General features: G+C 54.4%; 58 protein-coding genes and 1 other annotated feature (1 of these 59 running past the window's edge). Of the genes, 29 read left to right on the top strand and 29 right to left on the bottom strand.

Going from position 1 to position 57,038, the window contains the following annotated elements:
- From ACOTXT_RS13995 to pdeR, 5 genes are all read left to right on the top strand, one after another.
- Positions 1–530 carry the 3' end of a multidrug efflux RND transporter permease subunit gene (locus ACOTXT_RS13995; protein WP_055321877.1) on the top strand. It extends 2,566 nt beyond the left edge of the window, so the window shows 530 of its 3,096 coding nt (coding positions 2,567–3,096); the start codon falls outside the window, past its left edge; it ends in the stop codon at positions 528–530.
- Between the two features lie 270 nt (positions 531–800).
- Positions 801–1,589, top strand: coding sequence for an enoyl-ACP reductase FabI (gene fabI, locus ACOTXT_RS13990; protein WP_003856831.1), 789 nt, complete (start codon positions 801–803; stop codon positions 1,587–1,589).
- 155 nt (positions 1,590–1,744) lie between these two features.
- Complete coding sequence (locus tag ACOTXT_RS13985; RefSeq protein WP_008501221.1) at positions 1,745–2,731, top strand: CMD domain-containing protein; 987 nt, start codon at positions 1,745–1,747, stop codon at positions 2,729–2,731.
- A gap of 88 nt (positions 2,732–2,819) precedes the next feature.
- On the top strand, positions 2,820–4,754 hold the full coding sequence (locus ACOTXT_RS13980; RefSeq protein ID WP_045410380.1) for an exoribonuclease II: 1,935 nt from the start codon (positions 2,820–2,822) through the stop codon (positions 4,752–4,754).
- Positions 4,755–5,077: 323 nt separating this feature from the next.
- Positions 5,078–7,069, top strand: a complete 1,992-nt coding sequence (pdeR, locus tag ACOTXT_RS13975) for a cyclic di-GMP phosphodiesterase (protein ID WP_021240293.1) — start codon at positions 5,078–5,080, stop codon at positions 7,067–7,069.
- Here pdeR and ACOTXT_RS13970 read toward each other — a convergent pair.
- Entirely contained in the window at positions 7,066–7,935 is an 870-nt protein-coding gene (locus ACOTXT_RS13970) for a crotonase/enoyl-CoA hydratase family protein (RefSeq protein WP_008501218.1), read from the bottom strand. The two genes, pdeR and ACOTXT_RS13970, sit on opposite strands and share 4 nt — an antisense overlap.
- A gap of 193 nt (positions 7,936–8,128) precedes the next feature.
- On the opposite strand from ACOTXT_RS13970, the gene ACOTXT_RS13965 reads away from it, so the two are divergent.
- From ACOTXT_RS13965 to osmB, 3 genes are all read left to right on the top strand, one after another.
- On the top strand, positions 8,129–8,311 hold the full coding sequence (locus ACOTXT_RS13965) for a hypothetical protein (protein WP_021240294.1): 183 nt from the start codon (positions 8,129–8,131) through the stop codon (positions 8,309–8,311).
- A gap of 44 nt (positions 8,312–8,355) precedes the next feature.
- Positions 8,356–9,108: a DNA-binding transcriptional regulator YciT gene (locus tag ACOTXT_RS13960; protein WP_021240295.1), complete on the top strand. Its 753-nt coding sequence runs from the start codon at positions 8,356–8,358 to the stop codon at positions 9,106–9,108.
- A gap of 259 nt (positions 9,109–9,367) precedes the next feature.
- Complete coding sequence (gene osmB / locus ACOTXT_RS13955; protein WP_008501216.1) at positions 9,368–9,586, top strand: osmotically-inducible lipoprotein OsmB; 219 nt, start codon at positions 9,368–9,370, stop codon at positions 9,584–9,586.
- A gap of 105 nt (positions 9,587–9,691) precedes the next feature.
- Here osmB and yciH read toward each other — a convergent pair whose 3' ends face one another.
- From yciH to pgpB, 5 genes are all read right to left on the bottom strand, one after another.
- Positions 9,692–10,018 (bottom strand): stress response translation initiation inhibitor YciH, encoded by a 327-nt coding sequence (yciH, locus tag ACOTXT_RS13950; protein ID WP_063929820.1) that lies wholly within the window; start codon positions 10,016–10,018, stop codon positions 9,692–9,694.
- The gene (pyrF, locus tag ACOTXT_RS13945) at positions 10,018–10,755 is read right to left on the bottom strand and encodes an orotidine-5'-phosphate decarboxylase (protein WP_008501214.1); all 738 of its coding nucleotides are present in this window, start codon (positions 10,753–10,755) and stop codon (positions 10,018–10,020) included. The genes yciH and pyrF overlap by 1 nt, the downstream gene beginning before the upstream one ends.
- A gap of 186 nt (positions 10,756–10,941) precedes the next feature.
- The gene (gene lapB / locus ACOTXT_RS13940; protein WP_333165111.1) at positions 10,942–12,111 is read right to left on the bottom strand and encodes a lipopolysaccharide assembly protein LapB; all 1,170 of its coding nucleotides are present in this window, start codon (positions 12,109–12,111) and stop codon (positions 10,942–10,944) included.
- Positions 12,112–12,117: 6 nt separating this feature from the next.
- Positions 12,118–12,426, bottom strand: a complete 309-nt coding sequence (locus ACOTXT_RS13935; protein WP_008501212.1) for a LapA family protein — start codon at positions 12,424–12,426, stop codon at positions 12,118–12,120.
- A gap of 148 nt (positions 12,427–12,574) precedes the next feature.
- Positions 12,575–13,342, bottom strand: coding sequence for a phosphatidylglycerophosphatase B (gene pgpB, locus ACOTXT_RS13930; protein ID WP_021240298.1), 768 nt, complete (start codon positions 13,340–13,342; stop codon positions 12,575–12,577).
- 196 nt (positions 13,343–13,538) lie between these two features.
- Between pgpB and ribA the strand changes: the two genes are divergently transcribed.
- Complete coding sequence (gene ribA / locus ACOTXT_RS13925) at positions 13,539–14,129, top strand: GTP cyclohydrolase II (protein WP_008501210.1); 591 nt, start codon at positions 13,539–13,541, stop codon at positions 14,127–14,129.
- 36 nt (positions 14,130–14,165) lie between these two features.
- Here the strand turns inward: ribA and acnA are convergent, their stop codons facing one another.
- From acnA to topA, 6 genes are all read right to left on the bottom strand, one after another.
- Positions 14,166–16,841, bottom strand: a complete 2,676-nt coding sequence (acnA, locus tag ACOTXT_RS13920) for an aconitate hydratase AcnA (protein WP_045410387.1) — start codon at positions 16,839–16,841, stop codon at positions 14,166–14,168.
- A gap of 161 nt (positions 16,842–17,002) precedes the next feature.
- Entirely contained in the window at positions 17,003–17,101 is a 99-nt protein-coding gene (ymiC, locus tag ACOTXT_RS13915) for a small membrane protein YmiC (protein ID WP_032623144.1), read from the bottom strand.
- 137 nt (positions 17,102–17,238) lie between these two features.
- Complete coding sequence (locus tag ACOTXT_RS13910) at positions 17,239–17,409, bottom strand: hypothetical protein (RefSeq protein ID WP_021240301.1); 171 nt, start codon at positions 17,407–17,409, stop codon at positions 17,239–17,241.
- 2 nt (positions 17,410–17,411) lie between these two features.
- Complete coding sequence (locus ACOTXT_RS13905) at positions 17,412–17,552, bottom strand: YmiA family putative membrane protein (RefSeq protein ID WP_213374860.1); 141 nt, start codon at positions 17,550–17,552, stop codon at positions 17,412–17,414.
- Between the two features lie 336 nt (positions 17,553–17,888).
- Entirely contained in the window at positions 17,889–18,863 is a 975-nt protein-coding gene (gene cysB / locus ACOTXT_RS13900) for an HTH-type transcriptional regulator CysB (protein ID WP_008502814.1), read from the bottom strand.
- Between the two features lie 187 nt (positions 18,864–19,050).
- Complete coding sequence (gene topA / locus ACOTXT_RS13895; protein ID WP_023292242.1) at positions 19,051–21,648, bottom strand: type I DNA topoisomerase; 2,598 nt, start codon at positions 21,646–21,648, stop codon at positions 19,051–19,053.
- 399 nt (positions 21,649–22,047) lie between these two features.
- On the opposite strand from topA, the gene ACOTXT_RS13890 reads away from it, so the two are divergent.
- Positions 22,048–22,299, top strand: a complete 252-nt coding sequence (locus ACOTXT_RS13890; RefSeq protein WP_003856804.1) for a YciN family protein — start codon at positions 22,048–22,050, stop codon at positions 22,297–22,299.
- Between the two features lie 34 nt (positions 22,300–22,333).
- Here ACOTXT_RS13890 and sohB read toward each other — a convergent pair whose 3' ends face one another.
- Positions 22,334–23,380 (bottom strand): protease SohB, encoded by a 1,047-nt coding sequence (gene sohB, locus ACOTXT_RS13885; RefSeq protein WP_008502812.1) that lies wholly within the window; start codon positions 23,378–23,380, stop codon positions 22,334–22,336.
- A gap of 252 nt (positions 23,381–23,632) precedes the next feature.
- On the opposite strand from sohB, the gene ACOTXT_RS13880 reads away from it, so the two are divergent.
- Both ACOTXT_RS13880 and cobO read left to right on the top strand, forming a co-directional pair.
- Positions 23,633–24,394, top strand: coding sequence for a YciK family oxidoreductase (locus tag ACOTXT_RS13880; protein WP_008502811.1), 762 nt, complete (start codon positions 23,633–23,635; stop codon positions 24,392–24,394).
- A complete protein-coding gene (gene cobO / locus ACOTXT_RS13875; protein ID WP_333165106.1) occupies positions 24,391–24,981 on the top strand; it encodes a cob(I)yrinic acid a,c-diamide adenosyltransferase in 591 nt (196 codons plus the stop codon). The genes ACOTXT_RS13880 and cobO overlap by 4 nt, the downstream gene beginning before the upstream one ends.
- Before the next feature lie 35 nt (positions 24,982–25,016).
- Here the strand turns inward: cobO and rluB are convergent, their stop codons facing one another.
- From rluB to rnm, 3 genes are all read right to left on the bottom strand, one after another.
- Complete coding sequence (gene rluB, locus ACOTXT_RS13870) at positions 25,017–25,892, bottom strand: 23S rRNA pseudouridine(2605) synthase RluB (protein ID WP_421625326.1); 876 nt, start codon at positions 25,890–25,892, stop codon at positions 25,017–25,019.
- A gap of 96 nt (positions 25,893–25,988) precedes the next feature.
- Positions 25,989–26,609 (bottom strand): L-threonylcarbamoyladenylate synthase, encoded by a 621-nt coding sequence (locus ACOTXT_RS13865; RefSeq protein WP_003856793.1) that lies wholly within the window; start codon positions 26,607–26,609, stop codon positions 25,989–25,991.
- The gene (gene rnm, locus ACOTXT_RS13860) at positions 26,606–27,487 is read right to left on the bottom strand and encodes an RNase RNM (RefSeq protein ID WP_333165104.1); all 882 of its coding nucleotides are present in this window, start codon (positions 27,485–27,487) and stop codon (positions 26,606–26,608) included. The genes ACOTXT_RS13865 and rnm overlap by 4 nt, the downstream gene beginning before the upstream one ends.
- Positions 27,488–27,626: 139 nt before the next feature.
- Here rnm and trpL point away from each other — a divergent pair, with 139 nt between their 5' ends.
- The 9 genes from trpL (at position 27,627) to ACOTXT_RS13815 (ending at position 36,387) form a co-directional block, all read left to right on the top strand.
- Complete coding sequence (trpL, locus tag ACOTXT_RS13855; RefSeq protein ID WP_106993556.1) at positions 27,627–27,671, top strand: trp operon leader peptide; 45 nt, start codon at positions 27,627–27,629, stop codon at positions 27,669–27,671.
- Positions 27,648–27,741, top strand: a sequence feature (Trp leader region). (Overlaps the previous gene by 24 nt.)
- Before the next feature lie 25 nt (positions 27,742–27,766).
- Positions 27,767–29,329, top strand: coding sequence for an anthranilate synthase component 1 (locus ACOTXT_RS13850; protein ID WP_046092008.1), 1,563 nt, complete (start codon positions 27,767–27,769; stop codon positions 29,327–29,329).
- On the top strand, positions 29,329–30,924 hold the full coding sequence (trpD, locus tag ACOTXT_RS13845; protein WP_008502806.1) for a bifunctional anthranilate synthase glutamate amidotransferase component TrpG/anthranilate phosphoribosyltransferase TrpD: 1,596 nt from the start codon (positions 29,329–29,331) through the stop codon (positions 30,922–30,924). Before ACOTXT_RS13850 ends, trpD begins: the two co-directional genes overlap by 1 nt.
- Before the next feature lie 3 nt (positions 30,925–30,927).
- Positions 30,928–32,286 (top strand): bifunctional indole-3-glycerol-phosphate synthase TrpC/phosphoribosylanthranilate isomerase TrpF, encoded by a 1,359-nt coding sequence (gene trpCF / locus ACOTXT_RS13840; protein ID WP_021240307.1) that lies wholly within the window; start codon positions 30,928–30,930, stop codon positions 32,284–32,286.
- Positions 32,287–32,296: 10 nt separating this feature from the next.
- Entirely contained in the window at positions 32,297–33,490 is a 1,194-nt protein-coding gene (gene trpB, locus ACOTXT_RS13835) for a tryptophan synthase subunit beta (protein WP_008502804.1), read from the top strand.
- Positions 33,490–34,299, top strand: coding sequence for a tryptophan synthase subunit alpha (trpA, locus tag ACOTXT_RS13830; RefSeq protein WP_045334893.1), 810 nt, complete (start codon positions 33,490–33,492; stop codon positions 34,297–34,299). Before trpB ends, trpA begins: the two co-directional genes overlap by 1 nt.
- Positions 34,300–34,480: 181 nt before the next feature.
- Entirely contained in the window at positions 34,481–35,692 is a 1,212-nt protein-coding gene (gene yedE, locus ACOTXT_RS13825) for a selenium metabolism membrane protein YedE/FdhT (protein WP_008502802.1), read from the top strand.
- Positions 35,689–35,922, top strand: coding sequence for a sulfurtransferase-like selenium metabolism protein YedF (gene yedF, locus ACOTXT_RS13820; protein ID WP_003856774.1), 234 nt, complete (start codon positions 35,689–35,691; stop codon positions 35,920–35,922). Before yedE ends, yedF begins: the two co-directional genes overlap by 4 nt.
- Positions 35,923–36,048: 126 nt before the next feature.
- Positions 36,049–36,387 carry a hypothetical protein gene (locus tag ACOTXT_RS13815; protein WP_071530987.1) on the top strand — a complete coding sequence of 113 codons (339 nt, stop codon included), beginning with the start codon at positions 36,049–36,051 and terminating at the stop codon, positions 36,385–36,387.
- A 46-nt stretch (positions 36,388–36,433) separates the two neighbouring features.
- Here ACOTXT_RS13815 and ompW read toward each other — a convergent pair whose 3' ends face one another.
- Positions 36,434–37,066, bottom strand: a complete 633-nt coding sequence (gene ompW / locus ACOTXT_RS13810) for an outer membrane protein OmpW (RefSeq protein ID WP_008502800.1) — start codon at positions 37,064–37,066, stop codon at positions 36,434–36,436.
- A gap of 282 nt (positions 37,067–37,348) precedes the next feature.
- Between ompW and ACOTXT_RS13805 the strand changes: the two genes are divergently transcribed.
- The 4 genes from ACOTXT_RS13805 to yciA all read left to right on the top strand — a co-directional run bounded on the left by ACOTXT_RS13805 (position 37,349) and on the right by yciA (position 39,618).
- Positions 37,349–37,753 carry a YkgJ family cysteine cluster protein gene (locus ACOTXT_RS13805; RefSeq protein WP_021240310.1) on the top strand — a complete coding sequence of 135 codons (405 nt, stop codon included), beginning with the start codon at positions 37,349–37,351 and terminating at the stop codon, positions 37,751–37,753.
- Between the two features lie 25 nt (positions 37,754–37,778).
- Positions 37,779–38,522 (top strand): YciC family protein, encoded by a 744-nt coding sequence (locus ACOTXT_RS13800; protein ID WP_023292236.1) that lies wholly within the window; start codon positions 37,779–37,781, stop codon positions 38,520–38,522.
- A gap of 56 nt (positions 38,523–38,578) precedes the next feature.
- Positions 38,579–39,118, top strand: coding sequence for a septation protein A (locus tag ACOTXT_RS13795; RefSeq protein WP_021240312.1), 540 nt, complete (start codon positions 38,579–38,581; stop codon positions 39,116–39,118).
- Positions 39,119–39,222: 104 nt separating this feature from the next.
- On the top strand, positions 39,223–39,618 hold the full coding sequence (gene yciA / locus ACOTXT_RS13790; RefSeq protein WP_008502796.1) for an acyl-CoA thioester hydrolase YciA: 396 nt from the start codon (positions 39,223–39,225) through the stop codon (positions 39,616–39,618).
- Between the two features lie 38 nt (positions 39,619–39,656).
- Here the strand turns inward: yciA and tonB are convergent, their stop codons facing one another.
- Positions 39,657–40,379 carry a TonB system transport protein TonB gene (gene tonB / locus ACOTXT_RS13785; protein ID WP_055321256.1) on the bottom strand — a complete coding sequence of 241 codons (723 nt, stop codon included), beginning with the start codon at positions 40,377–40,379 and terminating at the stop codon, positions 39,657–39,659.
- 220 nt (positions 40,380–40,599) lie between these two features.
- Between tonB and ACOTXT_RS13780 the strand changes: the two genes are divergently transcribed.
- Positions 40,600–40,896: a YciI family protein gene (locus ACOTXT_RS13780; protein ID WP_008502794.1), complete on the top strand. Its 297-nt coding sequence runs from the start codon at positions 40,600–40,602 to the stop codon at positions 40,894–40,896.
- 41 nt (positions 40,897–40,937) lie between these two features.
- On the opposite strand, the gene ACOTXT_RS13775 is transcribed toward ACOTXT_RS13780, so the two are convergent.
- The 3 genes from ACOTXT_RS13775 to ACOTXT_RS13765 all read right to left on the bottom strand — a co-directional run bounded on the left by ACOTXT_RS13775 (position 40,938) and on the right by ACOTXT_RS13765 (position 42,904).
- Positions 40,938–41,891 carry a bifunctional helix-turn-helix transcriptional regulator/GNAT family N-acetyltransferase gene (locus tag ACOTXT_RS13775; protein ID WP_055321255.1) on the bottom strand — a complete coding sequence of 318 codons (954 nt, stop codon included), beginning with the start codon at positions 41,889–41,891 and terminating at the stop codon, positions 40,938–40,940.
- Positions 41,892–41,984: 93 nt separating this feature from the next.
- Positions 41,985–42,620: a leucine efflux protein LeuE gene (gene leuE, locus ACOTXT_RS13770; RefSeq protein WP_008502792.1), complete on the bottom strand. Its 636-nt coding sequence runs from the start codon at positions 42,618–42,620 to the stop codon at positions 41,985–41,987.
- 110 nt (positions 42,621–42,730) lie between these two features.
- The gene (locus ACOTXT_RS13765) at positions 42,731–42,904 is read right to left on the bottom strand and encodes a YciY family protein (RefSeq protein ID WP_021240326.1); all 174 of its coding nucleotides are present in this window, start codon (positions 42,902–42,904) and stop codon (positions 42,731–42,733) included.
- A gap of 144 nt (positions 42,905–43,048) precedes the next feature.
- Here ACOTXT_RS13765 and cls point away from each other — a divergent pair, with 144 nt between their 5' ends.
- Both cls and ACOTXT_RS13755 read left to right on the top strand, forming a co-directional pair.
- Positions 43,049–44,509, top strand: coding sequence for a cardiolipin synthase (cls, locus tag ACOTXT_RS13760; RefSeq protein WP_008502791.1), 1,461 nt, complete (start codon positions 43,049–43,051; stop codon positions 44,507–44,509).
- 33 nt (positions 44,510–44,542) lie between these two features.
- Entirely contained in the window at positions 44,543–44,872 is a 330-nt protein-coding gene (locus ACOTXT_RS13755; RefSeq protein WP_006810881.1) for an HI1450 family dsDNA-mimic protein, read from the top strand.
- Positions 44,873–44,903: 31 nt separating this feature from the next.
- On the opposite strand, the gene ACOTXT_RS13750 is transcribed toward ACOTXT_RS13755, so the two are convergent.
- From ACOTXT_RS13750 to ACOTXT_RS13720, 7 genes are all read right to left on the bottom strand, one after another.
- Entirely contained in the window at positions 44,904–45,773 is an 870-nt protein-coding gene (locus ACOTXT_RS13750; RefSeq protein ID WP_031274926.1) for an ion transporter, read from the bottom strand.
- Between the two features lie 14 nt (positions 45,774–45,787).
- Positions 45,788–46,792, bottom strand: a complete 1,005-nt coding sequence (gene oppF, locus ACOTXT_RS13745) for a murein tripeptide/oligopeptide ABC transporter ATP-binding protein OppF (protein WP_421625325.1) — start codon at positions 46,790–46,792, stop codon at positions 45,788–45,790.
- Positions 46,789–47,802: an ABC transporter ATP-binding protein gene (locus ACOTXT_RS13740; protein ID WP_023292231.1), complete on the bottom strand. Its 1,014-nt coding sequence runs from the start codon at positions 47,800–47,802 to the stop codon at positions 46,789–46,791. The genes oppF and ACOTXT_RS13740 overlap by 4 nt, the downstream gene beginning before the upstream one ends.
- An 11-nt stretch (positions 47,803–47,813) precedes the next feature.
- Entirely contained in the window at positions 47,814–48,722 is a 909-nt protein-coding gene (gene oppC, locus ACOTXT_RS13735) for an oligopeptide ABC transporter permease OppC (RefSeq protein ID WP_008502787.1), read from the bottom strand.
- Between the two features lie 12 nt (positions 48,723–48,734).
- The gene (gene oppB, locus ACOTXT_RS13730) at positions 48,735–49,655 is read right to left on the bottom strand and encodes an oligopeptide ABC transporter permease OppB (RefSeq protein WP_008502786.1); all 921 of its coding nucleotides are present in this window, start codon (positions 49,653–49,655) and stop codon (positions 48,735–48,737) included.
- A gap of 84 nt (positions 49,656–49,739) precedes the next feature.
- Positions 49,740–51,371, bottom strand: a complete 1,632-nt coding sequence (gene oppA, locus ACOTXT_RS13725; protein WP_008502785.1) for an oligopeptide ABC transporter substrate-binding protein OppA — start codon at positions 51,369–51,371, stop codon at positions 49,740–49,742.
- A gap of 771 nt (positions 51,372–52,142) precedes the next feature.
- On the bottom strand, positions 52,143–52,790 hold the full coding sequence (locus ACOTXT_RS13720; RefSeq protein ID WP_008502784.1) for a YchE family NAAT transporter: 648 nt from the start codon (positions 52,788–52,790) through the stop codon (positions 52,143–52,145).
- 478 nt (positions 52,791–53,268) lie between these two features.
- Between ACOTXT_RS13720 and adhE the strand changes: the two genes are divergently transcribed.
- Positions 53,269–55,947 carry a bifunctional acetaldehyde-CoA/alcohol dehydrogenase gene (gene adhE, locus ACOTXT_RS13715; protein WP_021240331.1) on the top strand — a complete coding sequence of 893 codons (2,679 nt, stop codon included), beginning with the start codon at positions 53,269–53,271 and terminating at the stop codon, positions 55,945–55,947.
- Positions 55,948–56,015: 68 nt separating this feature from the next.
- On the opposite strand, the gene tdk is transcribed toward adhE, so the two are convergent.
- A complete protein-coding gene (gene tdk, locus ACOTXT_RS13710) occupies positions 56,016–56,630 on the bottom strand; it encodes a thymidine kinase (RefSeq protein ID WP_008502782.1) in 615 nt (204 codons plus the stop codon).
- Between the last annotated feature and the right edge of the window lie 408 nt (positions 56,631–57,038).

The following is a 57,038-nucleotide window of genomic DNA, read 5'->3' as shown; positions in this document are numbered from 1 at the left end:
CGCTACAGGAGATAAAATCGGAATCGCAGCTTCCGGGCCTGATCGCCCTGTCGATACTGGTCGTGTTTATGGTGCTCGCCGCCCTGTATGAGAGCTGGTCTATTCCTTTTGCGGTCATGCTGGTCGTTCCTCTGGGCCTTATCGGCGCGGTGATAGCGGTGTTTATTGCCGGCATGACCAATGACGTGTTCTTTAAGGTCGGTCTGATTACGCTCATCGGCCTGTCGGCCAAGAACGCCATTCTGATTGTGGAGTTTGCCATGCAGCTGCATCGCGAAGGGCAACCCCTGCTGGCGGCGACCATTCATGCAGCCAGTCAGCGCCTGCGCCCCATTCTGATGACATCGTTAGCCTTTACCTTAGGAGTTGTTCCTCTGATGCTGGCCACCGGTGCAAGCGACAGTACGCAGCATGCCATCGGTACCGGCGTATTTGGCGGCATGATTAGCGGTACGCTTCTCGCGATCTTCTTCGTACCGGTTTTCTTTATCGTTATTGCGCGCTTCATCGGCAACATCAGGAAAGCATGAACACCCTTGCGGGATCGCGCCTCCTCGCTGGTTGGATGAGGCGAAGCTGTTGCCGGGTGATATACTGGACGAATGCTGAAATTTCGCGCCCCCGAGAGTCCGCGGCGCATTCTTCGGGGCATGCGACTTCGGAGAAGTGCGAGAAATATCGTGACACAAAGGGCCGTGAGTGGGCTATAATTTCGAGCTAATTTCGAATGGTTTTGAAATACTGCCTGTAACGCTATGAATTACAAGGCAAAATAAGCAATGAATATAAGGATTAAAGCTATGGGTTTTCTTTCCGGTAAGCGCATTCTGGTGACTGGCGTTGCCAGCAAACTGTCCATCGCATACGGCATCGCACAGGCAATGCATCGCGAAGGCGCTGAGCTGGCGTTCACCTACCAGAACGACAAGCTGAAAGGCCGTGTTGAAGAGTTTGCCGCGCAGCTGGGTTCCAGCATTGTTCTGGAATGTGACGTTGCACAAGACGAAAGCATCGACGGCATGTTTGCTGAACTGGCAAAAGCATGGCCGAAATTCGACGGTTTCGTTCACTCCATCGGCTTCGCGCCTGGCGACCAGCTGGACGGCGACTACGTGAACGCGGTAACCCGTGATGGCTTCAAAATCGCGCACGACATCAGCTCCTACAGCTTCGTTGCGATGGCGAAATCCTGCCGCGCGATGCTGAACCCGGGCGCAGCCCTGCTGACCCTGTCCTACCTGGGCGCAGAACGTGCGATCCCTAACTACAACGTAATGGGTCTGGCTAAGGCGTCTCTGGAAGCCAACGTACGCTACATGGCGAACGCAATGGGTCCTGAAGGCGTGCGCGTTAACGCCATTTCTGCGGGTCCAATTCGCACCCTGGCCGCTTCCGGTATTAAAGATTTCCGTAAAATGCTGGCACACTGCGAAGCGGTTACCCCGATTCGTCGTACTGTTACCATTGAAGATGTGGGTAACTCTGCAGCATTCCTGTGCTCTGACCTTTCCGCGGGTATCTCCGGCGAAGTGGTTCACGTTGACGGCGGCTTCAACATCGCTGCAATGAACGAGCTGGAAATTAAATAAGCTGTGACTCTCTTCCCGCCCGGGAAGAGAGTATTTCCCCCCCGCGTCACCCCTTCGTTATTCCGTTCTGCTATTTGTTATCACCTAACAATATTTTTCCCTTTATCTGCCTTACGCCAGGATATTGATCGCCATTTTGAGATCAAGGAACGCACATGGAACAACGCCGTTTTTCCGGCAAAGGCCACTGGTATCATGAAACCCAGTCAAACCACGCGCAGACGGATGTTCTGCCCCTGGTGCCCGAAGCCGCTAACGTCGACGATCGTTTTTTGCTCGATTTAGCCCTGCCTGATGAGATTGTCGCCGCCTGTTCTGGCTGGCTTACCCCTGCCAGAGCCTTATGCCACCAGCTGTTTCCGCTCTCAATTCCCGTGAACCGACTGCATACGCTCAGCGCTTACGATCGGCTCAGTACCGCGCTAACGGTCGCTCAGGCCTGCGGCGTTCAGCGGCTCTGTAACCACTACGCCGCCCTCCTCGCCCCGCTTCCCGGCCCGGACTCCTCGCGCGAAAGCAACCGCCGCCTGGCGCAAATCACCCAGTATGCCCGCCAGCTCGCCAGCTCGCCTGATGTCATTGATGATAAAGCCCGGAACCAGCTTGATGAGGTGGGCCTGTCCACGTACGACATCGTGGTGATTAACCAGATTATCGGCTTTATCGGTTTTCAGGCGCGCGTGGTCGCGATTTTTCAGGCGCTGTTGGGACACCCTGTTCGCTGGTTGCCGGGGCACCATATTCAGCCGCACACGCTTCCCGCGAGCCACGATGCTTGGATGCCGCTTTTACCCGTCGTCGAGCTGCGCTACGCGAATGCGCATCAGCTGGAGTCCCTCTCCCGCTGGCAGGCCGAACCCGCGCTCGAGGCGTTGACGCCGGTGCTTTGTCATGAGCCGACGCTGCTCGACCTGACCGGAGAAATCCTGTTAAACAGCCGCGCGGAGATCCCGCAGACTTCACCCGCACTTTCGGCAGCGGTCGAACTGCTGACCCGCTCGCCGGACCGCTTCAGCGCCGCGCAGTTTACCCCGCTCACGGATCAAGGACTCCAGGGCGAATATGCCATCACGCTGCTTACCCAAAGTGCGTTTGATGGCTGGCTTAATCGTCTGAAAGTGGCGTTTGGTAAAGAGGAATAACCACACTCATTACCCAAAGACCGCTTGCTGAGACAGTGAGAATCGCGTAAAACTGTCAGCCGCTCAATGGCTACGAAAATAGAACATTATGTTTCAGGACAACCCGCTGCTAGCGCAGCTTAAACAGCAACTGCATTCCCAGACGCCGCGTGCAGAAGGGGTCGTAAAAGCCACGGAAAAGGGCTTTGGCTTCCTTGAAGTTGACGCGCAGAAAAGCTACTTCATTCCGCCACCGCAGATGAAGAAAGTGATGCATGGCGACCGCGTCATGGCCGTCATTCATACCGAAAAGGAACGTGAGTCCGCCGAGCCGGAAGAACTGATCGAACCGTTCCTGACCCGCTTTGTGGGCAAGGTGCAGCGAAAAGACGATCGTCTTTCTATCGTGCCGGATCATCCTCTGCTGAAAGATGCCATTCCCTGCCGCGCCGCCCGTGGCGTTGAGCATGATTTTAAAGAAGGTGACTGGGCCGTAGCAGAAATGCGCCGTCATCCTCTGAAGGGCGATCGCGGTTTTTATGCGGAACTGACCCAGTTCATTACCTTTGGCGCCGATCATTTCGTGCCATGGTGGGTTACGCTGGCACGCCACAATCTTGAAAAAGAAGCGCCGAACGGCGTGGCAACCGAGATGCAGGACGAAGGTCTGACGCGTCGCGATCTCACCGCGCTGGAGTTTGTCACCATCGACAGCGCCAGCACCGAAGATATGGACGATGCGCTCTACGCTGAAGAGAGCGCCGACGGCAAACTGCACCTGACCGTTGCCATTGCCGATCCCACCGCCTGGATTGTTGAAGGCAGCAAGCTTGACGAAACGGCGAAAATTCGTGCGTTCACGAACTACCTGCCGGGCTTCAACATCCCAATGCTGCCGCGTGAACTGTCAGACGATCTCTGCTCGCTGCGCCCAAATGAAGTGCGCCCGGTTCTCGCCTGCCGCATGACCATTGCCGCGGATGGCGCGATTGAAGACGATATCGAGTTCTTTGCCGCCACCATCGAGTCGAAAGCCAAGCTGGCCTACGATAACGTCTCCGACTGGCTGGAAAATACCGGTAGCTGGAAACCAGAATCAGACGCCATTGCCGCGCAGATCCGTCTGCTGCATCGCATCTGCCTGAACCGCAGCGAATGGCGTCAAATCCATGCGCTGGTGTTCAAAGATCGCCCGGATTATCGCTTTGTTCTGGGTGAGAAAGGCGAAGTGCTGGATATCGTGGCCGAGCCGCGACGCATTGCGAACCGCATCGTTGAAGAAGCGATGATTTCCGCCAACATCTGTGCCGCACGCGTGCTGCGCGACAAGCTGGGCTTTGGTATTTACAACGTCCATACCGGCTTCGATCCGGCGAATACCGAAGCGCTGGCGGCCCTGCTGAAGAATCACGACGTGCACGTCGATCCGGAAGAAGTGCTGACCCTGCCGGGCTTCTGCAAGCTTCGCCGCGAACTGGACGCGCAGCCATCGGGCTTCCTGGACAGCCGCATTCGTCGCTTCCAGTCCTTCGCTGAAATCAGCACCGAGCCTGGCCCGCACTTTGGTCTCGGCCTCGAAGCCTACGCGACCTGGACGTCACCGATCCGTAAGTATGGCGATATGGTTAACCACCGTCTGCTGAAAGCGATTATCAAAGGCGAAACCGTTGCCCGCCCTCAGGAGGAGACCACGCTGCAAATGGCCGATCGTCGCCGTCTGAACCGCATGGCAGAGCGTGACGTTGGCGACTGGCTGTACGCGCGCTTCCTGCAGGATAAAGCCGGTACGGATACCCGTTTCGCCGCCGAGATCATTGATATCAGCCGCGGGGGGATGCGCGTCCGCCTGGTCGATAACGGTGCTGTCGCGTTTATTCCGGCGCCATTCCTGCATGCTGTTCGTGATGAAATGGTCTGTAGTCAGGAAAACGGTACGGTGCAAATTAAAGGTGAAACAGTTTACAAAGTCACCGACGTGATTGACGTCACTATCGCTGAAGTCCGTATGGAAACCCGCAGTATTATCGCGCGTCCTGTCGCCTGATAACCTGTTCAATTGTCGGTCATTTCCTTTCCGGAAAGGCCGACAATTTTTCTTTTTATCCCCGCCACAAAATCATTATTTTTTCTTACTATTTTCAGCCTCTCCTCGCCCAAATTCGCCATAATTATCTACAGTAAAAGAGTGTTGTTATATTCGGTTACGTGAATTTTTATACGCTTAGTATCCTTTTAAATCTGACTCGTTTTATTATAAGAATTCAGGGAAAAACAATAAGTTCACTTCGGTTTTGCCGCTGCTTCTCAACGGAAAAGTCGACTGCAAATGAATAATTGGTGCGCTACTGAACAGCTGCGGGAGAAAACATGATGGACGATCTGGAGCAGAATTTGCTGTTTCGCTACATGGGAACCCACAGTCCATGGTGGCGCTTGTCAGCTGACAGCAACGCTCTGCACCTTGCCGCCAGTGAAAATGCCGATGTCACCCAAGTGATTGCGCTGGACGACGATCAGGCCGATCTTATCCGTCATTTAACCGTTATTACCTCCAGCATTTCCATGACGCTCTCGTTATTCGGGGAAGATGTCCCGGTTCACCTTGTAGGCCGTAAAATTACCCGTAACGAGTGGGCCGGTACGGCTTCCGCCTGGAACGATACGCCCTCCGTGGCGCGCGACCTGGCTCAGGGACTCTCTTTTGCGGAACAGGTGGTGTCAGAGGCTAACTCCGTGATTGTTATTCTCGATCAGAATGGCAATATTCAGCGTTTTAACCGACTGAGCGAAGAGTATACCGGCCTCAAAGAGCAAGAAGTGATTGGCCAGAACGTGTTTAAGCTCTTTATGAGCCGCAGCGAAGCGGCTGCCTCAAAGCGCAATATTACCGGTTTCTTCCGCAACGGCAGCTCCTACGAAGTCGAACGCTGGATCAAAACGCGTAAAGGGCAACGACTGTTTCTGTTCAGAAACAAATTCGTTCACAGCGGCAGCGGTAAAAATGAAATTTTCCTTATCTGTTCCGGTACCGATATTACCGAGGAACGCCGCGCTCAGGAGCGGCTGCGCGTGCTGGCCAATACCGATACCATCACCGGCTTACCAAACCGCAATGCGATCCACGACCTGATCTCTGACGCCATCAGTCACCGCGGCGACACGCAGGTTGGCGTGGTGTATCTCGACCTGGATAACTTTAAAAAGGTCAACGACGCTTACGGGCATATGTTTGGCGATCAGCTGTTACAGGCTGTGGCGCTCGCCATTTTGAGCTGTCTGGATGAGGGACAGGTGCTGGCACGACTTGGCGGAGATGAGTTTATCGTCATGGCCACCCATACCTCTCAGGGCTCTCTGGAAGCGATGGCGTCGCGCATTTTAACCCGCCTGCGCCAGCCGTTCCGAATCGGCCTGATCGAAATTTACACCGGCTGTTCCCTGGGCATCGCCCTCGCCCCGCAGCACGGTAACGACCGGGAAAGCGTCATTCGTAACGCCGATACCGCCATGTACACCGCTAAAGAGAACGGCCGGGGCAAGTTCTGCGTCTTCTCGCCCGAGATGAACCAGCGCGTGTTTGAGTATCTCTGGCTGGATACCAACCTGCGTAAGGCGCTGGATAACGACCAGCTCCTGATCCACTACCAGCCTAAAATCACCTGGCGCGGCGAGGTCAGAAGCCTGGAAGCGCTGGTCCGCTGGCAATCGCCCGAACGCGGGTTGATCCCACCGCTGGAGTTTATCTCTTATGCCGAGGAGTCAGGGTTGATTGTGCCGCTGGGCCGCTGGGTGATGCTGGATGTGGTTCGCCAGGTGGCGAAATGGCGCGATAAGGGAATTAACCTGCGCGTGGCCGTGAACGTCTCTGCGCGTCAGCTGGCCGACCAGACTATCTTTAGCGACTTAAAGCAGGCGCTGAAGGATCTAAACTTTGAATACTGCCCGGTCGACGTCGAATTAACCGAAAGCTGTCTCATCGAGAACGAAGAGCTGGCGCTCTCCGTGATCCAGCAGTTCAGCAGGCTGGGGGCGCAAATTCATCTCGACGATTTTGGTACCGGCTACTCCTCCCTTTCTCAGCTGGCCCGCTTCCCTATTGACGCCATAAAACTCGATCAATCGTTCGTCAGGGATATTCATAAGCAGTCCATCTCCCAGTCTCTGGTGCGCGCCATCGTCGCGGTGGCGCAGGCGTTAAACCTGCAGGTGATTGCCGAAGGGGTGGAAAATGCAAAAGAAGACGCCTTTCTGACCAAGAACGGCGTCAACGAACGGCAGGGTTTTCTGTTTGCTAAGCCGATGCCCGCTGCCGCATTCGAGCGATGGCTAAAACGATATCAGGCGCGGAAACAGCATTAACTGGCTTTACGCAAGCCCGCCGCGTGATGGCGGTTTTGCAGCATGACCAGACGCTCCATGTAGGCGATATCTTTCGGTTCCAGGCAGAAAGCCGCGTCTACCCAGTCTTCCGTGATGTCCATCAATTCACTGCGCGGCAATTGCAGAACGCGCGTACGGGCGCGCAGCATCGCTCTTACGCCATTCAGTTTTGGCCGTAGCGTGTCGATGAAGGTTCGTGTGGAGACATAGCTTTGTCCGGGTTCAAACAGGAGATCCACCAGGCCATGCTGTTCGTACCATTCCGCCGTATGGGATTCCCCCTTGTAGATGAGTTCCTCCGCCAGCTTCATTCCTGAACGGCGAGCTACCAGGGAATATCCCCCCATGCCCGGGAAGAGGTTAAAAGCAATCTCGGGAAAACCTAAACGTGCATCGCGCTGCGCCAGAACGAAATGGTGCGCAAGAGCGGCCTCAAACCCGCCCCCTAACGCGCTGCCTTCGACCATGGCCAGCGAGATGGCCCCCGTATCAAACCCCCGGGAGGCCGCATGCACGCAATCGACACAGGCGCGCGCATAGGCCCGTAACGCTTCACGTCGACCGTGCTGAATGCACTCGACGAAAAACTGCAGGTCACCGCCCACATTGTACATCTCAGGCACCAGCGATCCGGTCACCCAAAAATCGACCGCAAAACCAGACTGGCGGACGAGCCATGAAAGGTTCATGATCTCCTCTATTAACGCATGGTTGAAGCAAGGACGTGGCTGAGCCCGCAACATCATCCAGACTGTATGTCGCTCTGCCTCGTAATAGCCTGACAGCTGGGTGAACCGTTCAGTATCGGTAAACAGTGTGCAGGTAGGCTGATTGATAACTGTCATAGTCTAATTCCTCTTATAAAAAAGCGCGTTGCGCGCAGTTTTAGACTAATCCACTCAATAAGCCCGCAGCATGAGGGGGAATAATTTTATCACTTCCGTTTATGTAATTTGGTTATTGCATTTTTTCCCTTCTCTTTTGAAGCCAATTTCTGCATCATTGAAAATATTAACTTTTCGCGCCTGGGGTGAGATTATGTCAACTATTGACGCACAAGCTGTAGCACAACGAATTGATACCGTGCTGGATATCCTGGTGGCGGGCGATTATCACTCTGCTATCCGTAATCTTGAGATCCTGAAGTCTGAACTTCTTGCTCAGAATGGCGCTGACGATGCGCCCGAAAACAGACAGCCAAAAGCGCCGTGGGAAGTTTAACCCCCACCGTTTCCGACCTCGTTTCGCTTTATTAAATGGATGCTATGAATTCCCGACAACAACTCATTTTGCAGATGGTCATCGATCAGGGACGCGTAAGCGTAGTCGATCTCGCTAAAACCACTGGCGTTTCTGAAGTCACCATCCGTCAGGATCTTAATCTGCTGGAAAAACAGAGCTACCTGCGTCGCGCGCACGGCTATGCGGTCCCGCTGGACAGTGATGACGTTGAGACGCGCATGATGAACAACTACGCGCTCAAACGTGAACTGGCGGAATTTGCTGCGTCCCTGGTGAACAACGGCGAGACCGTCTTTATTGAAAACGGCAGCAGTAATGCCCTTCTGGCGCGAACGCTTGCCGATCAAAAAGACGTCACCATCATCACCGTCAGCAGCTATATCGCGCATTTACTTAAAGAGACGCGCTGCGAGGTGATTCTGCTGGGCGGCATCTATCAGAAAAAAAGTGAAAGCATGGTTGGCCCGCTGACCCGTCAGTACGTCCAGCAGGTTCATTTCAGTAAGGCCTTTATCGGGATTGACGGCTGGCAGCCGGAGACAGGCTTTACCGGCCGGGATATGATGCGCTCTGACGTGGTGAATGCCGTACTGGAAAAAGAGTGCGAAGCCATTGTGCTCACCGACAGCTCTAAATTTGGTGCCGTTCACCCTTACACGATGGGTCCCGCTTCACGCTTTAGCCGCGTGATTACCGATGACCGTTTGAGCGAAGCGCATCGCAATAAACTCGAAGAGAGCGGTTTGATCGTCAATATTATTAAAGCCAGCGCCTGATTTCCCTCCGCGCCCGTATTTCGGGCGCACACGTCTTTCTCTGAGATGATTCTTAACCCTGCTTTAAGAGTTTTTACCTGTTTAACCTGCCCTAAAGTCGTAAAATTACTATTAGCGATATAACAGGAAGTGACTATCACCTGCGTGATAAAGTAACGCCTGCGCGACCAGCTTTCACGGGGAAAAGAATTAAGTATTCGTTTAGTCTATACTTAACGTGTACATCTTTCCGTGAATCGATAATTCAGGAGAAAGTATTATGACCTTAACCAGCAAAAAATTAGCCGCCGCTGTTCTGGCAATCACTGTCGCTATGTCCCTGAGCGCATGCTCTAACTGGTCTAAACGTGACCGTAACACCGCGATTGGTGCCGGTGCCGGTGCTCTCGGTGGTGCAGTATTAACGGATGGTAGTACGCTGGGTACATTAGGTGGCGCTGCTGTCGGTGGTATTATCGGTCACCAGGTTGGCAAATAACTATTATCTAAGCCTTCCTCGATATTGCGATATTTAAACGCATTTCAGGTCTGACATACGCACGTATATAACACGAGCCACGGCATTTGCCGTGGCTCATTTATTTTAGCCGCCTGCCAGTTTGACTTTCATGCCTTTGGCTTCGAGCAGTGATTTAATTAAATCACGTTTATCACCCTGGATTTCGATAATGCCGTCCTTCACGGCCCCGCCGCATCCACATTTCTTTTTCAGCTCGGCAGCCAGCTTTGTCAGTTCAGCATCATCCACATCAATACCGGAAATAAGGCAGACCCCTTTCCCCTTACGTCCGCTGGTCTGACGCTGAATGCGCACGATACCGTCCCCCTTAGGACGTTCCACTTTCGTTTTCGGTTCGTCGATACGCCCGCTCTCGGTTGAGTAGACCAGACGGCTGTTGGAATCGGTCATTACGCCCCCTTTTTCAGCGATGCGTTGATAGCCTTAAGCGTCTCTGCCGGGTTTGCAGACTGCGTCACCGGACGTCCAATGACCATATAGTCAACGCCCGCCGCCAGCGCCTGCTCAGGCGTCATGATGCGACGCTGATCGCCCACGTCGCTGCCCGCAGGACGGATCCCCGGCGTAACGAGTTTAAAATCCTGGCCCAGCGCTGATTTGAAACGTACCGCTTCCTGCGCGGAGCAGACTACGCCATCCAGGCCGCACTGCTGCGTCAGACGCGCGAGACGTTCGGCATGTTCCGCAGGTGACAACGTCACGCCAAGGTCGCGTAAATCATTTTCGTCCATACTGGTCAGCACGGTGACGGCGATAAGCAGCGGCGCGTCGTTACCGAACGGCAGGAGCGCCTCACGGGCAGCGGTCATCATTCTTGCCCCACCCGACGCATGGACGTTGACCATCCATACGCCCAGCTCGGCGGCTGCAGCAACGGCGTGGGCCGTGGTGTTCGGAATATCATGGAATTTGAGGTCGAGGAAAACGTCAAAGCCGCGCTGTTGCAGATCGCGAACGATTTGCGGTCCAAACAGCGTGAACATCTCTTTGCCAACTTTCAGGCGGCAATCGCGAGGGTCGATACCGTCGACAAACGCCAGTGCAGCGTCACGCTTATTGTAATCAAGCGCAACAACAACAGGAGAATCCGTAATTACGCGGGAAGTGGAGGATGTAACAGACGTCATGACCAGCCCTTTTCGTCTATGGGCGCGCAGCGGCGCGGAACAGATAAACGGCCAGCATTCTACCTGCCGACGCCGCAAATTGACAGAATCCATTTATCTACCTGCCAGGCTGGCAAACCGCACGGTGCTCAGAAAGCGTTAAATACCATCAGTATGTTGTAACTAAAATGAAGGCTTTTAAAAAAATTACTGCCCGTCCAGGCCGCGGATGGGCTTGATGGTGGACCAGGCCCGGCAGGACGGACAATGCCAGTAGAGCGTGTAGGCGGTAAAACCACACTTCTGGCAACGGTAGCGCGGTTTGCTGCGCACCTGCTCGCCAACCATGTCGCGAAGCACCATCAGGCTCTCTTTCGCGCGCCCTTCTTCCGCGTCGTTCAGGTGGTAATCCATCAGCTTATGGAAGACCCGCATGGTCGGATGACGCTGAAGCTGTCGGGTGATATAGACCTGCGCGGTGTCGCCCCCCTCATACTGCTCAACAACGTCAGCAAGCATCAGTTCCGCGGTTGCGCCGGTATTCTCTTCCACGCAGCGACGCAGAAATGCCACCCACTCTTCCCGCTTGTCCAGCTGTTGATAGCAGGTTTGCAGCATTTCCAGCGTTTCACTGACCAGCTCTTTGTCCTGGTCGATAACCCGCAGCAGGCTTTCAACGGCTTTAGCGTAGTCGCCATTCGCCATAAAAACGCGCCCCATCATGATGGAGATACGGGCGCTGTTGCGGTCCGCGGCGGCACCTTTCTTCAGCAACGCCATGGCATTGTCCATGTCGTCATTGCCCATCTGCTGAAGGGCAAGCTCACAGTAGAAATGGGCGATCTCAACGCGCTGCTTATCTTTACCCAGCTTCACCAGACGTTCAGCCGTATCAATGGCTTTCTGCCAGTCGCTGGTGGCCTGGTAAATCTGCAGCAACTGCTGCAGCGCGCCAATGCGGAAATCCGTTTCATCTACCAGCTGGGTGAACATATCTTCAGCGCGATCGTACAGCCCCGCGGCCATATAGTCTCGGCCCAGCTGTTGTACCGCCAGGAGACGCTGTTCGTAAGTCAGAGACGCGCTTTCCATCAGGGTCTGGTGGATACGGATGGCGCGGTCAACCTCGCCGCGCGAGCGGAACAGGTTACCCAGGGTAAGATGCGCTTCAACGGTCCCCGTATCCTCTTTCAGCATGTCGAGGAACAGGTCCACCGCTTTGTCCTGCTGATTGCTCAGGAGGAAGTTCACCCCCGCAACGTAGTCGCGGGAGAGCCGGTTGGCCTCATCCTGTTTTGTTTGTTGCGCACTTCTGCGGCCCATATACCAGCCATAGGCTGCGGCGACAGGCAAAAGCAGAAACAACAACTCCAGCATCGTCGATTATTCCTTAACGACCGGCACGCCAGAGCTTTCCGGCATGTCGGACGCAGGCGCAATGTGATGTTCGAGTCGTTTGATTTTACGTTCAGCGCGCGCAAGCGAAACACGGACTTTTAACCAGAACAAACCGCAAACCAGCCAGCCAATGGCAAAGCCTGCAGCAAATAAGACCGCGAGCAGGCTCGACACGCGATACTCGCCCTGAGCCAGCAGATAGTTAAACGTCACCTGCTGATCGTTTTGTGCACCCAATGTGACTGAAATGACAAAAATCGCCAATACCAGTAAGAAAATGAGTAAATATTTCACATTACTTCCCGTTATGTGGTTCAAGCGAATAAAGTATGTTCAACTTACCGCAATCAGCCTTATAAACTACCATTTTAGTGACGGGCGCGAAATGGAAAAAGTGACGCGCCAGTCATGGATCTATGGGCAAAATGCGCAATATCAACCTTCAGGCGTCCGTTTGGTCCCTTTCGGCTATTTCTTCTTTCTCTTCCGGCGGTGGCGTTAGCGGGCCGCAGAATCGTTCAGCCAGCCAGGTCGCCAGCATAACCAGCATCCACGAGATGAGCGTGGCGACGACCAGGTCCCGTGGCCAGTGCATCCCCAGCAGTAAGCGGCTGCCCATCACTCCCGTCGCCCAGACCAGTAAAATCACGATGGTGACCGTTCGACGTCTAGGCCAAAGCAGCCCAACCCCCAGCAGCGCCCAGCTGGCCGCAAACATGGTGTGGCCGGAGGGAAACGCGAACCCGGTCTCTTTCTGCCAGTGTTTACGCAAGAATTTCGGGATATCCTGCTGTTCCGCAAGCTGTTCTTTCACCAGTGCGCCACGATCTTTACGCTTTAAAGTGTAGAACTCATCCACCGGAACATGGTGCGTTTTTTCCAGCCAGACGACAAAAGGACGCGGCTCCTGAACGCGATCTTTCACCCAGGATTTTACGCCCTGACCGATAAGGATAGCGCCGCCGAGGATCGCAAAGAGCATTAGTGCCGCGCGCAGACGAAAGCGCAGGCACCACAGAAACCAGGCGCACAGGAGGACGTGGGTGATAATTCCCCAGGGCTGGGTGACCGTTTCCGTAATCCAGTATAACGTTTTCAGCCACGTGGCGTTCTGCCCGGGCTGCCACATCCACCCTGAAAGCCATACGGCCAAAGGCATAATCAGTAAAATGGCCGCACCTGCTGCCGTACGTCTGGCGATTGAATGCATGTCTTCTCCTTTTTGCTAAGCGTCACAATCATAACTGAAATTTGTTCGCTGGGTGGAGATGTCGGATCGTGCTTTTAACGGTCATATCGCATGGTGCCCATTAGGCGAACCTGCTGAGCTTGTGGCAAAATAAACTGATACAGAAAGCAAAACAGGGCACAGGCACGAAACGTGTCAGCCTACTCTGGAGAATCACATGCAGCTTAAACGTGTGGCAGAAGCCAAACTGCCAACCCCATGGGGCGATTTCCTGATGGTGGGTTTTGAAGAACTGGCAACCGGACAGGATCATGTCGCACTGGTATATGGCGACATTTCAGGGCAGACGCCGGTGCTGTCCCGCGTCCATTCAGAGTGTCTCACCGGCGACGCGCTGTTCAGCCTGCGCTGTGATTGCGGTTTCCAGCTGGAAGCGGCCCTTTCTCATATTGCTGAAGAAGGCCGCGGCGTGCTGCTTTATCACCGTCAGGAAGGGCGTAATATTGGTTTGCTGAATAAAATTCGCGCCTACGCGCTTCAGGACCAGGGCTACGATACGGTTGAAGCCAACCATCAGCTCGGTTTTGCCGCTGACGAACGTGACTTCACCTTATGCGCCGATATGTTCAAGCTGCTGGGCGTAGACGAAGTTCGTCTGCTGACCAATAACCCGAAAAAAGTGGAAATCCTGACCGAAGCCGGGATCAACATCGTTGAACGTGTACCGCTGATTGTCGGCCGTAACCCGAAAAACGCCCACTATCTTGATACCAAAGCTGCCAAAATGGGCCATCTGCTGAAAGAGTGATATAAAAAGCCCGGCACGCGTGCCGGGCTCGTTTCATCAATCCAGCATCTTACGAATCACGTAATGTAAAATGCCGTCGTTCTGGTAGTAGGTCAGCTCGGTTGCCGTATCAATACGGCACCGACAATCCAGCACCTCGGTTTTCCCGTCTGCCCGCGTTAACGTTACCGGCACCGTTTTACCCGGCTGCAGGTTTTGCAGGCCGCTAATATCAATCTGCTCTTCCCCGGTCAGGCCCAGCGTTTTACGCGTCACGCCCTGCGGGAACTCAAGCGGCAGGATCCCCATGCCGATCAGATTCGAACGGTGAATACGTTCGAACGATTCGGCGATGACCACCCGAACGCCAAGCAGGCGCGGGCCTTTCGCCGCCCAGTCGCGGCTGGAGCCGGAACCGTACTCTTTCCCGGCAATCACCGCCAGCGGCGTCCCTTCCTGTTGGTATTTGACCGCCGCATCATAAATCGACACGACTTCCGTCCCCGGCAGATGGCGCGTCATGCCCCCTTCCACGCCCGGCACCATTTCGTTACGAATGCGGATGTTGGCAAAGGTCCCGCGCATCATGACTTCATGGTTACCGCGGCGCGAGCCGTAAGAGTTAAAATCGCGGCGTTCGACACCCCGGCTTTGCAGATAGCGGCCTGCCGGGCTATCGGCTTTGATGCTCCCCGCCGGAGAGATATGATCCGTCGTGACGGAATCCCCCAGCATGGCCAGGATACGCGCGCCGTGAATATCCTTAAGCGGCGCCGGCTCGGCCTGCATCTCATCAAAAAACGGCGACAGACGAATATAGGTCGAGTCATCCTGCCAGCCATAGGTATCCGAACCTGCAACGTTGATGGCTTTCCATTCCGGCGTGCCTTCAAAGACCTCCGCGTACTCTTTGCGGAACATCTCGGTAGAAACCTTCTCAACGGCCAGCGCGATTTCACGTGAAGAAGGCCAGATATCTTTCAGATAGACAGGATCATTCTTACGATCGTGACCAATCGGATCGGTCACCAGGTTGATATTCATGTTCCCGGCCAGGGCATAAGCCACCACTAGCGGCGGCGAAGCAAGCCAGTTGGTTTTCACCAGCGGGTGAATGCGCCCTTCAAAGTTTCGGTTACCGGACAGTACGGCGCCGACCGTCAGGTCACCCTGCTTGATCGCCGTTTCGATAGGTTCAGGCAGAGGCCCGGAATTACCAATACAGGTCGTACAGCCGTAGCCCACGAGGTTAAAGCCCAGCTCGTCCAGGTACGGCGTCAGTTTGGCCTGAGCCAGGTAATCCGACACCACTTTGGAGCCCGGTGCCAGCGAGGCCTTAACCCACGGTTGAGGTTTTAGTCCAAGCTCTACCGCTTTCTTAGCCAGCAGACCGGCCGCCATTAATACGCTGGGGTTGGACGTGTTGGTGCAGGAAGTAATCGCGGCAATCACAACCGCGCCGTCCGGAAGCTGATACTGATGTCCGTTCAGAACATAGTCGACGGGACGATGGTCTTTCTGCGCCACGTTCACTTCAAGGGCATTGCTGTCGGCAAACGCTTTCGGCACGTCGGTCAGCGCAACCCTGTCCTGCGGGCGTTTCGGCCCCGCGAGGCTCGCTTCGACGCTTCCCATATCGAGTTCAAGCGTGCTGGTGAAAACAGGCTCATCGCCCGGATTGCGCCACATGCCCTGCGCTTTGGTGTACGCTTCCACCAGCGCGACCTGCTCTTCGCTGCGGCCGCTTAGGCGCATGTACTCCAGCGTGACGTCGTCAATGGGGAAAAAGCCGCAGGTGGCACCGTATTCCGGCGCCATATTGGCAATGGTGGCGCGGTCGGCCAGCGGCAGTGAATCCAGTCCGTCACCGTAGAATTCGACAAACTTGCCTACCACACCATGCTTGCGCAGCATCTGGGTGACGGTCAGCACCAGGTCGGTGGCGGTAATGCCTTCAGACAGTTTTCCGGTGAGCTTGAAGCCCACCACATCCGGAATAAGCATGGATACCGGCTGGCCGAGCATGGCGGCTTCCGCTTCAATACCGCCGACGCCCCACCCCAGTACCCCCAGACCGTTGATCATGGTGGTATGGGAGTCCGTACCCACCAGCGTGTCCGGATAGGCGACCCACTCTTTATCCTGCAATTCGCTCCAGACGGCTTTACCCAGATATTCAAGGTTTACCTGGTGACAAATGCCGGTGCCTGGCGGGACCACGCTAAACCGGCTGAACGCCTGCTGTCCCCACTTCAGGAAGACGTAGCGCTCGTGGTTACGCTCCATCTCGAGACGAACGTTTTCACCAAAGGCATCGTCATCACCGAAGTGGTCAACGGTCACGGAGTGGTCAATGACGAGGTCAACGGGGGAAAGCGGGTTAACCTTTGCCGTATCTCCGCCGAGACGCTTCACGGCTTCGCGCATCGCGGCTAAATCAACCACGGCCGGAACACCGGTAAAGTCCTGCATCAGCACCCTTGCCGGGCGGTAGGCGATTTCTCTGTCGGCATGGGCCTTCTCAAGCCACCCTGCCAGCGCCTGGATATCATCGAGCGTGACGGATTCACCGTCCTGCCAGCGCAAGAGATTTTCAAGTAAAACTTTCAAGGACTTGGGTAAACGCGAAATGTCCCCAAGCGTTCTGGCAGCCAGCGGCAGGCTGTAGTAGTGCCAGGTTTTATTTTCTGCCTGTAACGTGTCCTTACTGGCTTCGCGTAGGGTTAACGACATAAGCTCCTCCTTAATCACAGAGATGTCCCGACAATCATCAGGGCTGTAATTAAAGATAACACAAAGATGTCGTAACGTTTTGATAACAACCCAAATTGATAAATTTCGGATTGGTCCACAAGGGGGAAACAAAAAACCCCGCCGTAGCGAGGTTTTACAATTTAGTGGAGCGCCAGCCAGATGAGCTGACTCCAGAACAGAATCGACACGGTAAAAACGCCGATCCACGACCAGTATTTGTGAGACGTCATGTTATTCATCATAGGGACACCAGGCATTATTTATAAAAATTCCGAGGTTGTTCCTCAGTGCTATATTGCTGATGTGTATTTATTAAAGAGTACAAAAGTGCAGAGTCGATATTCAGACTATTTGCATCATTACGCAATAAACTAAATTATTGTTTTTTGGGTTCGTCTTCTGCGAACACATCAATAAACGCTTGCTGCTGCGGCGTCAGTTTCCAGGACGCAGGTACAACAGTTGCAGGTGCTTTACGCCCTCTGTGGCCGTTGTCACGATGCTGACACATCTGTTTTACCGAAGCGGTACGTACCGTCACTGCCATATTTAACCCCAATATCTCCAGGCCAGGAGAGCAACAGCCACCCAAAACAAGGCGGAGACGAGAAAGACCGCCAGCCAGGCTTTACGCTTGAGCGCAGGATCCCTTTGCGGTTCTTCACTTCCTGAAGGCATTGCTAACCTCATACAATCGACATCGCTTATCATTTAGGACCAAACAATTGGTACAATTAATCATCTGTTGAGATAAATCCTAAAGAAACTTTAGCCGAAAAGCCAGTGAATTTACGCACCGGGAGGTATGAAATATTCAATCTTTTGACCAGAAATAAATTATTGAAAAGAAAAATTTGCGGAGGCGTAAATTAGTTTCTACTTTTGTCGCCGATTCACGACATTAAAACCTTACAAAGCAAATGGCTAATGACATTATATGGCAGGGAAAGCAGATGATGATAATTCTAATTTAGCTTTGAGGCGTTATTTCGGTATCTTTCCCTGGGGGAAAGATACCGGTTGTGATTATTTTTCGGGGAGTTTGATGTCTTTAAACATCTCTTCAATATCTTCATTTGAGCGTAATGCCACGGCGGTATCCACCACGTCACGCGTTAAATGAGGGGCAAAGCGCTGAATAAAATCATACATATAGCTGCGCAGGAAGGTGCTGCGGCGGAAACCAATTTTTGTGGTGCTATGGCTGAAAACGTCGTGCGCATCAAGACGCACCAGGTCAGGGTCTGACACCGGATCGACCGCCATGCTGGCGATGACGCCCACGCCCAATCCAAGCCGGACATAGGTCTTAATCACGTCGGCATCGGTCGCGGTAAAGACAATGCGCGGCGTTAACCCTGCTCGGTTAAATGCCGTATCAAGCTCGGACCGGCCAGTAAAGCCAAACGTATAGGTCACCAGAGGATACTGGGCCAGCTCTTCGATAGTGACCGACCCTTTACCCGCCAGGGGGTGATCGGGGGTCACCACAATAGAGCGGTTCCAGTGGTAGCACGGGAGCATCACCAGATCGTCATACAGGTGAAGCGCTTCGGTGGCGATGGCAAAGTCTGCATTCCCTTTAGAGACGGCTTCAGCGATTTGCGTTGGCGAGCCCTGGTGCATATGCAACGAGACGCGAGGATAACGCTCGATAAAGCCTTTGATAACGCCGGGCAGCGCATAGCGCGCCTGAGTATGCGTCGTGGCAATATACAGCGAGCCTTTATCCGGCCAGGTATGCTCCCCCGCCACAGACTTAATCGCATCGACTTTGGAGAGGACTTCCCGCGCAATGCGGATGATTTCCTGCCCTGCAGGCGTCACCTGAGTGAGATGCTTACCGCTGCGGGCGAAGATCTGAATGCCTAACTCATCCTCCAGCATACGAACTTGTTTGCTGATGCCCGGTTGCGAGGTATACAACCCCTCGGCGGTAGAAGAGACGTTAAGGTTATGATTCACCACCTCAACGATATAACGAAGCTGCTGTAATTTCATGCCAGACCATCCGATTTAGCGCATGCGGTCAATCGCTTAAGACGATTTAATAATAAGAAACAGGTTAACTATAACCACTATATCATTTATAGCCTGACTGTATAGTACGGAACAAAAAATAATAACAAGGTAATAAAAAAGGGCCGGAAATCCGGCCCTTTTACAGGTAAGTTACGGTTAGGAAAGATTATTTCTTGCCTTCAACCCATTTGCCATCGACAAAGAAGGCTGACCATCCGGTCGCTTTACCCTCTTTCTCTGCCGCAACATACTGCTGCTTAGTTTTACGGCTAAAACGCACCACGGTTTTGTTGCCTTCCGGATCCTGCTGCGGCGCATCGGCCAGATAACGCAGTTTCTCCGGCAGACGATCGCGGAAGCGATATAGCTCTTCCACCAGCGGCGCGCGGGTTTCGCGCGATTTCGGGAAGGTGTTGGCGGCCAGGAAGACACCTGCCGCGCCGTCACGCAGCACGAAGTACGCGTCGGATTTCTCACACGGCAATTCTGGCAGCGGAACCGGATCTTCCTTCGGCGGGGCCACTTCACCGTTACGCAGAATTTTGCGCGTGTTTTTACATTCGTCGTTGGTGCAGGCCATGTACTTACCGAAACGTCCCATTTTCAGGTGCATTTCAGAACCACACTTCTCGCACTCCACAATCGGGCCGTCATAGCCTTTAATGCGGAACTCGCCCTCTTCAATCTCATACCCGTCACACGTTGGGTTATTACCGCACACGTGCAGCTTGCGTTTTGGATCGATCAGGTAGCTGTCCATTGCCGTGCCGCATTTTTTGCAGCGGCGCTTGGCACGCAGAGCGTTCGTTTCCGCATCGTCACCTTCCAGCACGTTGAGAACTTCGTTCTCCGGCACCAGGTTGATGGTGGTTTTGCAGCGCTCTTTTGGCGACAGCGCATAGCCGGAGCAGCCCAGGAACACGCCCGTGGTGGCAGTACGGATTCCCATCTTGCGGCCACAGGTTGGGCAGTCGATGCTGGTCAGTACCATCTGATTAGGCAGCATGCCGCCCTCTTCAGGGTCTTTCTCCGCCTTTTCAAGCTGGTCGGTGAAGTCGCTGAAGAAGCTGTCGAGGACCTTTTTCCATTCCGCCTGGTGGCTGGCAACCTGGTCGAGACTGTCTTCCATTTGCGCGGTGAAATCGTAGTTCATCAGCTCGCGGAAGTTGGCTTCCAGACGATCGGTGACGATCTCACCCATTTTTTCCGCATAGAAACGACGGTTTTCAACACGGACGTAACCGCGATCCTGAATCGTCGAGATAATTGACGCGTAGGTCGACGGACGGCCAATACCGCGTTTTTCCAGCTCTTTTACCAGAGATGCTTCACTGAAGCGTGCCGGTGGCTTGGTGAAGTGCTGAGCCGGGATCAGCTCAACCAGAGACAGTTCATCACCTTTGTTCACCGCTGGCAGCGTTCGGTCTTCATCACCTTTACGCAGCGCAGGCATCACTTTTGTCCAGCCGTCGAAACGCAGAATACGACCGCGCGCCTTGAGACGGAAATCACCCGCGCCAACGGTCAGCGTGGTGGAGTCGTACTGGGCCGGGGTCATCTGGCACGCCACGAACTGACGCCAGATCAGCTGATACAGCTTCTGCGCGTCGGCTTCCATATCTTTCAGCGATTCAGCCAGCACAGAGACGTCAGAAGGACGAATCGCTTCGTGCGCTTCCTGAGAATTCTCTTTGCTGGCGAACTGGTTAGCGCTTTCCGGCAGGTATTTCTTACCGAAGTTGTCGCTGATGTAGCCACGCACCATGTTGACCGCGTCCTGACTCAGGTTGGTTGAGTCGGTACGCATGTAGGTGATGTAACCCGCTTCATACAAGCGCTGGGCCATCATCATGGTCTTCTTCACGCCGTAACCCAGACGGGTACTGGCCGCCTGTTGCAGGGTGGAGGTGATAAAGGGCGCACCAGGCTTGCTGCTGGTCGGTTTGTCTTCACGTTCCAGCACCTGATAGCGTGCCTTTTCCAGCAGCGCCACGGCGGCCATGGTCTGGTCGCGGTTTTCCGGACGGAAAGGCTTATCGTTCTGGTGGCTTACCTGCAGCGGCAGAGCGTCACCACCCGGCGTGGTCACACTGGCATCGACTTCCCAGAACTCTTCCGGCACGAAGGCTTTAATTTCGCGCTCGCGCTCAACGACCAGACGCACGGCGACGGATTGCACACGACCTGCGGACAGGCCACGGGCAATCTTTTTCCACAGCAGTGGAGAAACCATGTAGCCCACAACGCGGTCCATAAAGCGACGCGCCTGCTGGGCGTTAACACGGTCGATGTTTAGCTCGCCCGGCTTCTCAAACGCCTGACGAATCGCATTCTTCGTAATTTCGTTAAACACTACGCGGCTGTAGCGTTTGTCATCACCCCCGATCACTTCCCGCAGGTGCCACGCAATGGCTTCCCCTTCGCGGTCAAGGTCGGTTGCGAGATAGATGTGGTCTGCTTTTTCAGCCAGCTGCTTCAGCTCGTTAACGACTTTTTCTTTCCCTGGAAGCACTTCATATTGTGCATCCCAGTTATGCCATGGGTTAACACCCATGCGGTTGACAAGCGCGCTACGTTCATCCTTTTTAGGCTTTTTAGCCCCTTTGGTGGAGGTAGAGTCTGCGCTCTTTTTGCTGGCTGAGCCACTGGTCGGCAAATCGCGGATATGACCAACGCTGGACTTAACCACGTAGTCATTACCCAGATACTTATTGATCGTTTTGGCTTTTGCCGGGGACTCAACGATGACGAGAGCTTTACCCATATTCACCTTTACCTAATTTAATTCTTCCAGGAATACGCCGCACGTTGATTTCCCTTCCGCTGACGACGAGCCAATGATATTGCGACTGCGTCAGGAGATATCAACCCCTTTGTCTTACCGGGCGTTAAAGAAAAGACGCCCAGGTGATTGAGTTCTCGGGTATTTTTCTCACATCTCGTGTAATTCGTGACGAATTCCCGGTCGAATGTCAAGCAATTCTGTTGCCAGAATGACGAAAGCGCACACTCTACCTGATAAAATTCGTTACGCAACTTTATTAGCATGCAAAAGCAAATCCTGCCAGCCAGGCCCCTGCACCTTATCCCCTCACATTACAGGGAAAATTTGCCCCCAAAGCGCCCTCGGCGTAGACTATTGTCACTGTTTAAGGAGTGGATTATGCAGAATACGACCCAACCTATTGACCGAGCCTCTCTGCTTATCGAAGCAAACAAGCTTATTCGTGACCATGAAGATACGCTGGCAGGCATTGAAGCCACCGGCGTTGAGCAGCGTAATGGCGTGCTGGTTTTCAGCGGCGAATACTTCCTTGATGAACAGGGCTTACCGACCCCGAAAAGCACCGCCGTGTTTAACATGTTTAAATACCTGGCACATACGCTTTCCGAGAAATATCACCTGGTCGATTAACGCAAAACGCGAGGCATAAGCCTCGCGTTTTTGTTTACAGCAGTGGTTTTTGTCCCCGCTGTAGCCAGCGGAGCAGCAGGCGGTCCGCGCTTTCTGCCGCACTGTTGGTAAAGCGGTCAAGGAGTCGCTTGCGCTGAGCAAAGCGGACGCCCACCAGTTCCCGGCCTTCCATCAGGTTGAGCAGCAGATCGTCGCTGGTTCCGACTTCATCCACCAGCCCTTTCTCCTGCGCCTGAACGCCGTACCAGTGCTCACCCGTTGCGACCTGCTCAATGTCCAGCGTCGGGCGCATACGGTGCACAAAGTCTTTAAAGAGATGATGCGTTTCGTTGAGATCCTCACGGAATTTTTGGCGCCCTTCTTCCGTGTTTTCCCCCAGCAGCGTCAGGGTACGTTTGTACTGACCCGCGGTGTGAAGCTCGATATCAATCTCTTTATTTTTCAGGAAGCGGTTAAAGTTCGGGATCTGTGCGACCACGCCGATCGAGCCAATAATCGAGAACGGTGCGGCCACAATTTTGTCCGCCACGCAGGCCATCATGTAGCCACCACTCGCCGCCACTTTATCTACGGCCACGGTAAGCGGGATCTGTTTTTCACGCAGGCGCTGCAGCTGAGAGGCCGCCAGGCCGTAGCCGTGCACCACGCCCCCCGGGCTTTCAAGGCGTACAACGACCTGATCCTGCGGCGTCGCCACGGCCAGCACGGCAGTGACCTCTTCGCGCAAAGACGCGACTTCATGCGCATCCATGCTGCCTTTAAAATCGAGCACGTAAACCCGTGGCGTGACCTTATCCTGTGGCGTATTGAGCTTCGCCTTTGCCTTTGCCGCTTTGGCTTCCTGCTTATGCTTTTTCTTCTGCGCTTTGAGCCACAGCTTCTGTTGATGACTATCAAGCAGGGCCAGAGACATCTCTTCCTGCATCTCTTTATACTGCTCGCTCAGGCGGGTGATGCGTAACTCCCCACGCTGACGCTTGCGCTGCGTCAGGTTGACAATCAGAACGGCAACCACCGCAATGGCAATCACCACCGTCGCGATTTTCGCCAAAAACAACCCATATTGAGAAAGTAATTCCACGCGTTCCACCTTGATTTAACCACGAATCTTTCACGGCAGTGTACAACACCCCCTGCCCATGCGTCTCGCTCGTGACACTACCTCTGCGAGGCGCCTTCAGGAATCCCCGGTCTGGCGTTTAAATATTTGCAAATTGTTAATTTTACAGCAATGCGTCCTGTAGACTGATTGAATTATCAGGCGAATTCGGGCATAAAGCCGAAAAGTCACAAAAGAAGGCGTGTTTAAGTCACCGTGCGCCGAGGAGTCACCTTGCATTATCAACCGCAAAAAAATCTGCTGCAGAACCGCATCATTCTTGTCACTGGGGCCAGCGACGGGATTGGCCGTGAAGCGGCGCTGACCTACGCTGAGTATGGCGCGAGCGTCATCCTGACCGGCCGCAACGAAGAAAAACTTAAAGGGGTGGCGCAGGAGATTGAAGCCGCAGGGGGGATTCCTGCTCGCTGGTACACGCTCGATCTGCTCACCTGCACGCCCGCGTCATGTCAGGAGCTTGCTCACCGCATCAGCACCCATTACCCGCGCCTGGACGGCGTACTGCATAATGCCGGCTTGCTTGGCGAAGTTCGCCCGATGGATGAACAGGATCCCGAGATCTGGCAGGAGGTCATGCAGGTCAACGTCAACGGGACGTTTTTCCTGACCCAGGCACTCCTTCCTTTATTACTCAAATCGGATTCGGGTTCACTGGTGTTCACCTCCTCCAGCGTAGGCCGTGAGGGGCGCGCAAACTGGGGTGCCTATGCCGTATCAAAATTCGCAACCGAAGGCATGATGCAGGTGCTGGCAGAGGAGTACCAAAGCCGCCATCTGCGCGTAAACTGCATTAACCCGGGCGGTACGCGCACAAAAATGCGCGCCAGCGCCTTCCCAACGGAAGATCCGCAGAAGCTGAAAACGCCGGCAGACATTATGCCGCTCTATCTCTGGCTGATGGGCGACGACAGCCGCCGCAAAACCGGGATGACCTTTGACGCCCAGCCGGGCCGTAAACCAGGAATCTCGCAATGAGTGAAGAACGTCATCAGCAGCGCCAGCAGCGTCTGAAGGAACAGGTTGATGCGCGCGTCGCGGCCGCTCAGGATGAGCGCGGGATCGTCATCGTCTTTACCGGCAACGGTAAAGGGAAAACCACGGCCGCATTCGGCACGGCGACACGCGCCGTCGGCCACGGGCAGAAGGTCGGCGTTATCCAGTTTATTAAAGGTGAGTGGCCTAACGGCGAGCGTAATTTGCTTGAGCCTCACGGCGTTGAGTTTCAGGTGATGGCGACCGGGTTCACGTGGGACACCCAGAACCGCGAAACCGATACCGCAGCCTGTCTGGCCGTCTGGGAGCACGCCAAAAGAATGCTGGCCGATCCCTCGCTGAATATGGTTCTGCTGGATGAGATCACCTATATGGTCGCCTACGACTACCTGCCGCTGGCAGCCGTGCTGGACGCACTGAAAAACCGTCCCGCCCATCAGACAGTTATCATTACGGGCCGCGGGTGTCATCGGGATATTCTGGAACTGGCAGATACCGTCAGCGAGCTGCGTCCGGTTAAACATGCGTTTGATGCGGGCATCAAAGCGCAGTTGGGGATTGATTACTAAAGAAAAAAGCCCGGTGTCTTCACCGGGCTTTTACATTAACCGTTGTTATTACGGCTGCCAGAGCGGCGGTTGCTGCTCACCTGGCTGTGACGCTTCACCGCACGGCGAATCTGGTTCGCCTTCATGCGGCGACGATCTTTTTCCACCGCCACTTTAAAGGTGGTTTCCGGCGTCAGGCCGACCAGCTCGCGAAGGTAGTTGGTCTGGGTCAGATCCAGTTCGGTATAACCCCCACGCGGCAGGCCTTTTGGCAGCAGGATGTCGCCGTAACGGACACGGATCAGGCGGCTAACCTGCACGCCTACCGCTTCCCAGAGACGACGCACCTCGCGGTTGCGGCCTTCGGTCAGGGTCACGTTGTACCACTGGTTGATGCCTTCCCCACCGGTAAATTTGATGGTTTTGAACGCCGCAGGACCGTCTTCCAGCTGAACGCCACGCGACAGGTCGCGCAGTTTATTCTCATCAACCTGACCGAACACGCGCACGGCGTATTCACGTTCCACTTCACGGCTTGGGTGCATCAGACGGTTTGCCAGTTCACCATCGGTAGTAAACAGCAGCAGACCGCAGGTATTCACGTCCAGACGACCAACGGCAATCCAGCGAGCGCCACGCAGTTTAGGCAGACGGTCAAACACCGTCGGGCGACCTTCCGGGTCATTGCGGGTACACAGCTCGCCTTCCGGCTTATAATAAGCCAGCACGCGGCAGATCTGCTCAGCAGACTCTTTCACGGAGATAAGATGACCGTCGATACGGATCTTCAGCCCCGGTACGATTTCTACGCGGTCACCCAGCGTGGCGATTTTACCGTCCACACTCACGCGGCCCGCTTCAATAATGGCTTCGATTTCACGGCGTGAACCGTGGCCGGCACGCGCCAGCACTTTCTGTAACTTCTCGCTCATTGAGCTTCCTCAGGTGTCGCCTTCACAGGCGTCGAATCAGGTCAAAAGAGGGCCGAGCCCTGCTTTGATGGCCGCGTAGTATATCTGCTTATACCATTACAAGAAAGGCTTTACATCGCCCACGCCTTCACGAATCACTTCCGGTGCATCTTCGGTTAAGTCGACCACGGTGGTCGGCTGCTGGCCGAGATAACCGCCGTGAATAATCAGCTCGACCACCTTCTCCAGACGATCTTTGATCTCTTCCGGATCGGACTCGGTAAACTCGCTGCCGGGCAGCATCAGCGAGGTAGACAGCATCGGTTCACCGAGGGTTTCCAGCAGCGCCTGCGCAATCGGGTTCGACGGCACGCGCATGCCGATAGTCTTGCGTTTTTCCTGCAGCAGACGGCGCGGCACCTCTTTCGTTCCTTTCAGGATGAAGGTGTAGTTGCCCGGCGTGTTGTTCTTAATCAGGCGAAACGCCACGTTATCCACATAAGCATAGGTGGACAGCTCAGAGAGATCGCGGCACATCAGGGTAAAGTTATGGCCGTCCGGCAACTGGCGAATGCGGCAAATGCGTTCCATCGCCCCTTTATCTTCAATTTTGCAGCCCAGCGCGTAGCCGGAATCGGTCGGGTAGACAATCACGCCGCCTTTGCGGACGATCTCCACGGCCTGGTTAATCAGGCGTGGCTGCGGGTTATCCGGATGGATATAGAAAAACTGACTCATACTTCCCTCTCTTCAATTTGCTGCGGCTGTTCCCAGAGCTGCCAGACCGGCTCAACGCCAGCGGGCAGCCAGAGCTTGCGCCCCAGTTCGATCCAGGCGCAGGGCTGATGGAAATCAGAACCCTGTGAGCCAAGCAGGCCGTACTGTCGGGCATAGGTCGCGAGCTGCGAGCGCTCGTTGGGTGCCTGCTGACACTGGGCGACTTCCATCGCCTCACCACCGTTTTCGGCAAAGTGCGCCAGCAGCCTTTTCAGCCATTTAGCAGAAAGATTATACCGCCCCGGATGGGCCAGCACGGCCTTACCGCCAGAATGATGAATCACATCAATAGCTTGTTTTATTGTACACCACTGTGGCGGAACGTATCCGGTTTTCCCGCGCGCCAGATACTTTTTAAAGACATCCGCCATCGTCGTGGCTTTCCCCGCCTCTACCAGAAAACGGGCGAAATGACCGCGCGTAACTGCCCCGCCGTTCGCCAGCTTTTGCGCACCTTCCAGCGCGCCAGGAATATGTGCCTTTTCCAGACGCTCGCCGATCATCTCTGCGCGCTGGTTGCGGCGCGTTTTTTGTTCTTGCAAAAACTCAATAAGTGCCGGATGGTCTATATCGATGTTCAGGCCAACGATATGAATCTCATGGTTTTCCCAGACGGTCGAAATCTCGACGCCGGACACCAGATTGAGTGCCAGCCCGCAGCGGGCAATCTCGGCGCGCGCTGCCGGAATGGCATCCGTCGTATCGTGATCTGTTATCGCCAGCGTGCCGATGCGCATTTCAACGGCACGATGAACCAGGGCTTCGGGTGTCAGCAGGCCATCAGAGGCCTGAGTATGGCTGTGTAAATCATAAATAATCGCGTAGGTGGTATCGCTCAAAGCACTTCCCATAACAGGTTGAAGACATCCGAAACCGCCATGATACCGACTTAACGTGAAATTCTGAAATCAAGGGTTGACAACACGCTATCGAACTAGTTAACTAGTACGCAAGTTCACACGAGAAAGGTATCTGAAAATGACAGCACATTTCACTCTGCACGGTTGGTGGCGTACTTCCTGATCTTCGGGCAGTGTCACGCGTCTGCGAAATGCAAACAGATACCCGCCCGCTACTCAGCGGGCTTTTTTTTGAACAGAATAAATGAGAACACCAACATGCAAACAGCCAAACCCCATCTCGAATTGCTGACCTGCGAGGCGGCCTATCGCCACAACCCGACCGCGCTGTTTCATCAGGTGTGCGGGGCACGCCCGGCAACGCTGCTGCTGGAATCTGCGGACATCGACAGCAAGGACGATCTGAAAAGCCTTCTGCTGGTCGACAGCGCGTTGCGCATTACCGCCTTAGGTGACACTGTCACTATTAAGGCTTTGTCAGACAATGGCGCATCGCTGCTACCGCTGCTGGATGCCGCCCTGCCTTCAGGCATCGAAAACGAGCGTCATCCGGAAATGCGCATTCTGCATTTCCCGCCGGTTAGCCAACTGTTAGATGAAGACGCGCGCCTCTGTTCCCTGTCCGTCTTTGATGCCTTCCGCCTGCTGCAAAACCTGGTCACCGTTCCGCACGATGAGCGTGAAGCGATGTTCTTTGGCGGGCTGTTTGCTTACGACCTGGTCGCGGGATTTGAAGATTTGCCGGAAACCGAGCAGGGCAATCGCTGCCCGGACTACTGTTTCTATCTGGCCGAAACCCTGCTGGTGATCGACCATCAGAAACAGTACACCCGTATCCAGGCCAGCCTGTTCACGCCTTCTGGCGCTGAGAAAACCCGTCTGGAGCACCGCATTGCCCAACTGCAGCAGCAAATGACGGAAGCACCGCCTGCGCTACCGGTGCAGCGCGTCGAGAAGATGACCTGCGATGTGAACCAGACCGACGATCAATACGGTGCCGTGGTTCGCCAGATGCAAAAGGCGATTCGCGCCGGGGAAATTTTCCAGGTTGTACCGTCCCGTCGCTTCTCTCTGCCCTGCCCGTCCCCGCTGGCCGCTTACGACGTGCTGAAAAAGAGCAACCCAAGCCCGTACATGTTCTTTATGCAGGACAACGACTTCACGCTGTTCGGCGCCTCGCCGGAAAGCTCGCTGAAATATGACGCCACCAGCCGCCAGATTGAGATCTACCCGATCGCCGGAACCCGTCCGCGCGGACGTCGCGCCGACGGCTCGCTGGATCGCGATCTCGACAGCCGCATCGAGCTGGAAATGCGCACCGACCATAAAGAGCTCTCCGAGCACCTGATGCTGGTTGACCTGGCGCGTAACGATCTGGCCCGTATTTGCACCCCAGGCAGCCGCTACGTGGCGGACCTGACTAAAGTCGACCGCTATTCATTCGTGATGCACCTGGTATCCCGCGTGGTCGGTGAGCTGCGCCACGACCTCGACGTGCTGCACGCCTACCGTGCCTGCATGAATATGGGCACCCTGAGCGGCGCGCCGAAGGTGCGTGCCATGCAGCTTATCGCCGAAGCGGAAGGACGTCGTCGCGGGAGCTACGGCGGCGCGGTAGGTTACTTCACCGCACACGGCGACCTTGATACCTGCATCGTGATCCGCTCCGCCTACGTCGAAGACGGTATTGCCACCGTTCAGGCCGGCGCCGGGATTGTTCTTGACTCTGTTCCGCAGTCTGAAGCTGACGAAACCCGCAGTAAAGCACGCGCGGTATTGCGCGCCATCGCTACCGCACACCACGCACAGGAGATTTTCTGATGGCTGACATTCTGCTGCTCGATAACATCGACTCCTTTACCTATAACCTGGCAGATCAGCTGCGTGCGAATGGTCACAACGTCGTTATCTATCGCAACCACGTCCCGGCGCAGACCCTGATTGACCGTCTGGCGACCATGCAAAACCCGGTGCTGATGCTCTCCCCGGGGCCGGGCGCGCCGAGCGAAGCGGGCTGTATGCCCGAACTGCTGACCCGCATGCGCGGCAAGCTGCCGATTATCGGTATCTGCCTTGGTCACCAGGCAATCGTGGAAGCCTACGGCGGTTACGTCGGCCAGGCGGGCGAGATCCTGCACGGTAAAGCCTCCAGCATTGAACATGACGGCCAGGCAATGTTTGCCGGGCTGCCGAATCCGCTTCCGGTCGCGCGCTACCACTCGCTGGTCGGCAGCAACATTCCCGCCGGGCTGACGATCAACGCCTCGTTTGAAGGGATGGTGATGGCGGTACGTCACGACGCGGATCGCGTCTGCGGGATGCAGTTCCATCCGGAATCCATCCTGACCTCCCACGGTGCCCGCCTGCTGGAGCAGACCCTCGACTGGGCGTTACAGAAGCTGGAGCAGACCAACACCCTGCAGCCGATTCTGGAAAAACTGTATCAGGCGCAAACCCTGAGCCAGCAGGAGAGCCACCAGCTCTTCTCAGCCGTGGTTCGCGGTGAGCTGAAGCCAGAACAGCTGGCGGCCGCGCTGGTGAGCATGAAGGTCCGCGGTGAAAGCCCGCAGGAGATCGCCGGTGCCGCTACGGCCCTGCTGGAAAATGCCGCCCCGTTCCCGCGCCCGGACTATCCGTTTGCCGATATCGTCGGCACCGGCGGTGACGGCAGCAACAGTATCAATATTTCAACCGCCAGCGCCTTTGTGGCCGCAGCGTGTGGCCTGAAGGTGGCGAAGCACGGTAACCGCAGCGTGTCCAGCCGGTCGGGCTCGTCTGATTTACTCGCGGCATTCGGCATTAATCTCGATATGAACGCCGAACGTTCCCGTGAAGCGCTGGATGACCTGGGCGTCTGCTTCCTGTTTGCGCCGAAGTATCACACCGGTTTCCGCCACGCAATGCCGGTTCGTCAGCAGCTGAAAACCCGCACGCTGTTTAACGTGCTCGGCCCGCTGATCAACCCGGCCCATCCGCCGCTGGCGCTAATCGGTGTCTACAGTCCGGAACTGGTCCTGCCGATTGCCGAGACCCTGCGCGTGCTGGGTTACCAGCGTGCCGCCGTGGTGCACAGCGGCGGAATGGACGAAGTGTCATTGCATGCGCCGACGCTGGTAGCCGAACTGCGCGACGGTGAAATCCTGAGCTACCAGCTCGAAGCCGCTGACTTTGGTTTAACTCCGTATCACCAGGAAGCGCTGGCAGGCGGTACCCCGGAAGAAAACCGTGACATTCTGACGCGCTTATTACAAGGTAAGGGAGAGGTTGCCCATGAGGCCGCCGTTGCCGCCAACGTCGCCATGCTGATGCGTTTGCACGGCGAGGAAGACCTGAAGGCCAACGTTCAAAAAGTTCTGGATGTACTGCGCTCCGGTGCAGCTTACGATCGCGTTACCGCACTTGCGGCAAGAGGGTAAAGAATGCAGACCGTTTTAGCGAAAATCGTTGCCGATAAGGCCATCTGGGTGGAAGCCCGCAAGCAACAGCAGCCGCTTGCCAGTTTTCAGAATGACGTCGTCCCGAGCAGCCGTCGTTTCTATGACGCCCTGCAGGGTGCGCGCACCGCGTTTATTCTTGAGTGCAAAAAAGCCTCTCCCTCAAAAGGCGTTATTCGTGACGATTTCGACCCGGCGCGTATCGCCGGTATTTATAAGCATCATGCGTCGGCAATCTCCGTGCTGACGGATGAGAAATATTTCCAGGGCAGCTTCGATTTTCTGCCGATCGTCAGCGGCATCGCACCGCAGCCGATCCTGTGCAAAGACTTTATTATCGACCCGTATCAGATCTGGCTGGCGCGCTTTTACCAGGCCGACGCCTGCCTGCTGATGCTCTCGGTGCTTGACGACGAGCAGTATCGCCAGCTCTCTGCCGTCGCGCACAGCCTGAAGATGGGCGTGCTGACCGAAGTGAGCAACGAAGAGGAGCTGGAGCGCGCGATTGCGCTGGAAGCTAAAGTGGTCGGCATTAACAACCGCGATCTGCGTGACCTGTCCATTGACCTGAACCGCACGCGCCAGCTGGCGCCGCGGCTGGGCTCTGGCGTCACGGTCATCAGCGAATCCGGCATTAACAGCTACGCCCAGGTGCGCGAGCTGAGCCACTTCGCCAACGGTTTCCTGATTGGCTCCGCCATGATGGAACATGACGATCTCAATGCGGCAGTACGTCGCGTGCTGCTGGGTGAGAACAAAGTCTGCGGTTTAACCCGCGAACAGGACGCCCAGGCCGCGTATGAAGCCGGAGCGATTTATGGCGGGCTGATTTTTGTGGATTCCTCTCCTCGCGCGGTCAGCGAAGAGCAGGCGCGTAAGGTCATCGCCGCGGCACCACTCAGCTATGTTGGCGTGTTCCGCAATGCGGATATCGCCGAGGTGGTTGAAAAAGCCGACGCGTTATCCCTCACCGCGGTGCAGCTTCACGGCGATGAAGATCAGGCCTATATCGATGCCCTGCGCGCCACGCTGGCACCGCAGGTACAGATCTGGAAAGCGCAACGCGTTGACGATACGTTGCCCCCGCGTAACCTGAACCACGTGGATAAATACGTCCTCGATAACGGTCAGGGCGGAACCGGCCAGCGTTTTGACTGGTCTCTGCTGAACGGCGAAAAGCTGGACAACGTCCTGCTGGCGGGCGGATTAAGCCCGGACAACTGTGTAGAAGCCGCGAAAACCGGCTGCGCAGGCCTCGATTTCAATTCAGGCGTAGAGTCCCAGCCGGGTAGTAAAGATGCCAGCAAACTGGCCTCGGTTTTTAAAACTCTGCGTGCATATTAAGGAAGAGAAGATGACGACATTACTTAACCCGTATTTTGGTGAGTTCGGCGGGATGTACGTCCCGCAAATCCTGATGCCCGCGCTGCGCCAGCTGGAAGAAGCGTTTGTGAGCGCGCAGAAGGATCCGGCATTTCAGGCGGAATTTACCGACCTGCTGAAAAACTATGCAGGCCGCCCAACGGCCCTGACCAAATGCCGCAATCTGACGGAAGGCACGAAAACCACGCTGTATCTTAAGCGTGAAGACCTGCTGCACGGCGGCGCGCACAAGACTAACCAGGTGCTGGGCCAGGCGCTGCTTGCGAAGCGTATGGGCAAAACCGAAATTATCGCCGAAACCGGCGCAGGCCAGCACGGCGTGGCCTCGGCGCTCGCCAGCGCCCTGCTCGGCCTGAAATGCCGCATCTATATGGGGGCGAAAGACGTTGAGCGTCAGTCTCCGAACGTCTTCCGTATGCGTCTGATGGGTGCGGAAGTGATCCCGGTGCACAGCGGCTCCGCGACGCTGAAGGATGCCTGTAACGAAGCGCTGCGCGACTGGTCTGGCAGCTACGAAACCGCGCACTATATGCTCGGTACCGCGGCGGGCCCGCACCCGTTCCCGACCATCGTGCGTGAATTCCAGCGCATGATCGGGGAAGAGACCAAAGCGCAGATCCTCGAAAAAGAGGGTCGTCTGCCGGATGCGGTCATCGCCTGCGTCGGCGGCGGGTCAAACGCCATCGGCATGTTCGCAGACTTTATCGACGACACCCGCGTGGGTCTGATTGGCGTCGAGCCTGCGGGTCACGGCATTGAATCGGGTGAACACGGCGCGCCGCTGAAGCATGGCCGCGTGGGGATCTACTTCGGCATGAAATCCCCGATGATGCAGACCGATGAAGGCCAGATTGAAGAGTCTTACTCTATCTCCGCTGGCCTCGACTTCCCATCCGTCGGACCGCAGCACGCCTATCTGAACAGCACCGGTCGTGCGGACTATGTCTCCATTACCGATGACGAAGCGCTGGAAGCGTTCAAAACGCTGTGCCGCAGCGAAGGGATCATCCCGGCGCTGGAGTCTTCACACGCTCTGGCCCATGCGCTGAAAATGATGAAAGACAATCCGGAAAAAGAGCAGCTGCTGGTGGTCAACCTTTCCGGACGCGGTGACAAAGATATCTTCACCGTTCACGATATTCTGAAAGCACGAGGGGAAATCTGATGGAACGCTACGATAACGTATTTGCAGAACTGAAATCCCGCCAGGAAGGCGCGTTCGTTCCCTTCGTCACCCTGGGCGATCCGGGCCCTGAACAGTCGCTGAAGATCATCGACACCCTGATTGAAGCCGGTGCCGATGCGCTGGAGCTGGGGATCCCGTTCTCTGACCCGCTGGCGGATGGCCCGACTATCCAGAATGCGACGCTGCGCGCGTTTGCCTCGGGCGTGACGCCAACCCAGTGCTTCGAAATGCTGGCGGCGATCCGTCAGAAGCACCCCACTATCCCGATTGGCCTGCTGATGTACGCCAACCTCGTGTTCAACCGCGGTATCGATGAATTTTACGCCGAGTGCGCACGCGTGGGCGTCGACTCTGTTCTGGTCGCCGACGTGCCGGTCGAGGAGTCCGCGCCGTTCCGCCAGGCGGCGATGCGTCACAACGTCGCCCCGATTTTCATCTGCCCGCCGAACGCCGATGACACACTGCTGCGCCAGATAGCCTCTTACGGGCGCGGTTACACGTACCTGCTCTCCCGCGCAGGCGTGACCGGTGCCGAGAATAAAGCGGCCCTGCCGCTGCATCATCTGGTGGAAAAGCTGGCCGAGTACCATGCCGCGCCGCCGCTGCAGGGCTTCGGGATCTCCTCTCCAGACCAAGTCACCGCGGCGATTGACGCGAAGGCCGCAGGTGCCATTTCCGGCTCTGCGATTGTGAAGATCATCGAGAAGAACGTGGACAAGCCCGAGCAGATGCTGGCCGAGCTGAAGGCGTTTGTGACCGCCATGAAGGCGGCGACGCGTAAAGCCTGACCCCTCCACCGTCTGGCACCCTTGCCAGACGGTTACCTTTTCTTCCCCGTCTTCAACAAAGAATGACATCAAAATTGATCCTATCGATATTTTCGGTGTGAATGGCTTTTCAAACTGTCGTGTAAGCGTATGATCTGGTTTCTTTTTTATCTTTAATCCTTCTGAGTTCAGAGGCTTATTCATGTCATGGCAATCCTTCAAACAGGCTTACCTGGTTAAGTTCTGGTCACCCGTTCCGGCCGTTATCGCGGCAGGCATTCTCTCTACTTATTATTTTGGCATAACCGGCACCTTCTGGGCCGTGACCGGCGAGTTCACCCGCTGGGGTGGTCAATTGCTGCAACTCGCTGGCGTGCATGCCGAAGAGTGGGGTTACTTTAAACTCATTCATCTGGACGGCACCCCGCTTACCCGCATCGACGGGATGATGATTATCGGCATGTTCGGCGGCTGTTTCGCGGCCGCGCTGTGGGCAAATAACGTTAAGTTGCGTATGCCCAAAAGCCGGATCCGCATTTTGCAGGCGGTTGTCGGCGGCATGATTGCCGGTTTCGGCGCGCGTCTGGCGATGGGGTGTAACCTTGCCGCCTTCTTTACCGGGATCCCGCAGTTTTCGCTTCACGCCTGGTTCTTTGCCGTCGCCACGGCCATCGGCTCTTACTTTGGCGCAAAATTCACCCTGCTGCCGCTGTTTCGTATTCCAGTGAAAATGACAAAAGTCAGCGCAGCGTCTCCGTTGACCCAGAAGCCCTCTCAGGCCCGCCGCCGTTTCCGCCTCGGAATGCTGGTCTTTTTCGCCATGGTGGCATGGGCGCTCTGCACCGCCCTGAACCAGCCTAAGCTCGGTCTGGCGATGCTGTTCGGTGTGGGTTTTGGTCTGCTCATTGAACGCGCGCAGATCTGCTTTACCTCCGCGTTTCGCGATATGTGGATCACCGGGCGCACGATGATGGCGAAAGCGATTATCGCCGGGATGGCGGTCAGCGCCATCGGCATCTTCAGCTATGTCCAACTGGGCGTCGAACCGAAAATCATGTGGGCCGGTCCTAACGCGGTCATTGGCGGTCTGCTGTTCGGCTTCGGGATCGTGCTGGCTGGCGGGTGTGAAACCGGCTGGATGTATCGCGCCGTGGAAGGCCAGGTGCACTACTGGTGGGTGGGTCTGGGAAATGTGATTGGCTCGACGATCCTGGCGTACTGCTGGGATGACGTGTCACCCGTCCTGGCTACCCGGTGGGATAAGGTTAATCTGCTGAATACCTTCGGGCCTCTCGGCGGCCTGCTCGTCACCTACGCCCTGTTGTTGGTCGCTTTTTTACTGGTCGTCGCACAGGAGAGACGTTTCTTCCGCCGTGCGGGCGTTAAAACAGAAACGCAGGAGAATGCAGCATGAAAGAGATCGTGCCTGATTATCGTCTGGATATGGTTGGCGAGCCCTGTCCATATCCGGCGGTGGCTACGCTTGAAGCGCTGCCGCAGCTTAAGAAAGGTGAAATTCTGGAGGTGGTCAGCGACTGCCCGCAGTCCATCAACAACATACCGCTGGATGCGAAAAACCACGGTTATACGGTGCTGGATATCCAGCAGGATGGCCCAACCATTCGCTATCTGATTCAAAAATGATCGCTAAGGGCCTCGTCAGGGGCCTTTATCGCATTGAATTATAAGACATCTTGATCCACGGCAAAAACGTTATTTATGACTTAAGTAAAATCTCATTTCCCTTTTGAAAGAGGTTTTCGCGGTTTGATGTATTTACGAGCTTTACTGGTCTTCGCCTTATTGATTCCCTTCCACGCGCTGTCCCTGAATTTCTCTTCTACTTTCCTGCGTCTTAATTGTCCGCAAAGAGGACTTGTCGAGGTTATTCTGCACGTTTATGACCACACTCAGGAACGGTGGCGCGGCCATTTTGAAACCGGTGCGGGGCATAAACGTGCGGGTGATACCGAAATGATCCCGTTTGCCAACGGCGATATTCTCTTCCATTCCGTATCCAGCGACGCTTTCAGCTATTTATATGATGGGGAAACGATCCTGAGGCACTGCGTAAAGCTCGATGAGCGGCCGGTTTATCCGTCGTTTTGACGTGAGCAAAGCAAACTGGCCACCCTGTGGCCAGTTTGACGGGGGATCAGAAACGATAACCCGCAGAGAACATAAACACCCACGGATCCAGACGAGTGCTGATACTTTGCTGCTGGCCGCCCGCCTTGAAGCGTACGTCCGTATCAATATCCATATACCAGACCGAGGCGTTGATCAGCCAGTCGCGGTTAATCAGATAATCCAGGCCAACCTGCCCCGCCATGCCCCACGAATCTTTCAGGCTGAGATCCGTCAGACCCGCCTCTTTACCGGTATCGTTGAATTTCTCATCAAAGAAGGTGGTGTAGTTCACACCGGCGCCAATATATGGACGCACCTTGCTGCTTGAGTCGCCGAAGTACCACTGCGCCATCAGCGTTGGCGGTAAATGGTGAACCGTGGCGATATCACCGGTTGGCCCGAGGCCCACGCGATGACGGAACGGCGTTGCGGCCAGAAGCTCAACGCCCACGTTATCCGTCGCCATATAGGTGAAGGTTAAACCTAACTGGGTGTTATTACTGACGTTAAAACCGCCCATTCCCAGCACGTTATCCGAACCTTCAGTTGGGCGAGCCGTAGCCGAACCGGCACGAATAAAGAATTCGCCTGCTTCATGCGCATACGCGCCGCCAGAGAGACTGCTTAATACAAGGGCTGCCACCGCTAATTTTTTCATATCCGCTCCATCGTTGTGGTTTTAATCGCGGATGAGAATATACTCACAAAAGAGTAATAAGTGATCTGCCACAGATCACATTAAAACCAGTAACTTAACATTCATTGATCTGGATTAATTTTTTGTTACGCACTCAAAACCAATAAGTTGTTTCCATGTCAATTTTTGGCATTTCACGGTTACAAAATTTTCCCTTTTCCCCCTCTTGCTCTTCCTCTGGCAGCTGGATAATTTATCGCTCTCACAAATTGATTTGATGCGTTCTTCTTTTGCAGGTGTGCCATGAGTGATATCAACCCGTGCATGACGTGCGGAGCCTGTTGTGCGTATTTTCGAGTCTCTTTCTATTGGGCCGAAGCCAGCGATGGCGGTGGTACCGTTCCGGTTCATCTTACCGAGCCGTTAACCCCCTTTTTGCGCTGCATGAGCGGCACGAACCAAAAGCAGGCCCGCTGTGTGGCGCTACAGGGTGAGCCTGGGGTCTCGACCCGATGTTCCATCTATGAGGATCGCCCCAGCCCGTGCCGGGAATTTGCCATGTCGGGGGAAGATGGCCAGGTCAATGAAGCCTGTAACCGCGCCCGCGCGCGGGTTGGATTACCGCCGCTTTACAAAGATATGCTTTTCCATACAAGCCTTGATGCTGCCACAGCAGGTGCATCCGGTGTACAATTGCCGGCTAATTAACACCTGCAATACTCAAGGAGAGTGCATGTCTATCACGGCGAAGTCTGTCTACCGTGACACGGGAAACTTTTTCCGCAATCAGTTCATTACCTTTTTACTGATCGCGTTGCTTTGTGCCTTTATCACGGTGGTGCTGGGCCATGCCTTCTCACCGAGTGAAGAACAGATTGCCAGCCTGAGCCAGGGCGACCATCTTGCGGGTAGCGTGGGGTTGTTTGAGCTGGTGCAAAATATGACGCCGGAGCAGCAGCAAATCCTGCTGCGCGCCTCTGCTGCGTCCACGTTCTCAGGCCTGATTGGTAATGCAATTCTGGCGGGCGGCGTTTTGCTGATGATTCAGCTGGTATCGGCGGGTCACCGCGTCAGCGCCTTACGCGCGATTGGTGCGAGTGCACCGGTCTTACCTAAGCTGTTTATCCTGATCTTTTTAACCACGATGCTGGTGCAAATGGGGATTATGCTGGTCGTGGTGCCGGGCGTTTTACTGGCTATCGTGCTCGCATTTGCGCCGGTGATGGTTGTGCAGGATAAGATGGGAATTTTTACCGCGATGCGCAGCAGCATCAGACTGGCATGGGCTAATATGCGTCTGGTGGCGCCCGCCGTGATCGGCTGGCTGCTGGCCAAAACGCTCCTGTTATTGTTTGCACCGAATTTTGCGGTATTAACGCCTAACGTCGGCGCCGTGGTGGCGAATACGCTGAGCAATCTCATTTCAGCGGTACTGCTCGTCTATCTGTTCCGCCTGTATATGTTAATTCGTCAGTAATCCCGAGGCGGGGGGCATCTCTGTCTCCCGCCCCGCTCAGAAGATGGAATCACAGAATGAAGCAGTTTCTTGATTTTTTACCGCTCGCGGTGTTTTTCGCTGTCTATAAGTTGTACGACATTTTTGCTGCAACAAAAGCGTTAATCGTTGTGACCGCCGTTGTGCTGATCTACAGCTGGATTCGCTATCGCAAAGTCGAAAAAATGGCGCTTATCACGTTCGTTTTAGTGGCGGTGTTCGGTGGATTGACCATTGCCTTGCATGATGTTGAATTTATTAAGTGGAAGGTGACTGTTATTTATGCGTTGTTTGCAGCAGCATTACTGTTCAGTCAATGGTTCATGAAAAAGCCCCTTATCCAGAGCATGTTAGGTAAAGAACTCACGCTGCCGCAGGTGGTCTGGTCGCGTCTGAATACCGCATGGGCAATCTTCTTTATTCTCTGCGGTCTCGCTAATATCTATATCGCCTTCTGGCTGCCGCAGGATATCTGGGTCAACTTTAAGGTCTTTGGCCTGACCGCGCTGACGCTTATCTTCACGCTGTTAAGCGGCATATACATCTATCGTCATATGCCGCAGGACGACAACCACTGATTACTGGCTGACCAGAACGTCAACGACGGGCGTTCTGGTCTATTCTCTCCGCACGCGAATCATAGTAGCATCCCGCCTGAAGTCTTCCGTTACGAGTTAAAACAATGACAACAACTAACGCCCCTCAGGGCGAACTGGTTTTACGCACACTGGCAATGCCCGCTGACACCAATGCCAATGGCGATATTTTTGGCGGCTGGCTGATGTCGCAGATGGATATGGGCGGCGCAATTCTGGCAAAAGAGATTGCCCACGGGCGCGTGGTCACCGTGAGAGTGGACGGCATGACCTTCCTGCGCCCGGTTGCGGTGGGTGATGTGGTTTGCTGCTACGCGCGCTGCGTGAAGCGCGGTAATACCTCCATTTCCATCAACATCGAAGTCTGGGTGAAGAAAGTCTCTTCTGAGCCGATTGGGCAACGCTATAAGGCCACTGAAGCGCTGTTTATTTATGTTGCCGTGGACAGCGAGGGTAAACCTCGTCAACTTCCACAGGCCTGATCGACAGGCAAAAAAAAGCCTCCTTTCGGAGGCTTTTTTTATTCCATCTGCGCCCCGCCGTTCAGGCGGAAAACAATATTGACGATCAATCCGCTACCCGGCTTGCCTGGCTCATAGCGCCATCTGCGCATAGCAGATTTCACTTCGCGCTCAAACATATTAGAAGGTTGCGCAGACAAGATTTCCACGTTATCCACGCGGCCATCCGCAGTGACGTCAAATTTCACCCGTACGCGGCCTTCAATACGCAAGGCCTGAGCTCGCGCCGGATACTGAGGCTGATTGCGGCTTACGGCGCGCGGGCCCGCTGGCGCGGTTACGGTTGGCTTTGACGTCGTTGCCGTATTGTTCATCACCGGACGTGAAGGCGCTGCATTTTCGAGCGGCTGGGTCGCGCGCGGTTCAACCGGACGTTCCTCGCGTTTCGGACGCTCCTCGACCTTCTTCACCGGCTTTGGCTTCGGCTTAGGTTTTGGCTTCGGTTCAGGTTTGTGGATCACCACCGGGGCTTCCTTCGGTGGCTCCGGAACGGGCTCGGGTTCTGGCTCCGGTTCAGCCACCGGCTGTGGCGGCGGAGGGGCAACCTGCGGCGGTTCAAGATCCGCTGGCGATACCATCGTCACCGAAATCGGCTGCGCGGGCGCGGGCATTTCAATAACCTGATGAACCGAGGTATACAGCAGACCCGCCACAACGGCACCGTGAATCACGACAGAAAGCAGCGTCGGCCAGGGAAAGCGGCGAGGTAAATCAAGGGTCATCGAAGTCATATTTATCAACGTTAAAAAACCGAACCCTGATTTTAAATGCAAATAGCAATCATATTCAATAAGACACTTTGCTCTGGCGCAATTTTAGCGCCCGAGAGGCCAAAAAAGGCGCATACAGATCAGGGTATTAACATTGTTTTTATTTTACATTGCAGTCGTTTGCCCTTTCACATAACGTAACTGACACTTTTACCGGTTAAGGAGCTTCGCCGTGTTTTACGTGATTTACTCTGAAGATGTTGCTGATTCGCTCGAAAAACGCCAGTCTGTGCGCCCTGCGCATCTGGCACGTTTGCAGTTGCTTCAGGATGAAGGCCGATTACTGACCGCTGGCCCCATGCCTGCAGTAGACAGCAACGATCCGGGTGCTGCCGGTTTCTCCGGCTCCACGGTCATTGCTGAGTTTGAATCCCAGGAAGCCGCTCAGGCCTGGGCTGACGCAGACCCGTACGTTGCAGCGGGCGTGTATGCAAAAGTGACGGTGAGACCGTATAAAAAAGTGTTCTGATACCAAAGCGGCTCCGAAAGGAGCCTTTTTTAGGATGGCGATTACGCGCCGCTGTGCCGGGTAAACTGCTGCTCTGTAATAAGGCTTCCCCACTGATCGCCTTCCCACTCTTTTACCAGCGTAAACCCATACGACTCGTACAGACGCCTGGCGGCGGTCAGCTTATTGAACGTCCAGAGGTGCACAGCTGAAAAACCAGCGCTGTCGCAGAACCGCATCGCTTCATTCAGCAGTTTTTTCCCCACGCCGTGCCCCCGGCAGCCATCATCAAGAATAAACCAGCGAAGATGGGCTTCACCCGGCGCCAGATCCTCGCCATCTATCGCCACCGAGCCGACAATTTTGTCGTTGAGTACCGCCAGCCAAATCTGGTTACAGGGCTTCTCCAGTCTTTCACTAAACTCAGCCAGCCCCGAAGCCACTTTGGCCTCGAAAAAGCGACCAAAATTATGCTCCCGCGAATAATAACTGCCATGCATCTCCGCGATACGGCCAATCATGCCCGGGATATACCCCTGCACTATCTTCAGCTCATCGGGCTGCATATCATTGCCCGCCTCCCGACACGCCAGCAGCGCGTTGGCATAAAGGGAGAGCCCCTCAGAAATGGTCTGCTGCTGGGCAGGAGCAAGACGTTTTATTGCTGTGACCACGCGCTCATTGCTGAAGGCATTAATTTTACTGACCGTCTCGTGACCCTTCGCGGTCAGCCTGAGGCTCTTTGCTCTCGCATCCTCGGTAGAAATGACCTCCTCGAGTTCGCCTGCGGCAATCAGGCGAGCCAGCATCCGGCTGACGCTGGACTTTTCCAGGCCCAGCAGCTGTACCAGCTGACTCGCCGTCATCTCTTTTCGTAGGGCAATTTCGACCAGAGTATGGACGGCCGAAGGCGAATAATTCGTTGAGGCCAGGGTAGAACCCATAAAACCTAACTCTCGCACCATCAGGCGCGAGGAACGTCGAATAACACTGACTACCGGGGTTTCGCTGTGCATGTTATGTCCTCACCATTTAGTTGTGCTATACAACTAAATGGTGAGGGATTGTCAAACAGAATGAAAAAGGCTCCCTCAGGAGCCTTTCATACATCAGTGCAGCGACGCCAACCTCGCCGCAAACCCGACAAACAGCAGCCCTATCAGCCCGTTCCCCAGCTTTGCCAGTTTCTTTTTCGTTTTGAGATAGCGCGTGACAAATGCACCGGAGAAGATCAGGAAGCTCATATACATGAAGCTTATCAACTCAAGCGTCGTCGCGAGGATAAGGAAAGAGGTACCGGTGTTCTGCGCATTCACGTCGATGAACTGAACAAAGAACGAGACGTAGAACAGAATCGCTTTTGGATTCGTCAGGCTCAGCACCAGCGAACGTTTCATGATCGTGCTGGCAGGCTCGGTGCCGCTTTCCTGAGCGTGATTCTGGCGGGTAATGACCGACCAGAGCATTTTGCCGCCCAGCCACAGCAGGTAGAAGGCGCCGAGATAGCGCACGATATTAAACAGTACCGGCGTGGTCTGGATTAATGCCGCGACGCCCGCCCAGGCAAGAAACATCAGCACCGCATCGCCGATAAATACACCCGTGGCGGCAAGGTACCCTTTTTTAACGCCGTGTCCAATTCCCGTTTTAAGCACAAACAGGGTATTCGGCCCCGGTACCAGCACGATAAAAAACGCGCCAACAACATACGTCCAGAAATTCAGTACGCCAAACTCCGCAAACACTTCTTCTCCCTCCTTTTGCTCAGCACAGCAGGAATAGCGCTGCAACGACGCTATCCCAAAAATCAGACCTTATAAAATCAGCGGGCACCATTACGGTGCCCTCATGGTACTCAGATATCCTGGACGGCGAACAGCAACGCGTTGCGGTGCCGGGTCATTCCACATTTTCTGATGGCGTGAATACGCATATTGCGGCGGGATTGTGCTTCCAGCCAACGAGCCTTGCGACGACTCACCTGTCGCAACATGCGCCAGCGCCCTACTTCTGTTCTACTGCGCTTCATGTCTACAACTCTTTCTCTAACAGAGATGCCATTATAAACCCAACCCGGCTGCAAACCAGCGCTTTTACCTGGCGTTTTTATTTGCCAGATGAATCCTGATGCGTACACTCATAACAATACGCTTTCAAAAGGATTTTTTTACCTATGACAACCTTCTACACCGTGGTGAGTTGGCTGGTCATTTTGGGATACTGGCTGTTAATCGCGGGTGTGACGTTACGCATCCTGATGAAGCGCAGAGCCGTACCCTCTGCCATGGCCTGGCTTCTGATCATCTATATCCTGCCGCTGGTGGGAATTATCGCCTATCTCTCTTTCGGTGAGCTTCATCTCGGTAAACGCCGCGCCGAGCGGGCCCGCGCCATGTGGCCCTCCACCGCGAAGTGGCTGAACGACCTTAAAGCCTGCAAGCATATCTTTGCCGAGGAGAACAGCAGCGTCGCCTCGTCACTGTTTAAGCTGTGCGAGCGCCGTCAGGGGATTGGTGGCGTTAAGGGTAATCAGCTCCAGCTGCTAACCTCGTCCGACGACGTTATGCAGGCGTTAATCCGCGATATCCAGCTGGCGCGTCATAATATCGAGATGGTTTTCTATATCTGGCAGCCCGGCGGGATGGCTGACCAGGTCGCGGAATCCCTGATGGCCGCGGCGCGACGCGGCATTCACTGCCGTCTGATGCTGGACTCTGCGGGCAGCGTGGCATTTTTCCGCAGTCCCTGGGCAGGGATGATGCGCAATGCCGGTATCGAGGTGGTTGAGGCGCTGAAGGTTAACCTCCTGCGCGTGTTTCTGCGCCGGATGGACCTTCGTCAGCACCGTAAAATGATCATGATCGATAACTATATTGCCTACACCGGCAGCATGAACATGGTTGACCCGCGCTTTTTTAAACAGGACTCGGGCGTGGGTCAGTGGGTGGATTTGATGGCGCGCATGGAGGGGCCGATTGCCACCTCGATGGGCATCGTCTACTCCTGCGACTGGGAGATAGAGACCGGCAAACGCATCCTGCCGCCACCGCCGGACGGCAATATTATGCCGTTTGAAGAGGCCAGCGGTCACACTATTCATACCATTGCTTCCGGGCCGGGCTTCCCGGAGGATTTGATTCATCAGGCGCTGCTGACGGCGACCTACTCGGCGCGTGAATATCTGATCATGACGACGCCCTACTTTGTTCCCAGCGATGACCTCCTGCACGCGATCTGTACCGCGGCGCAGCGCGGCGTCGATGTGAGCATTATTTTGCCGCGCAAAAATGACTCCCTTCTGGTGGGCTGGGCCAGCCGGGCATTCTTTAGCGAACTGCTGGCTGCAGGGGTGAAGATCTACCAGTTCGAAGGTGGACTGCTCCACACCAAGAGCGTGCTTGTCGACGGCGAGTTAAGCCTGGTGGGAACGGTGAACCTGGATATGCGCAGCCTGTGGCTCAACTTTGAAATCACGCTGGTTATTGATGATGCCGGCTTTGGCGGCGATCTCGCGGCGGTGCAGGATGATTATATCTCCCGCTCCCGCCTGCTTGATGCCAGACTGTGGGTAAAACGTCCGCTGTGGCAGAGAATTGCCGAACGACTGTTTTACTTCTTTAGTCCGTTGCTGTAAAACGTGCCCAACGATGTTAAACAGGTAGTCATCATGGAAATGGATCTGAACAATCGCCTGACCGAAGACGAAACGCTCGAGCAGGCCTATGACATTTTTCTCGAACTGGCGGTTGATAACCTCGATCCCGCAGACGTGATCCTCTTTAATTTGCAGTTCGAAGAGCGCGGCGGTGCCGAACTGTTCGACCCTTCAGAAGACTGGGCTGAGCATGTGGATTTCGACCTGAACCCTGACTTCTTCGCCGAAGTGGTTATCGGGCTGGCCGATGAAGACGGTGGCGAAATTAATGATATCTTCGCTCGCGTCCTGCTCTGCCGTGAGAAAGACCACAAGCTGTGCCATATTCTCTGGCGCGAATAATAAAAAAGGCTGCGATTGCAGCCTTTTTTATTTACTCCGGCAACGGATTCCCACAGCGGTGACAAAAACGCGCGTTGAGTTCATGTTCCCCCTGATGACATCGCGGACATTTGCGCTGCTGCTTCCGGCTCTGAAATGCGCTACTCATGTGCGTGGTAATCAGCCCGGTCGGAATGGCAATGACCGAATAGCCAATCAAAATAAGCACTGAGGCCACAATTCGCCCCAGCGGCGTATGGGGCGTGATATCCCCGTACCCCACGGTCGTTACGGTCACGATCGCCCAGTAGACGGACGCATTGAGCGTCGTAAAGCCATATTTCGGCCCCTCAATCAGATACATCAGTGCGCCAAAAACAATCATGACAATGGCAATAAACGAATAGAACAGAATAAGCTGATGACGGGCGCTGACGATTGCGCTCCAGAATATGCGCAGTGAGGGCATAAAGCGCAGTAATTTCAGAATACGTAATACGCGAATAACGCGCATCGCTCGCCAGGCAAAGACATAGCTCAGGCTGATTTCCGGCCACAGCCACATGACGTAGAGCGGCAGAATGGTGGCTAAATCGATAAATCCCCAGAAGCTGAAAACATATCGGGCCGGGTTAGGCCAGGCAATCACTCGGAGGAGATATTCAGCGGTAAACACCAGGGTAATCGCCAGCTCAAGCCAGACAAAGACATGCCATTCGTCAAACGTCAGGTGGTATTGCGTCCCGGCACCCGATTCAATAAAGATGATAACCACGCTGAGGAGCGCAAATAAACCACAAAGACCCTCGAAGCGCCGTCCGGATACCGTTTCAGGATCGAATAAAACATGATAAAGCCGCCGACGGGCTGACGTGAATAAACGCGACACAGTGACCTCGCAAAAAATAAGGGCTGACATCATGTCAGCCCTTGCGATTATAACGGGTCTACTTTCAGGCAGGAAACCGCATGTCGGAAACTGCCTTCCAGAACCGGCCGCGTTTTCGCACATTCCGGCCCGGCCATAGGGCAGCGCGTGCGGAAGACACAGCCCGACAGCGGGTTAATCGGTGAAGGCAATTCCCCTTCCAGAAGCTGGATGGTCTTATTCTTTTCCAGATCGGGATCGGGGATCGGCACTGCCGACATCAGCGCTTTGGTGTAAGGGTGCAGCGGATTGTGGTACACCTCGTCATAGGTGCCCAGCTCCACGGCGTGCCCAAGATACATCACCAGCACGCGGTCAGAGATGTGTTTCACCACGGCCAGGTCATGCGCGATGAAGATCAGCGACAGCCCCATTTCGCGCTGCAGCTTCTGCAGCAGGTTAACCACCTGCGCCTGAATGGAGACGTCGAGCGCGGAAACCGGCTCATCACAGATAATCAGCTTCGGTTCGAGGATCAGGGCGCGTGCAATACCAATACGCTGACACTGACCGCCGGAGAACTCGTGAGGATAGCGGTTGATGAGGTTAGGCAACAGTCCAACTTTCAGCATCATCGCCTTTACGCGATCGCGCACTTCCTGGCGGGACATCTTCGGATGATAGGTACGCAGCGGCTCGGCAATAATCTCACCGATGGTCATACGCGGGTTTAACGACGCCAGCGGATCCTGGAAAATCATCTGGATATCGCTGCGCACGTCGCGCCACTCGTCGGGCTTCATGCCCAGCAGATCTTTACCCAGCCAGGCCACTTTGCCGTCGGTGGCTTTTACCAGACCGATAATGGCGCGCGCAAAGGTCGATTTACCGCAGCCGGACTCGCCCACTACGCCCAGGGTTTCCCCTTCATACAGGCGCAGCGTGACGCCGTCCACCGCTTTCAGGGTCTTCGACGGCTGCCAGAACCACTGTTTGCCGTCCTTGATGTCGAAATGCACTTTAAGGTCAGCAATTTCGAGCAGGACATTGCGTTTTTCATCTAATGCGTTCATACCAGCTCCTCCTGCGGCTTAAAGCAGGCGCGCAGACGGCCTGGTGCAAACTCTTCCAGCGGCGGTGCGCTATTGCAGATTTCCATCGCGTGCGGACAGCGCGGCTGGAACGGACAGCCTTTCGGCAGGCGCAGCAGGTTTGGCGGGTTGCCCGGAATGGTCAGCAGGGATTCCCCTTCCGCATCGAGACGCGGCACCGCGTTCAGCAGGCCGATCGAGTAAGGATGGGCTGGCTGATAGAACACCTCACGCGCTTTGCCGTATTCCATGGTACGACCGGCATACATCACCAGCACTTTGTCACAGATGCCCGCCACCACGCCCAGGTCGTGGGTGATCATGATAATCGCCGTGTTGAACTCACGCTTCAGCTCGTTCAGCAGGGTCATGATTTGCGCCTGAACGGTAACGTCCAGCGCGGTGGTCGGTTCGTCGGCAATCAGCAGTTTTGGCCGGCACAGCAGCGCCATCGCAATCATCACGCGCTGACGCATACCGCCGGAGAACTCGTGCGGGAACATGCGCATACGCTTGCGCGCTTCCGGCATTTTCACCGCATCGAGCATTTTGACCGACTCTTCAAAGGCTTCGGCTTTGCCCAGACCTTTATGCAGCATCAGCACTTCCATCAGCTGCTCACCGACGCGCATGTACGGGTTCAACGAGGTCATCGGATCCTGGAAAATCATCGAGATCTGCTCGGCGCGCAGCTTGTTCAGCTCGTGCTCCGGCAGGTTGAGGATTTCACGACCGTTGAATTTCGCGGAACCGCCAATCACACCGTTAGCGGCCAGCAGGCCCATTAACGCAAAGGCGGTCTGGGATTTACCGGAACCAGATTCCCCCACGATACCGAGCGTTTCACCCGCGCGCAGGTTGAAGTTAAGATCGTTCACGGCGGTCACATCCCCGTCCGGGGTCTTAAAGGTGACGCGAAGATCTTTTACGTCCAGCAGAAGGTCGCTCCGCTGCTGCGCCTGTGGCGCGGTTGCCGTTTCAATCATTGTCATGACGGCGCTCCTTAACGGTCTTTCGGGTCGAGGGCATCACGCAGGCCATCGCCGATAAAGTTAAAACAAAACAGGGTAACGACCAGGAAACCCGCCGGGTATAACAGCAGCCACGGTGATACTTCCATTGAGTTTGCACCATCACTCAGCAGCGCGCCCCAGCTGCTCAGCGGCTCTTGCGTACCCAGACCGAGGAAGCTCAGGAAGGATTCAAACAGGATCATGCTTGGCACCAGCAGTGAGGCATAGACCACCACCACGCCCAGCACGTTAGGAACGATATGGCGAACCACAATATTCCCGGTAGAGACACCGCCGACCTGCGCGGCTTCGATAAACTCTTTGCGTTTGAGGCTCAGCGTCTGGCCGCGAACAATACGCGCCATATCCAGCCAGGACACCATCCCGATGGCCACGAAGATCAGCAGGATATTCTGACCAAAGAAGGTCACCAGCAGGATGACGAAGAACATAAACGGGAAGGAGTTCAGGATTTCCAGCAGACGCATCATCACCGAGTCCACTTTGCCGCCAAGGTAGCCGGACAGTGAGCCGTAGAGCGTCCCGACGATCACCGCCACCAGCGCGGCAGCAATCCCGACCATCAGCGAGATACGCCCGCCGATAGCGACGCGCACCAGCAGGTCACGTCCGGAGGAGTCCGTGCCAAAATAGTGGCCAGACTCCATATCCGGCGCGCTGGACATCATGCCCCAGTCGGTGTCGAAATAGGTAAATTGCGACAGCATCGGGGCCAGGGTCACAAACAGCGCGATGATCACCAGCACCACCAGACTCGCCACCGCCGCGCGGTTGTGCATAAAGCGACGACGCGCGTCCTGCCAGAGGCTACGACCTTCCACTTCCAGTTTTTCACTGAAGTTTTCCAGCGCCTCGCTGTTTTTCTTACTCAACATCATGGCGTGCTCCAGTTAGTAACGGATTTTCGGGTCGATGACGGCATACAGCACATCGACGATAGCGTTAAAGAGAATGGTCAGCGCACCGACGAGAATGGTCAGGCTCAGTACTAGCGAATAGTCGCGGTTAAGCGCGCCGTTCACAAACAGCTGGCCAATGCCCGGCAGGCCGTAAATGGTTTCGATAACCATCGAGCCGGTGATGATCCCGACGAATGCTGGTCCCATGTAGGAGAGCACGGGCAACAGCGCCGGTTTGAGCGCGTGGCGGAAGATAATCCGACGCATCGGGAGCCCTTTCGCGCGCGCGGTACGAATGAAGTTCGAGTGCAGCACTTCGATCATTGAACCACGGGTGATACGCGCGATACTGGCGATGTACGCCAGGGATAATGCCACCATCGGCAAAATCATGAACTTTAATGCCCCGCCGTTCCAGCCGCCGCCAGGCAGCCACTTCAGCGTAATGGCAAATATCATCACCAGTAATGGCGCGACAACGAAGCTGGGTATGACTACCCCGGTCATTGCCACCCCCATTACGGCATAATCCCATTTGGTATTTTGTCTGAGCGCGGCGATGACGCCTGCGGTGACCCCGAAAACAATGGCCAGAATGAATGCCGCTGCACCCAATTTCGCCGAAACCGGGAAGCTGGACGCCACCAGGTCGTTAACGGAATAGTCTTTATATTTAAATGACGGTCCAAAATCACCGTGGGCCAGCTGCTTCAGGTAATTGAAGTACTGGGTAGAGATAGGATCGTTTAAGTGGTATTTCGCTTCGATATTCGCCATCACTTCTGGCGGCAGCGTACGCTCACCGGTAAATGGACTTCCCGGCGCAAGGCGCATCATGAAGAAGGAAATCGTGATGAGAATAAATAGCGTTGGAATCGCTTCAAGACAGCGACGTAGGATAAATTTCAACATTGCCCGTACCTTCTGGCGTGTGCCTATATAATGTGACGTTGGTTAGACACCGTGGAGCGAGCACGCCCGCCCCACTCATTGCCATTAATGCTTGATAATATACAAGTTTTTAACGTAGATATTATCCATCGGGTCTTTACCGGTGTACCCACCTACCCACGGTTTCACCAGACGGGCGTTAACGTAGTAGTAAACCGGAACGATCGCGGAATCTTTATCCAGCTGCTGCTCAGCTTTAGAGTACAGTTCAGTACGCTGTGCTTCGTCAGTGGTTTTCAGCGTGTCGGCAATCAGCTTGTCAAACGCCGGGCTCTTATAGTGCGCGGTGTTGTTTGAGCTGTCGCTCAGCATGGTGTTCAGGAAGGAGGTCGGTTCGTTATAGTCCGCACACCAGCCGGCACGCGCCACGTCAAAGGTGCCCTGATGACGGCTGTCGAGGAAGGTCTTCCACTCCTGGTTCTCCAGCTTCACGTTCGCGCCCAGGTTCTTTTTCCAGATCGAGGCGACGGCGATAGCCAGTTTTTTGTGCAGATCGGAGGTGTTGTACAACAGGCTGAAGGTCAGCGGCTTATCGGCGGTATAGCCCGCTTCGGCCAGCAGTTTCTTCGCTTCTGCGTTACGCTGTTCCTGCGTCTGTTTGAACCAGTCTGGCTCGGTCAGTTTTGCGCCATCGGTGTATGGAGGGGTATAGCTGTATGCCGGCAGATCGCCCTGGTTTTTCACTTTGTTCACGATGATATCGCGATCCAGTGCCAGCTTCAGCGCAGTACGAACACGTACGTCGGTGAACGGTGCTTTCTGGTTGTTGATTTCATAGTAGTAGGTGCACAGGTACGGGTCGACGTGAACTTCTTTTGGGATCTCTTTCTTCAGCTTCTGGAACAGTTCAATCGGCATGTTGTTATAGGTCATGTCGATTTCGCCGCTGCGGTAGCGGTTGACGTCAGTCACTTCGGAAGAAATTGGCAGGTAGGTCACCTGATTAATGACGGTTTTAGCGTTGTCCCAGTATTGCGGGTTACGCTCAAGCACCATACGCTCGTTGACCACCCAGTCTTTCAGCTTATAGGCGCCGTTGGTCACGATATTGGCAGGCTGGGTCCATTTTTCACCAAATTTTTCCACCGCGGATTTTGGTACCGGGGAGACGGACGGGTGAACCAGCAGCTTATAGAAGTACGGAACAGGTTCGCTCAACGTGACTTCGAAGGTATTGGCATCGATCGCCTTAACGCCCAGATCGGTGATCGGTTTTTTGCCCGCGATGATGTCATCAATATTGGCAATATGGCCATATTGCAGGTAGCTCGCATACGGGGAGGCGGTCGTTGGATTCGCCAGACGCTGCCAGCTATAAACGAAATCTTCAGCCGTGACCGGCGTACCGTCGGACCATTTCGCATCTTTACGCAGATGGAAGGTCCAGACTTTGAAATCTTTGTTTTCCCATTTTTCTGCCACGCCCGGTGCCGGGTGGCCGTCAACGTCAGTTACCAGCAGGCCTTCGAACAGGTCGCGGTTAACGTTAGACTCAGGAACACCTTCAATTTTGTGCGGGTCAAGAGACTGAACTTCCGCACCGTTGTTACGCACCAGCGTCTGCTTCTCCGCCAGCTGAACACCTGCAGGAACGTCCGCAGCCATTGCAGCGTTTCCCGCGATTAGCGCAGTTAAAATCCCCGCCGCTACCAGATTTTTTTTTGTGATGATGGACATTGTGTTGATACTCCACTCATTATAATGACTGGCCTTCGCCAGCTGTGTAATCCCCTGTTGGGGCCTGTACAGCGCAGGAGTTTTTTTTGCTGCTGTCAGGTTCTTCTTTTACTGCTTGCTATCACCGACTTTTTTATTACTGACCGCTCGTATGGCAGTCTTGCGTCGATTCTTTACAGGCCTCCCCTGTTTGAGACCTGTTCTGGATATCCGAGATGAGAACCATATGAAAATAATTCTCATCTGATTGTTTTATGCTGCAAAATATTAGGCCGGAAAGTATCAAATGGCGTAATCGTGCGCCAATACATTTTGCAAATTTGTTAAGCAATTCTCTTTTACGGTGAGTACCGTATCGTTGAGGGCAGCCCTGCCGGACATCGAACATCACTATAAAGACATGATATTCAATAGGATAGAGAAAATTTTCTCTACAAGCGCGTCGCTGCGCTATCATCGTGTGATTTTGTACAAAAATTTAACAACTGGTTATTATTTAGCACATTCATCTAGGGGAATGTTGAAATTACTAATATCATTTCGGTTATCTCTCAGCAAGCCCCAGAGTATCATGTGAGTAAAATAACAGAGCGATCGAAGATTTTCTGCGCAGGCGGGGTAAGGCGGAATTAATAACCTATTGAAATACAAGAAATGAACATTATTAGTAGAATTTATTATGATATGTGAGCATTTCAACTTTAGTTATATGATTTGCTGATAATCACGTAAAAAAAACGGAGCCGTCGCTCCGTTCTTTCATATGAAGTATTAATGCAATAATCCGGGGAAAATGCTTTTAATACCCGTTACGATGAATTCGATCCCTAACGCCATCAGCAACAGGCCCATGATACGCGTAATGACGTTGATGCCCGTCTGACCCAGCAAGCGCACCAGCCAGGGTGCCATGCGGAACACGCCCCAACAGCAGAGCGCAAAAATGGCAATAGCCACGGAAAAGCCAATCAGGTGCATCAGGCTATGATAACGCGTGCCCCAGACAATGGTTGAACTGATGGCCCCAGGACCGGCCATCAGCGGTAAGGCCAGCGGCACCACGCCAATGCTTTCGCGGATGGCGGTTTCTGACTTCTCTTGCTTATTCTGCTTATCCTCGCCCAGCTTACCGCTGATCATGGACATGGCGATGGTCACCACCAGGATCCCACCTGCAATGCGGAAAGAATCTATCGAAATCCCGAAAAGCTGGAGAATCGTGTCGCCGAGAAAAAGAGAGGTGAGCAATATGATCGCCACCGACAGGTTAGCGGTGAGGTTGGTCTTATTCCTGGCCGCCGCTGTCTGGTAACTCGTCATACTAATGAAGACAGGAATGATCCCCACCGGGTTGACCAGGGCAAACAAACCAATAAAAAATTTAAAATACGTTGGAAAATCAAAGAGCGTTTGGATCACGTTTTGCTCCGCTTATACATATGCCCTGGACTGACAATTTGTCATGAGAAATCGCGCTGAAGATACCCTTTTTATCAGCATACTTCACTTGAAATCTGTACCAAAACGTTATCATTTCAGGATGTTAAACATTTGTATAATCAATGATAGTGCCGCTTCCAATACTTACGTAATTATTTAACACTGGAAAAATCAGCACGAAATAACCCTGCTGAAAGGTATCAGCTTAGGGGGAAATTGACGCAGATCATGATTTCCGTACTCAGAAGTGAGTAATCTTGGTTACACCCCCAGGGAGGCCACCTGCCAAAAAGGGATGATGCTAAGGTAAGGCTCTTTTAGTAAATTAGTGTGCTGGTGTACAAAGTAACTCTTTGTTTTATTTTGTGTTACGCAAGTGCTATCGGCTCTGTCTATACTGTGTGACGTATCGAGCGCTGGTTTACTAAAAGAGTTTAAACATTATCAGGAGAGCATTATGGCTGTTACTAATATCGCTGAACTGAACGCCCTCGTCGAGCGCGTGAAAAAAGCCCAGCGTGAATATGCCAATTTCACCCAAGAACAGGTTGATAAAATCTTCCGCGCGGCCGCACTGGCTGCTGCAGATGCTCGAATCCCTCTCGCTAAAATGGCCGTTGCCGAATCCGGCATGGGTATCGTTGAAGATAAAGTGATCAAAAACCACTTTGCTTCAGAGTATATCTACAACGCCTATAAAGATGAGAAAACCTGTGGCGTGCTGTCTGAAGACGACACCTTCGGTACTATCACCATCGCTGAACCTATCGGCATTATCTGCGGTATCGTTCCGACCACTAACCCAACGTCTACCGCTATCTTCAAATCACTGATTAGCCTGAAGACCCGTAACGCAATCATCTTCTCTCCACACCCACGTGCGAAAGACGCGACCAACAAAGCTGCAGATATCGTCCTGCAGGCCGCTATTGCTGCGGGTGCACCAAAAGACCTGATTGGCTGGATCGACCAACCTTCTGTTGAGCTGTCCAACGCGCTGATGCATCACCCGGATATTAACCTGATTCTGGCGACCGGTGGTCCAGGCATGGTTAAAGCTGCATACAGCTCCGGTAAACCGGCTATCGGTGTTGGCGCAGGTAACACCCCTGTTGTTATCGACGAAACTGCTGACATCAAACGTGCTGTCGCGTCTGTACTGATGTCTAAAACCTTCGATAACGGTGTAATCTGTGCATCTGAACAGTCTGTTGTGGTTGTGGATTCCGTATATGACGCGGTTCGCGAACGTTTCGCCAGCCACGGCGGCTACCTGCTGCAGGGCAAAGAGCTGAAAGCGGTTCAGGACATCATCCTGAAAAATGGCGCGCTGAACGCCGCTATCGTGGGTCAGCCAGCCTACAAAATTGCTGAACTCGCAGGCTTTACCGTTCCGGCAACCACCAAAATCCTGATCGGTGAAGTGAAAGTTGTTGACGAAAGCGAGCCGTTCGCACACGAAAAACTGTCTCCTACGCTTGCCATGTACCGTGCGAAAGATTTCGAAGAGGCGGTAGAGAAAGCGGAGAAGCTGGTTGCCATGGGCGGTATCGGTCACACCTCTTGTCTGTACACTGACCAGGATAACCAGCCAGAGCGTGTTGCTCACTTCGGTCAGATGATGAAAACCGCACGTATCCTGATCAACACCCCTGCTTCTCAGGGTGGTATCGGTGACCTGTACAACTTTAAACTCGCACCTTCCCTGACTCTGGGTTGTGGTTCCTGGGGTGGTAACTCCATCTCTGAAAACGTTGGTCCAAAACACCTGATCAACAAGAAAACCGTTGCTAAGCGAGCTGAAAACATGTTGTGGCACAAACTTCCGAAATCTATCTACTTCCGCCGTGGCTCTCTGCCAATCGCGCTGGATGAAGTGATTACTGATGGCCACAAACGTGCGCTCATCGTGACTGACCGTTTCCTGTTCAACAACGGCTACGCTGACCAGATCACCTCTGTGCTGAAAGCGGCTGGTGTCGAAACTGAAGTGTTCTTCGAAGTTGAAGCTGACCCAACCCTGAGCGTGGTACGTAAAGGTGCTGAACTGGCTAACTCCTTCAAACCAGATGTGATTATCGCACTGGGTGGTGGTTCCCCAATGGACGCCGCGAAAATCATGTGGGTGATGTACGAGCATCCAGAAACTCACTTCGAAGAACTGGCGCTGCGCTTTATGGATATCCGTAAACGTATCTACAAGTTCCCGAAAATGGGCGTAAAAGCGAAAATGATCGCGGTCACCACCACTTCCGGTACCGGTTCAGAAGTCACGCCATTCGCGGTAGTAACAGACGATGCAACCGGTCAGAAATACCCACTGGCTGACTATGCGCTGACGCCAGACATGGCTATCGTTGATGCGAACCTGGTCATGGAGATGCCGAAGTCTCTGTGTGCGTTCGGTGGTCTGGATGCGGTAACTCACGCCCTGGAAGCCTACGTTTCTGTACTGGCATCTGAGTTCTCTGACGGTCAGGCTCTGCAGGCTCTGAAACTGCTGAAAGAAAACCTGCCAGCGTCCTACAACGAAGGGTCTAAAAACCCTGTAGCACGTGAACGTGTCCACAGTGCCGCAACCATCGCCGGTATCGCGTTTGCCAACGCCTTCCTGGGTGTTTGCCACTCAATGGCGCACAAACTGGGCTCACAGTTCCACATTCCTCACGGTCTGGCGAACGCCCTGCTGATCAGCAACGTTATCCGTTATAACGCTAACGACAACCCAACCAAGCAGACTGCTTTCAGCCAGTACGACCGTCCACAAGCACGTCGTCGCTATGCTGAAATCGCTGACCACCTTGGTCTGAGCGCACCGGGCGACCGTACTGCTGCCAAGATTGAGAAACTGCTGGCATGGCTGGAAAGCCTGAAAGCTGAACTGGGTATTCCTAAGTCAATCCGTGAAGCGGGCGTACAGGAAGCTGACTTCCTTGCTCACGTAGATAAGCTGTCTGAAGATGCATTCGATGACCAGTGTACTGGTGCTAACCCGCGCTACCCACTGATCTCCGAGTTGAAACAGATTCTGCTGGATACCTACTACGGTCGTGAGTTCAAAGAAGGTGACGTTGCCGCTGTGAAAACAGAAGCACCTGTCATTAAAGCTGACAAGAAAGCGAAGAAAAGCGCTTAATTGATATCAGCAGATGAAAAACCCGCCTTTATGGCGGGTTTTTTTATGTGTGAATAATAAGCCAGACGTTATTTTCTGTTGTCGTGCTGAATCGCCGTCAGCGAGCCTACAGACAGCGCTTCTTTATAATGCTTACGGCAGACCGAAACATAGCGTTCATTGCCGCCTATCACCACCTGCTCACCATCTGCATAAGGTTTTCCGGCCTGGTCAAGACGAAGTACCATACTGGCTTTACGACCGCAGAAGCAGATCGTTTTCAGTTCGACAAGTTTATCCGACCAGGCGAGCAAATACTGGCTCCCTTCAAAAAGCTCGCCGCGGAAATCCGTGCGCAGGCCATAACACAGCACGGGGATATCAAGCTCATCGACTACCTCTGACAGGGCATGGACCTGTTCACGCGTCAGAAACTGGCTTTCATCGACCAGGACACAATGAATGGGCTGCGCAGCATGTTCTGCACGAATGTCTTCAAACAAATCGGTTTTCGGGTTAAACAGCCTTGCTGGCGACGAGAGCCCTATTCTGGAGCTCACCTTCCCCGCGCCAAAGCGATCGTCAATTTCCGCCGTATAAACAACGGTACGCATCCCTCGCTCCTGGTAATTGTACGAGGATTGCAGCAGCGCGGTGGATTTCCCGGCATTCATTGCCGAATAGTAGAAATAAAGTTGTGCCATTGGCCGTAAAACCCTAATCAATGTGTAATATTCCCGATGAGTCATTGTACCATATTTTGTCTGGTCATCAGCGATGCAGCGCACAGAGGATGCAGTTCAGTACGGCGTTCAGTACCGTCTGTTTAACAAAATAACCCGTTAAAACATGAAGTAAACGCATTCAGCCAGACGACGAGGTTATAAGTTCAACCAAACATAACACTTCTTTTTATAGTGGAATCCGTGTTCTTTAAGATTCACTATTTATTAACTATTTCAGGCTTAACACCAGGGTTGAGAACTAAGGAAGGTGCGAATAAGTCCGAGATGTGAGATCATCGTGTTGTAACCTGAACCCAGAATGAGTAACCGGATGAGCCAGCAACTGACTTTTGCCGACAGTGAGTTTTCCAGTAAACGCCGCCAGAC

This window comes from Enterobacter cloacae complex sp. IR5422 (assembly GCF_049238165.1).
Classification (GTDB): domain Bacteria; phylum Pseudomonadota; class Gammaproteobacteria; order Enterobacterales; family Enterobacteriaceae; genus Enterobacter; species Enterobacter roggenkampii.
The sequence above is the reverse complement of the archived record's forward strand: the minus strand, read 5'-3'. Positions and strand labels throughout refer to the sequence as shown.

Bases quoted from the DNA above. Each gene is read 5' to 3' on its own strand.
- ACOTXT_RS13850 (WP_046092008.1), top strand. From the start codon at position 27,767: ATGCAAACAGCCAAACCCCATCTCGAATTGCTGACCTGCGAGGCGGCC.
- rluB (WP_421625326.1), bottom strand. From the start codon at position 25,892: ATGAGCGAGAAGTTACAGAAAGTGCTGGCGCGTGCCGGCCACGGTTCA.
- ribA (WP_008501210.1), top strand. From the start codon at position 13,539: ATGCAGCTTAAACGTGTGGCAGAAGCCAAACTGCCAACCCCATGGGGC.
- oppC (WP_008502787.1), bottom strand. From the start codon at position 48,722: ATGATGTTGAGTAAGAAAAACAGCGAGGCGCTGGAAAACTTCAGTGAA.
- cysB (WP_008502814.1), bottom strand. From the start codon at position 18,863: ATGAAATTACAGCAGCTTCGTTATATCGTTGAGGTGGTGAATCATAAC.
- yedE (WP_008502802.1), top strand. From the start codon at position 34,481: ATGTCATGGCAATCCTTCAAACAGGCTTACCTGGTTAAGTTCTGGTCA.
- lapB (WP_333165111.1), bottom strand. From the start codon at position 12,111: ATGCTGGAGTTGTTGTTTCTGCTTTTGCCTGTCGCCGCAGCCTATGGC.
- yciH (WP_063929820.1), bottom strand. From the start codon at position 10,018: ATGACCGATTCCAACAGCCGTCTGGTCTACTCAACCGAGAGCGGGCGT.
- cobO (WP_333165106.1), top strand. From the start codon at position 24,391: ATGAGTGAAGAACGTCATCAGCAGCGCCAGCAGCGTCTGAAGGAACAG.
- ymiC (WP_032623144.1), bottom strand. From the start codon at position 17,101: ATGAATAACATGACGTCTCACAAATACTGGTCGTGGATCGGCGTTTTT.
- ACOTXT_RS13965 (WP_021240294.1), top strand. From the start codon at position 8,129: ATGTCAACTATTGACGCACAAGCTGTAGCACAACGAATTGATACCGTG.
- pdeR (WP_021240293.1), top strand. From the start codon at position 5,078: ATGATGGACGATCTGGAGCAGAATTTGCTGTTTCGCTACATGGGAACC.
- oppA (WP_008502785.1), bottom strand. From the start codon at position 51,371: ATGTCCATCATCACAAAAAAAAATCTGGTAGCGGCGGGGATTTTAACT.
- yedF (WP_003856774.1), top strand. From the start codon at position 35,689: ATGAAAGAGATCGTGCCTGATTATCGTCTGGATATGGTTGGCGAGCCC.
- osmB (WP_008501216.1), top strand. From the start codon at position 9,368: ATGACCTTAACCAGCAAAAAATTAGCCGCCGCTGTTCTGGCAATCACT.
- pgpB (WP_021240298.1), bottom strand. From the start codon at position 13,342: ATGCATTCAATCGCCAGACGTACGGCAGCAGGTGCGGCCATTTTACTG.
- ACOTXT_RS13805 (WP_021240310.1), top strand. From the start codon at position 37,349: ATGAGTGATATCAACCCGTGCATGACGTGCGGAGCCTGTTGTGCGTAT.
- ACOTXT_RS13890 (WP_003856804.1), top strand. From the start codon at position 22,048: ATGCAGAATACGACCCAACCTATTGACCGAGCCTCTCTGCTTATCGAA.
- ACOTXT_RS13800 (WP_023292236.1), top strand. From the start codon at position 37,779: ATGTCTATCACGGCGAAGTCTGTCTACCGTGACACGGGAAACTTTTTC.
- ACOTXT_RS13910 (WP_021240301.1), bottom strand. From the start codon at position 17,409: ATGGCAGTGACGGTACGTACCGCTTCGGTAAAACAGATGTGTCAGCAT.
- topA (WP_023292242.1), bottom strand. From the start codon at position 21,648: ATGGGTAAAGCTCTCGTCATCGTTGAGTCCCCGGCAAAAGCCAAAACG.
- yciA (WP_008502796.1), top strand. From the start codon at position 39,223: ATGACAACAACTAACGCCCCTCAGGGCGAACTGGTTTTACGCACACTG.
- ACOTXT_RS13960 (WP_021240295.1), top strand. From the start codon at position 8,356: ATGAATTCCCGACAACAACTCATTTTGCAGATGGTCATCGATCAGGGA.
- adhE (WP_021240331.1), top strand. From the start codon at position 53,269: ATGGCTGTTACTAATATCGCTGAACTGAACGCCCTCGTCGAGCGCGTG.
- ACOTXT_RS13980 (WP_045410380.1), top strand. From the start codon at position 2,820: ATGTTTCAGGACAACCCGCTGCTAGCGCAGCTTAAACAGCAACTGCAT.
- ACOTXT_RS13865 (WP_003856793.1), bottom strand. From the start codon at position 26,609: ATGAGTCAGTTTTTCTATATCCATCCGGATAACCCGCAGCCACGCCTG.
- trpA (WP_045334893.1), top strand. From the start codon at position 33,490: ATGGAACGCTACGATAACGTATTTGCAGAACTGAAATCCCGCCAGGAA.
- ACOTXT_RS13740 (WP_023292231.1), bottom strand. From the start codon at position 47,802: ATGACAATGATTGAAACGGCAACCGCGCCACAGGCGCAGCAGCGGAGC.
- ACOTXT_RS13970 (WP_008501218.1), bottom strand. From the start codon at position 7,935: ATGACAGTTATCAATCAGCCTACCTGCACACTGTTTACCGATACTGAA.
- cls (WP_008502791.1), top strand. From the start codon at position 43,049: ATGACAACCTTCTACACCGTGGTGAGTTGGCTGGTCATTTTGGGATAC.
- tdk (WP_008502782.1), bottom strand. From the start codon at position 56,630: ATGGCACAACTTTATTTCTACTATTCGGCAATGAATGCCGGGAAATCC.
- pyrF (WP_008501214.1), bottom strand. From the start codon at position 10,755: ATGACGTCTGTTACATCCTCCACTTCCCGCGTAATTACGGATTCTCCT.
- fabI (WP_003856831.1), top strand. From the start codon at position 801: ATGGGTTTTCTTTCCGGTAAGCGCATTCTGGTGACTGGCGTTGCCAGC.
- ACOTXT_RS13775 (WP_055321255.1), bottom strand. From the start codon at position 41,891: ATGCACAGCGAAACCCCGGTAGTCAGTGTTATTCGACGTTCCTCGCGC.
- ACOTXT_RS13905 (WP_213374860.1), bottom strand. From the start codon at position 17,552: ATGAGGTTAGCAATGCCTTCAGGAAGTGAAGAACCGCAAAGGGATCCT.
- oppB (WP_008502786.1), bottom strand. From the start codon at position 49,655: ATGTTGAAATTTATCCTACGTCGCTGTCTTGAAGCGATTCCAACGCTA.
- ACOTXT_RS13765 (WP_021240326.1), bottom strand. From the start codon at position 42,904: ATGAAGCGCAGTAGAACAGAAGTAGGGCGCTGGCGCATGTTGCGACAG.
- ACOTXT_RS13755 (WP_006810881.1), top strand. From the start codon at position 44,543: ATGGAAATGGATCTGAACAATCGCCTGACCGAAGACGAAACGCTCGAG.
- acnA (WP_045410387.1), bottom strand. From the start codon at position 16,841: ATGTCGTTAACCCTACGCGAAGCCAGTAAGGACACGTTACAGGCAGAA.
- ACOTXT_RS13750 (WP_031274926.1), bottom strand. From the start codon at position 45,773: ATGATGTCAGCCCTTATTTTTTGCGAGGTCACTGTGTCGCGTTTATTC.
- trpCF (WP_021240307.1), top strand. From the start codon at position 30,928: ATGCAGACCGTTTTAGCGAAAATCGTTGCCGATAAGGCCATCTGGGTG.
- trpB (WP_008502804.1), top strand. From the start codon at position 32,297: ATGACGACATTACTTAACCCGTATTTTGGTGAGTTCGGCGGGATGTAC.
- trpD (WP_008502806.1), top strand. From the start codon at position 29,329: ATGGCTGACATTCTGCTGCTCGATAACATCGACTCCTTTACCTATAAC.
- tonB (WP_055321256.1), bottom strand. From the start codon at position 40,379: ATGACCCTTGATTTACCTCGCCGCTTTCCCTGGCCGACGCTGCTTTCT.
- oppF (WP_421625325.1), bottom strand. From the start codon at position 46,792: ATGAACGCATTAGATGAAAAACGCAATGTCCTGCTCGAAATTGCTGAC.
- ACOTXT_RS13815 (WP_071530987.1), top strand. From the start codon at position 36,049: ATGTATTTACGAGCTTTACTGGTCTTCGCCTTATTGATTCCCTTCCAC.
- ompW (WP_008502800.1), bottom strand. From the start codon at position 37,066: ATGAAAAAATTAGCGGTGGCAGCCCTTGTATTAAGCAGTCTCTCTGGC.
- ACOTXT_RS13795 (WP_021240312.1), top strand. From the start codon at position 38,579: ATGAAGCAGTTTCTTGATTTTTTACCGCTCGCGGTGTTTTTCGCTGTC.
- ACOTXT_RS13985 (WP_008501221.1), top strand. From the start codon at position 1,745: ATGGAACAACGCCGTTTTTCCGGCAAAGGCCACTGGTATCATGAAACC.